Annotated in this window: 52 protein-coding genes, 3 tRNA genes and 2 pseudogenes (2 of these 57 running past the window's edge); 25 read left to right on the top strand and 32 right to left on the bottom strand. The window is 70.8% G+C overall.

Annotation, left to right across the window (positions count from 1 at the left end):
• The 3 genes in view from IPT68_RS18690 to IPT68_RS18680 are tightly spaced (each overlapping or abutting the next) and all read right to left on the bottom strand, a layout consistent with a single transcriptional unit that may run on beyond the window.
• On the bottom strand, positions 1 to 419 hold the 5' portion of the coding sequence (locus tag IPT68_RS18690; protein WP_189695940.1) for a TrmH family RNA methyltransferase. Its footprint begins 367 nt before the window's first position; only the first 419 of its 786 coding nucleotides appear in the window; it begins with the start codon at positions 417 to 419; the stop codon falls past the left edge of the window.
• Positions 416 to 1,642, bottom strand: coding sequence for an HTTM domain-containing protein (locus IPT68_RS18685; RefSeq protein WP_189695941.1), 1,227 nt, complete (start codon positions 1,640 to 1,642; stop codon positions 416 to 418). The genes IPT68_RS18690 and IPT68_RS18685 overlap by 4 nt, the downstream gene beginning before the upstream one ends.
• Complete coding sequence (locus tag IPT68_RS18680) at positions 1,639 to 2,400, bottom strand: DUF5819 family protein (protein ID WP_228039751.1); 762 nt, start codon at positions 2,398 to 2,400, stop codon at positions 1,639 to 1,641. Before IPT68_RS18680 ends, IPT68_RS18685 begins: the two co-directional genes overlap by 4 nt.
• Before the next feature lie 240 nt (positions 2,401 to 2,640).
• On the opposite strand from IPT68_RS18680, the gene paaA reads away from it, so the two are divergent.
• From paaA to IPT68_RS18655, 5 genes are read left to right on the top strand one after another with little or no spacing between them, the layout of a single operon-like run.
• Positions 2,641 to 3,648: a 1,2-phenylacetyl-CoA epoxidase subunit PaaA gene (gene paaA / locus IPT68_RS18675; protein ID WP_189695942.1), complete on the top strand. Its 1,008-nt coding sequence runs from the start codon at positions 2,641 to 2,643 to the stop codon at positions 3,646 to 3,648.
• Entirely contained in the window at positions 3,645 to 3,932 is a 288-nt protein-coding gene (paaB, locus tag IPT68_RS18670; protein ID WP_189695943.1) for a 1,2-phenylacetyl-CoA epoxidase subunit PaaB, read from the top strand. Before paaA ends, paaB begins: the two co-directional genes overlap by 4 nt.
• The gene (gene paaC / locus IPT68_RS18665; RefSeq protein WP_189695944.1) at positions 3,929 to 4,648 is read left to right on the top strand and encodes a 1,2-phenylacetyl-CoA epoxidase subunit PaaC; all 720 of its coding nucleotides are present in this window, start codon (positions 3,929 to 3,931) and stop codon (positions 4,646 to 4,648) included. Before paaB ends, paaC begins: the two co-directional genes overlap by 4 nt.
• Positions 4,642 to 5,169 carry a 1,2-phenylacetyl-CoA epoxidase subunit PaaD gene (gene paaD / locus IPT68_RS18660; RefSeq protein ID WP_189695945.1) on the top strand — a complete coding sequence of 176 codons (528 nt, stop codon included), beginning with the start codon at positions 4,642 to 4,644 and terminating at the stop codon, positions 5,167 to 5,169. Before paaC ends, paaD begins: the two co-directional genes overlap by 7 nt.
• The gene (locus tag IPT68_RS18655; protein ID WP_189695946.1) at positions 5,169 to 6,227 is read left to right on the top strand and encodes a 2Fe-2S iron-sulfur cluster-binding protein; all 1,059 of its coding nucleotides are present in this window, start codon (positions 5,169 to 5,171) and stop codon (positions 6,225 to 6,227) included. The genes paaD and IPT68_RS18655 overlap by 1 nt, the downstream gene beginning before the upstream one ends.
• A gap of 122 nt (positions 6,228 to 6,349) precedes the next feature.
• Here IPT68_RS18655 and IPT68_RS18650 read toward each other — a convergent pair whose 3' ends face one another.
• From IPT68_RS18650 to IPT68_RS18620, 6 genes and pseudogenes are all read right to left on the bottom strand, one after another.
• A complete protein-coding gene (locus tag IPT68_RS18650; RefSeq protein ID WP_189695947.1) occupies positions 6,350 to 6,694 on the bottom strand; it encodes a rhodanese-like domain-containing protein in 345 nt (114 codons plus the stop codon).
• A 93-nt stretch (positions 6,695 to 6,787) separates the two neighbouring features.
• On the bottom strand, positions 6,788 to 7,822 hold the full coding sequence (locus IPT68_RS18645) for a hypothetical protein (protein ID WP_265583751.1): 1,035 nt from the start codon (positions 7,820 to 7,822) through the stop codon (positions 6,788 to 6,790).
• Between the two features lie 55 nt (positions 7,823 to 7,877).
• Complete coding sequence (locus IPT68_RS18635; RefSeq protein ID WP_228040575.1) at positions 7,878 to 9,308, bottom strand: DUF2252 domain-containing protein; 1,431 nt, start codon at positions 9,306 to 9,308, stop codon at positions 7,878 to 7,880.
• Between the two features lie 199 nt (positions 9,309 to 9,507).
• A pseudogene (locus IPT68_RS18630) lies at positions 9,508 to 9,653 on the bottom strand (phospholipase A2); the annotation flags it as partial.
• A gap of 443 nt (positions 9,654 to 10,096) precedes the next feature.
• Positions 10,097 to 10,756 (bottom strand): response regulator transcription factor, encoded by a 660-nt coding sequence (locus IPT68_RS18625; RefSeq protein WP_189696194.1) that lies wholly within the window; start codon positions 10,754 to 10,756, stop codon positions 10,097 to 10,099.
• Complete coding sequence (locus tag IPT68_RS18620; protein ID WP_189696195.1) at positions 10,729 to 12,003, bottom strand: sensor histidine kinase; 1,275 nt, start codon at positions 12,001 to 12,003, stop codon at positions 10,729 to 10,731. Before IPT68_RS18620 ends, IPT68_RS18625 begins: the two co-directional genes overlap by 28 nt.
• A 691-nt stretch (positions 12,004 to 12,694) precedes the next feature.
• Between IPT68_RS18620 and IPT68_RS18615 the strand changes: the two genes are divergently transcribed.
• From IPT68_RS18615 to IPT68_RS18605, 3 genes are all read left to right on the top strand, one after another.
• The gene (locus IPT68_RS18615) at positions 12,695 to 13,210 is read left to right on the top strand and encodes a DedA family protein (protein WP_189695951.1); all 516 of its coding nucleotides are present in this window, start codon (positions 12,695 to 12,697) and stop codon (positions 13,208 to 13,210) included.
• A gap of 169 nt (positions 13,211 to 13,379) precedes the next feature.
• Entirely contained in the window at positions 13,380 to 14,159 is a 780-nt protein-coding gene (locus IPT68_RS18610) for an ABC transporter ATP-binding protein (protein WP_189695952.1), read from the top strand.
• On the top strand, positions 14,153 to 16,603 hold the full coding sequence (locus IPT68_RS18605; protein ID WP_189695953.1) for an ABC transporter permease: 2,451 nt from the start codon (positions 14,153 to 14,155) through the stop codon (positions 16,601 to 16,603). The genes IPT68_RS18610 and IPT68_RS18605 overlap by 7 nt, the downstream gene beginning before the upstream one ends.
• Before the next feature lie 252 nt (positions 16,604 to 16,855).
• Here the strand turns inward: IPT68_RS18605 and IPT68_RS18600 are convergent.
• A tRNA-Leu gene (locus IPT68_RS18600) sits at positions 16,856 to 16,939 on the bottom strand.
• 435 nt (positions 16,940 to 17,374) lie between these two features.
• Between IPT68_RS18600 and IPT68_RS18595 the strand changes: the two genes are divergently transcribed.
• The 6 genes from IPT68_RS18595 to pknB all read left to right on the top strand — a co-directional run bounded on the left by IPT68_RS18595 (position 17,375) and on the right by pknB (position 25,543).
• Positions 17,375 to 18,247 carry an FhaA domain-containing protein gene (locus IPT68_RS18595; protein WP_194073990.1) on the top strand — a complete coding sequence of 291 codons (873 nt, stop codon included), beginning with the start codon at positions 17,375 to 17,377 and terminating at the stop codon, positions 18,245 to 18,247.
• A gap of 10 nt (positions 18,248 to 18,257) precedes the next feature.
• Positions 18,258 to 18,767 carry an FHA domain-containing protein FhaB/FipA gene (locus tag IPT68_RS18590; RefSeq protein WP_189695955.1) on the top strand — a complete coding sequence of 170 codons (510 nt, stop codon included), beginning with the start codon at positions 18,258 to 18,260 and terminating at the stop codon, positions 18,765 to 18,767.
• Positions 18,768 to 18,902: 135 nt separating this feature from the next.
• Complete coding sequence (locus IPT68_RS18585; RefSeq protein WP_189696196.1) at positions 18,903 to 20,438, top strand: Stp1/IreP family PP2C-type Ser/Thr phosphatase; 1,536 nt, start codon at positions 18,903 to 18,905, stop codon at positions 20,436 to 20,438.
• A 27-nt stretch (positions 20,439 to 20,465) separates the two neighbouring features.
• The gene (locus IPT68_RS18580) at positions 20,466 to 21,905 is read left to right on the top strand and encodes an FtsW/RodA/SpoVE family cell cycle protein (RefSeq protein WP_189695956.1); all 1,440 of its coding nucleotides are present in this window, start codon (positions 20,466 to 20,468) and stop codon (positions 21,903 to 21,905) included.
• Positions 21,902 to 23,374, top strand: a complete 1,473-nt coding sequence (locus tag IPT68_RS18575; protein WP_189695957.1) for a peptidoglycan D,D-transpeptidase FtsI family protein — start codon at positions 21,902 to 21,904, stop codon at positions 23,372 to 23,374. Before IPT68_RS18580 ends, IPT68_RS18575 begins: the two co-directional genes overlap by 4 nt.
• Before the next feature lie 171 nt (positions 23,375 to 23,545).
• Positions 23,546 to 25,543, top strand: coding sequence for a Stk1 family PASTA domain-containing Ser/Thr kinase (gene pknB, locus IPT68_RS18570; RefSeq protein WP_189695958.1), 1,998 nt, complete (start codon positions 23,546 to 23,548; stop codon positions 25,541 to 25,543).
• 74 nt (positions 25,544 to 25,617) lie between these two features.
• On the opposite strand, the gene IPT68_RS18565 is transcribed toward pknB, so the two are convergent.
• Genes IPT68_RS18565 through IPT68_RS18540 form a run of 6 tightly spaced genes read right to left on the bottom strand, consistent with a single transcriptional unit; the run spans position 25,618 to position 29,936 of the window.
• The gene (locus IPT68_RS18565) at positions 25,618 to 26,370 is read right to left on the bottom strand and encodes a class E sortase (RefSeq protein WP_189695959.1); all 753 of its coding nucleotides are present in this window, start codon (positions 26,368 to 26,370) and stop codon (positions 25,618 to 25,620) included.
• Between the two features lie 13 nt (positions 26,371 to 26,383).
• Positions 26,384 to 27,604, bottom strand: coding sequence for a class E sortase (locus IPT68_RS18560; protein WP_189695960.1), 1,221 nt, complete (start codon positions 27,602 to 27,604; stop codon positions 26,384 to 26,386).
• Positions 27,601 to 28,239, bottom strand: a complete 639-nt coding sequence (locus IPT68_RS18555; protein ID WP_189695961.1) for an aminodeoxychorismate/anthranilate synthase component II — start codon at positions 28,237 to 28,239, stop codon at positions 27,601 to 27,603. Before IPT68_RS18555 ends, IPT68_RS18560 begins: the two co-directional genes overlap by 4 nt.
• Positions 28,236 to 28,397 carry a hypothetical protein gene (locus IPT68_RS18550; protein WP_030609287.1) on the bottom strand — a complete coding sequence of 54 codons (162 nt, stop codon included), beginning with the start codon at positions 28,395 to 28,397 and terminating at the stop codon, positions 28,236 to 28,238. The genes IPT68_RS18555 and IPT68_RS18550 overlap by 4 nt, the downstream gene beginning before the upstream one ends.
• A 54-nt stretch (positions 28,398 to 28,451) precedes the next feature.
• Positions 28,452 to 29,135 carry a class E sortase gene (locus tag IPT68_RS18545; protein ID WP_189695962.1) on the bottom strand — a complete coding sequence of 228 codons (684 nt, stop codon included), beginning with the start codon at positions 29,133 to 29,135 and terminating at the stop codon, positions 28,452 to 28,454.
• 21 nt (positions 29,136 to 29,156) lie between these two features.
• Positions 29,157 to 29,936, bottom strand: coding sequence for a DUF881 domain-containing protein (locus tag IPT68_RS18540; protein WP_189695963.1), 780 nt, complete (start codon positions 29,934 to 29,936; stop codon positions 29,157 to 29,159).
• Positions 29,937 to 30,077: 141 nt separating this feature from the next.
• Here IPT68_RS18540 and crgA point away from each other — a divergent pair, with 141 nt between their 5' ends.
• Positions 30,078 to 30,332, top strand: a complete 255-nt coding sequence (crgA, locus tag IPT68_RS18535; RefSeq protein ID WP_189695964.1) for a cell division protein CrgA — start codon at positions 30,078 to 30,080, stop codon at positions 30,330 to 30,332.
• Between the two features lie 302 nt (positions 30,333 to 30,634).
• On the opposite strand, the gene IPT68_RS18530 is transcribed toward crgA, so the two are convergent.
• Positions 30,635 to 31,519 carry a rhomboid family intramembrane serine protease gene (locus IPT68_RS18530; protein ID WP_189695965.1) on the bottom strand — a complete coding sequence of 295 codons (885 nt, stop codon included), beginning with the start codon at positions 31,517 to 31,519 and terminating at the stop codon, positions 30,635 to 30,637.
• Between the two features lie 89 nt (positions 31,520 to 31,608).
• Entirely contained in the window at positions 31,609 to 32,142 is a 534-nt protein-coding gene (locus IPT68_RS18525; protein ID WP_189695966.1) for a peptidylprolyl isomerase, read from the bottom strand.
• 318 nt (positions 32,143 to 32,460) lie between these two features.
• On the opposite strand from IPT68_RS18525, the gene IPT68_RS18520 reads away from it, so the two are divergent.
• A complete protein-coding gene (locus IPT68_RS18520) occupies positions 32,461 to 33,174 on the top strand; it encodes a DUF5324 family protein (protein WP_189695967.1) in 714 nt (237 codons plus the stop codon).
• Between the two features lie 598 nt (positions 33,175 to 33,772).
• Here the strand turns inward: IPT68_RS18520 and IPT68_RS18515 are convergent.
• Positions 33,773 to 33,845, bottom strand: a tRNA-Ala gene (locus IPT68_RS18515).
• Positions 33,846 to 34,027: 182 nt separating this feature from the next.
• Here IPT68_RS18515 and IPT68_RS18510 point away from each other — a divergent pair.
• Both IPT68_RS18510 and IPT68_RS18505 read left to right on the top strand, forming a co-directional pair.
• Positions 34,028 to 34,576, top strand: a complete 549-nt coding sequence (locus IPT68_RS18510) for a helix-turn-helix domain-containing protein (RefSeq protein ID WP_189695968.1) — start codon at positions 34,028 to 34,030, stop codon at positions 34,574 to 34,576.
• Between the two features lie 105 nt (positions 34,577 to 34,681).
• On the top strand, positions 34,682 to 36,349 hold the full coding sequence (locus tag IPT68_RS18505) for a serine/threonine-protein kinase (protein WP_189695969.1): 1,668 nt from the start codon (positions 34,682 to 34,684) through the stop codon (positions 36,347 to 36,349).
• A 25-nt stretch (positions 36,350 to 36,374) separates the two neighbouring features.
• Here the strand turns inward: IPT68_RS18505 and IPT68_RS18500 are convergent, their stop codons facing one another.
• Entirely contained in the window at positions 36,375 to 37,523 is a 1,149-nt protein-coding gene (locus tag IPT68_RS18500) for a hypothetical protein (RefSeq protein WP_308438728.1), read from the bottom strand.
• 369 nt (positions 37,524 to 37,892) lie between these two features.
• Positions 37,893 to 38,021, bottom strand: coding sequence for a DLW-39 family protein (locus tag IPT68_RS34145; RefSeq protein WP_003999697.1), 129 nt, complete (start codon positions 38,019 to 38,021; stop codon positions 37,893 to 37,895).
• 371 nt (positions 38,022 to 38,392) lie between these two features.
• Here IPT68_RS34145 and IPT68_RS18490 point away from each other — a divergent pair, with 371 nt between their 5' ends.
• Positions 38,393 to 38,782 (top strand): DUF6344 domain-containing protein, encoded by a 390-nt coding sequence (locus tag IPT68_RS18490; protein ID WP_189695970.1) that lies wholly within the window; start codon positions 38,393 to 38,395, stop codon positions 38,780 to 38,782.
• 439 nt (positions 38,783 to 39,221) lie between these two features.
• Positions 39,222 to 40,097 carry a hypothetical protein gene (locus IPT68_RS18485; RefSeq protein ID WP_189695971.1) on the top strand — a complete coding sequence of 292 codons (876 nt, stop codon included), beginning with the start codon at positions 39,222 to 39,224 and terminating at the stop codon, positions 40,095 to 40,097.
• Positions 40,098 to 40,155: 58 nt separating this feature from the next.
• Here the strand turns inward: IPT68_RS18485 and IPT68_RS18480 are convergent, their stop codons facing one another.
• Both IPT68_RS18480 and IPT68_RS18475 read right to left on the bottom strand, forming a co-directional pair.
• A complete protein-coding gene (locus tag IPT68_RS18480) occupies positions 40,156 to 40,452 on the bottom strand; it encodes a hypothetical protein (RefSeq protein WP_189695972.1) in 297 nt (98 codons plus the stop codon).
• A 145-nt stretch (positions 40,453 to 40,597) separates the two neighbouring features.
• The gene (locus tag IPT68_RS18475; RefSeq protein WP_189695973.1) at positions 40,598 to 40,813 is read right to left on the bottom strand and encodes a hypothetical protein; all 216 of its coding nucleotides are present in this window, start codon (positions 40,811 to 40,813) and stop codon (positions 40,598 to 40,600) included.
• 530 nt (positions 40,814 to 41,343) lie between these two features.
• Between IPT68_RS18475 and IPT68_RS35220 the strand changes: the two are divergent.
• Positions 41,344 to 41,647: pseudogene (locus IPT68_RS35220) on the top strand (tyrosine-type recombinase/integrase); the annotation flags it as partial.
• A 54-nt stretch (positions 41,648 to 41,701) separates the two neighbouring features.
• Here IPT68_RS35220 and IPT68_RS18465 read toward each other — a convergent pair.
• From IPT68_RS18465 to dnaA, 9 genes are all read right to left on the bottom strand, one after another.
• Positions 41,702 to 41,778: transfer RNA gene (locus IPT68_RS18465), tRNA-Ile, on the bottom strand.
• A gap of 101 nt (positions 41,779 to 41,879) precedes the next feature.
• On the bottom strand, positions 41,880 to 42,692 hold the full coding sequence (locus IPT68_RS18460; protein ID WP_189695974.1) for a DUF3566 domain-containing protein: 813 nt from the start codon (positions 42,690 to 42,692) through the stop codon (positions 41,880 to 41,882).
• An 18-nt stretch (positions 42,693 to 42,710) separates the two neighbouring features.
• The gene (gene gyrA, locus IPT68_RS18455; protein WP_189695975.1) at positions 42,711 to 45,302 is read right to left on the bottom strand and encodes a DNA gyrase subunit A; all 2,592 of its coding nucleotides are present in this window, start codon (positions 45,300 to 45,302) and stop codon (positions 42,711 to 42,713) included.
• Between the two features lie 42 nt (positions 45,303 to 45,344).
• Positions 45,345 to 47,405, bottom strand: coding sequence for a DNA topoisomerase (ATP-hydrolyzing) subunit B (gene gyrB / locus IPT68_RS18450; protein ID WP_189695976.1), 2,061 nt, complete (start codon positions 47,403 to 47,405; stop codon positions 45,345 to 45,347).
• A 489-nt stretch (positions 47,406 to 47,894) separates the two neighbouring features.
• The gene (locus IPT68_RS18445) at positions 47,895 to 48,425 is read right to left on the bottom strand and encodes a DUF721 domain-containing protein (protein ID WP_189695977.1); all 531 of its coding nucleotides are present in this window, start codon (positions 48,423 to 48,425) and stop codon (positions 47,895 to 47,897) included.
• Positions 48,422 to 49,543 carry a DNA replication/repair protein RecF gene (recF, locus tag IPT68_RS18440; protein WP_189695978.1) on the bottom strand — a complete coding sequence of 374 codons (1,122 nt, stop codon included), beginning with the start codon at positions 49,541 to 49,543 and terminating at the stop codon, positions 48,422 to 48,424. Before recF ends, IPT68_RS18445 begins: the two co-directional genes overlap by 4 nt.
• Positions 49,544 to 49,581: 38 nt before the next feature.
• On the bottom strand, positions 49,582 to 50,457 hold the full coding sequence (gene gnd, locus IPT68_RS18435; protein WP_189695979.1) for a phosphogluconate dehydrogenase (NAD(+)-dependent, decarboxylating): 876 nt from the start codon (positions 50,455 to 50,457) through the stop codon (positions 49,582 to 49,584).
• A 202-nt stretch (positions 50,458 to 50,659) separates the two neighbouring features.
• Entirely contained in the window at positions 50,660 to 51,790 is a 1,131-nt protein-coding gene (dnaN, locus tag IPT68_RS18430) for a DNA polymerase III subunit beta (protein ID WP_189696198.1), read from the bottom strand.
• A gap of 857 nt (positions 51,791 to 52,647) precedes the next feature.
• The gene (gene dnaA / locus IPT68_RS18425; RefSeq protein WP_189695980.1) at positions 52,648 to 54,552 is read right to left on the bottom strand and encodes a chromosomal replication initiator protein DnaA; all 1,905 of its coding nucleotides are present in this window, start codon (positions 54,550 to 54,552) and stop codon (positions 52,648 to 52,650) included.
• 375 nt (positions 54,553 to 54,927) lie between these two features.
• Between dnaA and rpmH the strand changes: the two genes are divergently transcribed.
• The 4 genes in view from rpmH to yidC are tightly spaced (at most 21 nt apart) and all read left to right on the top strand, a layout consistent with a single transcriptional unit that may run on beyond the window.
• Positions 54,928 to 55,065, top strand: a complete 138-nt coding sequence (gene rpmH, locus IPT68_RS18420) for a 50S ribosomal protein L34 (RefSeq protein WP_003956500.1) — start codon at positions 54,928 to 54,930, stop codon at positions 55,063 to 55,065.
• Between the two features lie 21 nt (positions 55,066 to 55,086).
• The gene (gene rnpA, locus IPT68_RS18415; protein ID WP_141316125.1) at positions 55,087 to 55,458 is read left to right on the top strand and encodes a ribonuclease P protein component; all 372 of its coding nucleotides are present in this window, start codon (positions 55,087 to 55,089) and stop codon (positions 55,456 to 55,458) included.
• Positions 55,455 to 55,832 carry a membrane protein insertion efficiency factor YidD gene (yidD, locus tag IPT68_RS18410; protein WP_189695981.1) on the top strand — a complete coding sequence of 126 codons (378 nt, stop codon included), beginning with the start codon at positions 55,455 to 55,457 and terminating at the stop codon, positions 55,830 to 55,832. Before rnpA ends, yidD begins: the two co-directional genes overlap by 4 nt.
• A 3-nt stretch (positions 55,833 to 55,835) precedes the next feature.
• Positions 55,836 to 56,924, top strand: partial view of a membrane protein insertase YidC gene (gene yidC / locus IPT68_RS18405; RefSeq protein ID WP_189695982.1) — the 5' portion only. It continues 219 nt past the right edge of the window; only the first 1,089 of its 1,308 coding nucleotides appear in the window; it begins with the start codon at positions 55,836 to 55,838; its stop codon lies beyond the right edge, outside the window.

The raw sequence follows: 56,924 nt of genomic DNA, 5'->3' as shown, positions 1-56,924 counted from the left end.
GCCAACCGGATCACGGCCCCGGCGTTGCCGAGGTTGCGCGGCTGGTCGAGGACCACGACAGGCGCGCCGCGCGGCGTGCGGGCCAGCGCCCGCAGGTTGCCCTCGCGCGAGGGCCGTACCGCCAGTGCGGCCACGGCGGTGGGATGCGGGCGCGGCACCAGGGAGGCGTACGTCGTCTCCGGGACCTCGGTGAGCAGCGCGGCCAGGGCCTGCCGTACGTCCGGGGCCAGCTCGTCGGCGAGGGCGAGCGCGGCCTCGCGGTCGGCGGTGACCGCGACCGGCACCTCGGCTCCGAAGCGCAGGGCGTGCTTGAGGGCGTGGAAGCCGTCGAGCAGCACGGCGGTGCCGGCGAGGCTGCGCCAGACGCTCACCGGCTGCTGCGCGAAGCCACTGGAGCCCCCGCCCACGGGGTCGTTCATGCCCTGAAGCCTACGTGGGCCTGCTCGGCGTCCTCGCCGCGTTCGGCGGTGTCCGGGGTCCGCTGCGCCGGGACCTTCGGGCGACCGCGCCGGAGCAGCCGCGCGCGCGTGCGTGCGGCCCGGTCGCCCAGACCGCGCAGGAACGGCGTCGGCAGGAAGACCGCGTCCGCCGCGATCATCGCCAGCGAGAAGAAGGGCAGCCCGAGCACCACGGCGATCACGGCGTGCTCGGTGATCATGACGGCCAGCAGGACGTTCTTGACCCGCCGGTTGAACAGCGTGAACGGGAAGGCGACCTGGACGGCCACGGTCCCGTACGTCACGAGCATGACCACGGTGCCGCTGGCCGACAGCAGGTCGGCGAGGGCGGGCCAGGGCGAGAAGTACTCCAGGTGCAGGGGGTAGTAGACCGCGGTGCCGTCCTGCCAGCGGGAGCCCTGGACCTTGTACCAGCCGGCCGTGGCGTAGATCAGGCAGGCCTCGGCCATGATCACGACCAGGGCGCCGTTGTGCAGGATGTTGGCGACCACGTCGAGCAGGATGCGCGGCTCACCGGTGCGCGTGAGACGCCCGACGAGCCACCACAGGGCCTGCGCCACCCAGACGCCCCACAGCAGCGCCGGCACCAGCCAGTCGCCGTCCAGGCGGCCCACCGCGGTCACGACGGACAGCACCAGCCCGAGCACGCCCCACAGCAGGGGGCCGGTCCGGTCGGTGAGGCGCTCCCCACGCGCGTGTGCCTGCCGTGCCCGCCGGGCGCGCCGCGCGTCCAGCGACCACACCTGGCCGCACCGCGTGAACACGAGGTACAGGGACATCAGGTGCAGGACGTTGTCGCCGCCGTCGCCGACGAAGACGCTGCGGTTCTGCAGCGACAGCACGCCGACCATGAAGAGCACGGACATGGTGCGGGTGCGCCAGCCCAGCGCCAGCAGCAGGCTGGCGAGCACGCCGAACGCGTAGACGGTCTCGAACCAGAGCTGCCCGTCGGTCCACATCAGGGCGCTGAAGGCGCCGTTCGCGGCGATCAGCTGCTCGGCGAGGTCCCAGCCCCACGGGCCGTCGGGGCCGTACAGCTCCTGGCGGTGCGGGATCTCGCGCAGCAGGAAGAGCAGCCAGGTCACCGCGAGGCCGATACGGATCACGGCGGTCTGGTACGGGCCGAGGGCGGACTCGGTGATCCGGGCGATGCCCCGGGAGAGGGCCAGGGCGAAGCGGTTCACCGGGCACCCCCCTGGGCCTCGTCGACCGGCACCGGCCACCAGGGCAGCAACCGGTCCACCGGCTCGAGCGAGATGCGCTCCTCGCTCCACTCGGGCGGTCGGACGTTGGTGGTCCGGGAGCGGACCTGGACCCGGTCGACGACGGCGCCCGGTTCCACCGCGTCCGCGCGGTGAAGGCGCAGCACGACGATCCGTCGCAGGTAGGTCTCGCTCAGCGCGCCGCGCATGCCCGAGGGGCGGTTGTCGCCGTCGTGGGTGGCGCTGAAGAAGTCCCAGGCGCGGCGCAGCTCGTTCTGCTGGGCGTGGCTCGGCAGCAGGTTGCCGTCGATGGCCCGGCCGTCCTGCGCGGTCAGGTCGTACCAGCCGGTGGTGCGGCTGCCGCCGTCACCCGTTCGGATCTCGGCCCGGACCTGTACCGCGATGTTCTGCTGCAACGGGTTCGGCGCGAACAGCTTCCAGTTCTGCTCGAACTCCGGGTAGATCCACTCCTCGACCGCCTCGCCGTGCTGCTTGGTGACCGTGTTCGACGGCGCGACGTGCAGGAAGACCATCCCGAGGTGTACGCAGACGGTGACCGCGACGACGGCGAGGGCCAGCACCACACCGATCTGGTAGCGCGGGGAGAGGGCGGCGACGCCGGTGCGGGCGGAACCCGGCACGGGCTCGCGCACGCCGTCGGGCGCGCCCCGCCCGCTGCGGGCGTGCGGGACGCTTGCACCACCCCTGTCGTACGTGTCCTTCGCGCCCTGCGCGTCCATTGCGCCCCGATTCCGATCCCGGTCCGTTCCGTCTCCGCCGCCCGGCAGTCCCCTCGCAGGCGAACGGTACTCAGGCCGACCCGGCGGGCACAGCCCGTTCGATCAGCTCGTCCACAGCCGCGCCGACGGGTTTTCCACAGCGGTTGACACCTTACGGCGCTCGTCCGACCATGGATTCGCACGAACCGAACGATCGGTCGGGAGCAAGCTCCGGGCAGACCCAAAGGTCGAGGGGGCCTCATGGCGACAGCAGCCGCGCAGAAGACGGACCGCACCGCGTCGTACGGCGACGGGGACGGCACAGCCGCCACCGCCGCGTACGAGCGCGCCTTCGACGCCGCGGTCGCCGCCGACGAGCGCATCGAACCCCGCGACTGGATGCCCAACGCCTACCGGGCGACGCTGGTCCGGCAGATCGCCCAGCACGCCCACTCCGAGATCATCGGCATGCAGCCGGAGGCCAACTGGATCACCCGCGCGCCCTCGCTGCGCCGCAAGGCCATTCTGATGGCCAAGGTCCAGGACGAGGCGGGCCACGGGCTGTACCTGTACAGCGCGGCGGAGACGCTCGGCACCAGCCGCGACGAGCTCCTCGACAAGTTGCACAGGGGCCGCCAGAAGTACTCCTCCATCTTCAACTACCCCACGCTGACCTGGGCGGACGTCGGCGCGATCGGCTGGCTGGTGGACGGCGCCGCGATCACCAACCAGGTGCCGCTGTGCCGCTGCTCCTACGGGCCGTACGCGCGCGCGATGGTCCGCATCTGCAAGGAGGAGTCCTTCCACCAGCGCCAGGGGTACGAGCTGCTGCTGGCCCTCAGCCGCGGCACCCCCGAGCAGCACGCGATGGCGCAGGACGCGGTGGACCGCTGGTGGTGGCCGTCCCTGATGATGTTCGGCCCGCCCGACGACGAGTCGCAGCACTCGGCGCAGTCGATGGCCTGGAAGATCAAGCGGCACTCCAACGACGAGCTGCGCCAGCGCTTCGTGGACATCTGCGTCCCCCAGGCCGAGTCCCTCGGGCTCACCCTCCCCGACCCGGACCTGCGGTGGAACGAGGAACGGGGGCACCACGACTTCGGGCCGATCGACTGGACGGAGTTCTGGGAGGTCCTCAAGGGCAACGGCCCGTGCAACGAGCAGCGCATCACCCAGCGCAGGCGGGCGCACGAAGAGGGCGCCTGGGTACGGGAGGCGGCCGCGGCGTACGCGGCCAAGCACAGCGAGACGGGAGCTACGCGCGCATGACGAACACCGACTGGCCCCTGTGGGAGGTCTTCGTGCGCTCGCGCCGTGGCCTGTCCCACACCCACGCGGGCAGCCTGCACGCCCCGGACGCGGAGCTCGCCCTGCGCAACGCGCGCGACCTGTACACGCGGCGCGGTGAGGGCGTCTCGATCTGGGTCGTGCCCTCCTCGGCCGTCACGGCGTCCTCCCCCGACGAGAAGGACCCGTTCTTCGAGCCGGCCGCGGACAAGCCCTACCGCCACCCGACGTTCTACGAGATCCCGGAGGGAGTGAAGCACCTGTGACGACCACGGTTCCCACGACGGCCGCCCTCGCCCTGGGCGACGACGCCCTGGTGCTCTCCCACCGGCTGGGGGAGTGGGCCGGCCACGCCCCCGTCCTGGAGGAGGAGGTCGCCCTCGCCAACATCGCACTGGACCTGCTCGGCCAGGCCCGGGTGCTGCTGTCGCTGGTCGGCGACGAGGACGAGCTGGCGTACCTGCGCGAGGAGCGCGCCTTCCGCAACCTGCAGCTGGTGGAACAGCCGAACGGCGACTTCGCCCACACCATCGTCCGCCAGCTGTACTTCTCCACCTACCAGCACCTTCTCTACGACCGCCTGGCGGCCGGCGACGGCCCCTTCGCCCCGCTCGCGGCGAAGGCCGTCAAGGAGGTCGCCTACCACCGCGACCACGCCACGCAGTGGACCCTGCGGCTCGGCGACGGCACGGACGAGAGCCATGAGCGGATGCGGCGGGCGTGCGAGGCGCTGTGGCGGTACACCGGCGAGATGTTCCAGCCGGTGGAGGGCCTGGACGTCGACGGGGAGCAGCTGAGGGCGGCCTGGCTGGAGTCGGTCGGCGAGGTCCTGCGCCGCGCGACGCTCACGCTCCCCGAAGGACCGCGCTCCGGTGCGTGGAGCGCGGGCGCGGGCCGGCAGGGCGTGCACACCGAGCCGTTCGGCCGGATGCTCGCCGAGATGCAGCATCTGCACCGCAGCCACCCGGGGGCGTCATGGTGACCACCACCGCCCTGGAGGAGGAACTCGTCGCGATCGCCGGCTCGGTCCCCGACCCCGAGCTGCCCGTGCTCACCCTGCGGGAGCTGGGCGTGCTGCGTGCGGTGCGCCTGCGCGGCAAGGACGCGGTCGACGTCGAGCTGACCCCGACGTACACCGGCTGCCCCGCCCTCGAGGCGATGTCCGCGGACATAGAGCGCGCGCTGCACGAGCACGGCATCCGGGAGGTCACCGTCCGCACGGTGCTGACGCCGGCCTGGTCGACCGACGACATCACAGCGGAAGGCCGCCGCAAACTGCGGGAGTTCGGCATCGCACCGCCCCGCGTACGGACGGACTCCGGGCCGGTGCCGCTGGAGCTGGGCCCGACGCGCACGCTCACCGAGGAGCCGGAGCCCGTCCGCTGCCCGCACTGCGGGTCCGCCGACACCGAGCTGCTGAGCCGTTTCTCCTCCACCGCGTGCAAGGCGCTGCGGCGCTGCCTGGCGTGCCGTGAGCCGTTCGACCACTTCAAGGAGCTGTGATGGCCCGCTTCCACACGCTCCCGGTGACCGCGGTCGACCGGCTCACCGACGACTCCGTGGCCGTCACGCTCGAGGTCCCCCCGGAGCTGCGCGAGGAGTTCCGGTACGCGCCCGGGCAGCACATCGCCCTGCGGCGCACGGTCGACGGCGTCGACATCCGGCGGACGTACTCGATCTGCTCCCCCGCACCGAGGGACGGCGAGGGGCCGCGCAGCCTGCGGGTGGGCGTGCGACTGGTGGAAGGCGGCGCCTTCTCCACGTACGCCCTCAAGGAGATCGACATCGGCGACGAGCTGGAGGTGATGACACCGGCCGGCCGCTTCACCCTCGACCCGGCGCCCGGGCTGTACGCCGCGATCGTCGGCGGCAGCGGGATCACGCCGGTGCTCTCGATCGCCGCGACGCTGCTCGCGCAGGAGCCCGGAGCCCGGTTCTGCCTGATACGCAGCGACCGTACGACCGCCTCGACGATGTTCCTGGAAGAGGTCGCCGACCTGAAGGACCGCTTCCCCGAGCGCCTCCAGTTGGTGACCGTGCTCTCCCGGGAGGAGCAGCAGGCGGGGCTGCCGTCCGGGCGGCTGGACCGGGAGCGCCTGACGGGCCTGCTGCCGGCGCTGCTGCCGGTGGGCGACGTGGCGGGCTGGTTCCTGTGCGGGCCGTACGGGCTGGTACAGGAGGCCGAGCGGGCACTGCGCGGCCTGGAGGTGCCGCGCGGCCGTATCCACGAGGAGATCTTCCACGTGGACGCCGCCCCGGCCGCCGCCCCGGGGCCCGGTCCCGCGCACAGCACGGTGACCGCTCGGCTCGACGGCCGCGGCGGGACCTGGGCGGTGCAGCACGGCGAGTCGCTGCTGGAGACCGTGCTGCGCAACCGCCCCGACGCGCCCTACGCCTGCAAGGGCGGCGTGTGCGGCACCTGCCGGGCCTTCCTGGTCTCCGGCGAGGTGCGCATGGACCGCAACTTCGCGCTGGAGCGGGAGGAGACGGAGGCCGGATACGTGCTGGCGTGCCAGTCGCACGCGGTGACGGAGAAGGTGGAGCTGGACTTCGACCGGTGAGGTCCCGCGGGCGCCCCGCGGCCATTGCTGAGCCGTGGGGTCGCACGCCGGTGTCTCCGGCCGGGGCCCGTGCGCCTACGAGGACGCCGCGCCCCGCCGGGTCCTCAGCCCGGGCGACGGGCTCAGACCACCGCTCCCGGCTCGCCCGCGTCCGTGACCACCGGACGCCCGAGGGCCTCCCACGCCTCCATGCCGCCGGCGACGTTGACGGCGTCGACGCCCTGCTGGTTGAGGTACATCGCCACCTGCGCCGAGCGGCCGCCGGAGCGGCAGATCACGTGGACGCGGCCGTCCTGCGGGGCGGCCTCGGTCAGCTCGCCGTACCGGGCCACGAACTCGCTCATGGGGATGTGCAGCGCCCCGGCGGCGTGGCCGGCGTGCCACTCCTCGTCCTCGCGGACGTCCAGGAGGAAGTCGTCGTCCTTGAGGTCCGTGACCCCGACCGTGGGAACAGCTCCGAAGTTCATGTTCCCGACGCTACCGGAAGCGTCCGCGAGGACGGTTCCCAGGCGGTCCGGGGACGGCCGACGCCGACCGACCGCCGACCGGCCTCCGACCGCTCACTGCCCGATCAGCGCCGCCAGCTCCGCCTCGCGCTGCGCGACCTCCGCCAGCAGCCGCTCGGCGATCTCGTCGAGGAGGCGGTCCGGGTCGTCCGGCGCCAGCTTGAGCATGGAGCCGATGGCGCCCTCCTCCAGCTCCCGGGCGACGACCGTGAGCAGCTCCTTGCGCTGGGCGAGCCAGTCCAGGCGGGCGTACAGCTCCTCGCTGCGGCTCCAGCGGCGCTCCTCGGGCACCGGTCCGGCCGCCCACTCCTCGGACAGCTCGCGCAGCGCCGCCGCGTCGCCACGGGCGTACGCCATGTTCACGCGGGTGAGGAACTCCTCTCGCCGCTTGCGCTCGTCCTCCTCGCGCGCGAGATCGGGGTGGGCCTTGCGGGCCAGTTCGCGATAGATGCGGCGGGCCTCCTCGCTGGGGCGCACCCGCTGCGGGGGCCGGACGGGCTGGTCCGTGAGCATCGCAGCGGCCTCCGGGAACAGGCCGTCGCCATCCATCCAGCCGTGGAACAGCTCCTCCACGGAGGGCATGGGCAGCACCCGGGCCCGCAGCTCCCCCGCCCGGCGCAGGTCCTCCGGGTCGCCGGTCCGGGCCGCCTTCGCCTCGGCTATCTGCGCGTCCAGCTCCTCGAGGCGGGCGTACATCGGGCCCAGCTTCTGGTGGTGCAGCCGGGAGAAGTTCTCGATCTCGACGCGGAAGGTCTCCACCGCGATCTCGTACTCGATCAGCGCCTGCTCGGCCGCCCGCACGGCCCGCTCCAGCCGCTCCTCGGGGCGGAGCGCGCCGTCCTCGGGGCGGAGCGCGCCGTCCTCGGGGCGGGAGGCGCCGTCCTCGGGGCGGGAGGCACCGTCCTCGGGGCGGGAGGCACCGTCCTCGGGGCGGGAGGCACCGTCCTCGGGGCGGGAGGCACCGTCCTCGGGGCGGGAGGCACCGTCCTCGGGGCGGGAGGCACCGTCCTCGGGGCGGGGCGCGCCGTCCTGGGGCGTCGCCCGCCCCTCACCGGCGACACCACCCTGCTCAGCTTCCGGGGTCGTCACCCGACCAGCGTAGGCCACGGCCGCTCGCCCCCGATCACTTCCGCCGCCCGGGGCTTCACACCCCCGTCTCCGCCGCGACCTTCCCCGCCCTCACCGCCGCCACCAGCGCCGCGTGATCCGCCTCGGTGACGTCGGCGTAGGCGGTGGCGAACGCGGCCACCGCCTCGTCCAGTTCCTCGTTCTTGCCGCAGTAGCCGGAGATCAGGCGGGGGTCGGCGCTGTGGGAGTGGGCGCGGGCGAGGAGGGCGCCGGTCATGCGGGCGTAGTCGTCGAGCTGGTCGGTGGAGAGCGCCGCGGGGTCCACGCTGCCCTTGCGGTTGCGGAACTGCCGGACCTGGAAGGGGCGGCCCTCGACGGTCGTCCAGCCGAGCAGGATGTCGCTGACCACCTGCATCCGCTTCTGCCCGAGGACCACCCGGCGGCCCTCGTGGTCCACGGGCGCCGCCTCGAAACCGGCCGTCAGCAGATGCGGCAGCAGCGCCGAGCCTCGGGCCTCCTTCACCTGGAGTATCAGCGCCTCACCGCGGTGGTCCAGGAGCAGGACGACGTACGAACGCAGGCCCACGCTGCCCGTGCCCACGATCCGGATGGCCACGTCGTGCACCGCGTGCCGGGAGAGCAGCGGCAGACGGTCCTCCGACAGCGTCGCCAGATAGTCCTCCAGCGACGCCGCCACCGCCGCGGCCTCCGCGTCCGGGACGCGGCGCAGCACCGGCGGCGCGTCCACGAACCGGCGTCCGCCCTCCTCGGTCGGCTCGGTCGACCGCGCCGCGAACCGCCCACTGGTGTTGGCCCGTGCCTTCTCCGAGACCCGCTCCAGCGTGCCGAGCAGGTCGTGGGCGTCGGTGTAGGAGACCAGCTCCTCGTCCGCGATGGCGTTCCACGCGTCCAGCACCGGGAGCTTGGCCAGCAGTCGCATGGTGCGGCGGTAGGCGCCTGCGGCGTCATGGGCGGCCGCCCGGCAGGTGTCCTCGTCGGCGCCCGCCTCCCGCCCGGCCAGCACCAGCGAGGCGGCAAGCCGCTTGAGGTCCCACTCCCAGGGGCCGTACACCGTTTCGTCGAAGTCGTTGAGGTCGATGACCAGGCCGCCGCGCGCGTCGCCGTACAGGCCGAAGTTGGCCGCGTGGGCGTCGCCGCAGATCTGGGCGCGGACGCGGGTCATGGGTGTGCGGGCGAGGTCGTGGGCCATGAGGCCCGCCGATCCGCGCAGGAAGGCGAACGGCGTGGCCGCCATCCTGCCCACCCTTATCGGCGTGAGCTCGGGGATGCGGCCCCGGTTGGACTCCTCGACCGCGGCCACCGCGTCGGGCCGGGCGCCGTCGAGGTCGAGGGTGGCGTGGGCGCGCCGCGGGATCCGCTCACGCAGGGCCTTCCCCTCCGCCTTGGGCGAGCGCGCGCCCTGGGGCGACCACTCGGCGAAGCCCTGCACCCGTGGAATCCGCACCGTCCCGGAATCCGCGTCCCGCACACCGGCCTCGGTCACCATGACCGCCTCCCCCGCGACTCGCACGAACATCAACTCGTGCCGACGGTACAACCGGCCGTCGTATCCCGTCAGACCCTGTGGACAACTCCCCACCTGTGGACAACCCGGCCCACCGAGGCGGCCGGCAGGGTCGTCGGCCTCCGTGGGCTGCGGCTCCGCGGTGCGCCCGTCCGACCCACCGTCACCCGGGCTTGTCCAGCGCTCGGTAGTTCCGGTGGCCGAAGTCGTGGCGCACGCAGGCAAGGGCGAAGGGGAAGCGGAAGGGGTTGTCGGGGGAGGTCGTGCAGTGGTCGGTGACCAGTCGAAGCCGTAGGCGCTCCGCGCGCCCCGGTCGGCACGGGCCGCGAAGAAGCCGCGTCCGTACGAGACCACGGTTCACGGTGACACGGCTTCGCGGTCGACGGCCTCGCAGCGAGGCCGCGCCCGTCACACGCCACATCGCGGCCGCCCCGTCAAGCCGACCCTAGGCCGCGCCCGTCACACGCCACACCGCGCGCCCGTCAAGCCAACCCGAGCCCGCGCCCGTCACACGCCGCGCCCGTCAAGCCAACCCGAGCCCGCGCCCGTCAAGCCAACCCGAGCCCGCGCCCGTCAAGCCGACCCGAGCCCGCGCCCGTCACACGCCACACCGCGCGCCCGTCAAGCCAACCCGAGCCCGCGCCCGTCACACGCCACTTCGCGCGCCCGTCACACGCCACTTCGCGCGCCCGTCACACGCCACATCACCCCCGTCACACCCCCGTCAAGCCGACCCGAGCCCGCGCGCGTCGGCCGCCTCGCGCCCCGCGTCACGCCCGCAGATAGGCCAGTACCGCCAGCACCCGCCGGTGCGTCTCGTCCGCCGGTGGCAGGTCGAGCTTGGTGAGGATGTTGCTGATGTGCTTGCCGACGGCCGCCTCGGACACCACCAGTTCGCGGGCGATCGCGCCGTTGGACTTGCCCTCCGCGATCAGGGCCAGGACCTCCCGCTCGCGGGAGGTGAGCCGCTCCAGCGGGTCCCGGCGCCGGCGCAGCAGCTGGCGCACGACCTCGGGGTCGACGACCGTGCCGCCGTCGGCGACCTCGCCGAGCGCGTCGACGAACTCCTCGACCTGGCCGACCCGGTCCTTCAGCAGATAGCCGATGCCGGTTCCGTCGCCGGAGTCGAGGAGTGCGGAGGCGTACGTCCGCTGCACGTACTGGCTGAGGACGAGCACCGGGAGTCGAGGGCGCCGTTCGCGGAGCCGGACCGCCGCGTGCAGGCCCTCGTCCTGGAAACCGGGTGGCATCCGTACGTCCGTCACCACGATGTCGGGTTCGTGTTCCTCGACCGCGGCGACCAGCGCCTCGGCGTCGCCGACGGCCGCGACCACCTCGTGGCCGCAGCGGCCGAGCAGGCCGATCAGCCCCTCCCGCAGCAGCACGCTGTCCTCGGCCAGTACTACGCGCAGCGATCGGTCGGCCGGCAGGGGTCGCAAGGAAACTCCACACGCAGCAGGGTCGGTCCACCCGGCGGACTGGACAGGGAGAGTCTGCCATCGAGGACCGACACCCGGTCGGCGAGTCCCGTCAGCCCGGTGCCCGCCGCCGCGTCGGCGCCGCCGCACCCGTCGTCGCGCACCTCCAGCACGAGCCGTCCCCCGCCGTGCCCGCCGCTCACCTCGGCGCGCGCGGCCCCGCTGTGCCTGCCGACGTTGGCGAGCGCCTCGCAGACCACGAAGTACGCGGCGGCCTCGACCGCCTGGGGCAGTCGGCCCGGCAGTTCCAGGTCGACGTCGACCGGGACCGCCGAGCGGTCGGCGGCGTCCAGGACGGCCGCTTCGAGGCCGTAGTCGGCGAGCACCTTGGGATGGATGCCGTGGATGAGTTCGCGCAGTTCGGCGAGGGCCTTGCCGGCCTCCTCGTGGGCCTTGGCGAGTTGGTCGGCCAGGGGGCCGGGCGGGGCGTCGAGGCGGGCCAGGCCGAGGGTCATCGTCAGGGCGACGAGGCGTTGCTGGGCGCCGTCGTGCAGATCGCGCTCGATGCGCCGCCGCTCGGCCTCGAAGGCGTCCACCAACCGCACACGGGAGCGGGTGAGTTCGACCACCTTGGCGTCGAGTTCGGCGTCGCGCGGGGCGATCAGGAGGCGGGTCAGTTCGGCGCGGGCGCCGGCGGCCAGGCCGAGGAGGTAGGCGCACAGCGTCATGAGCAGCAGCCCGAGGACGGCGACACCGAACGCGGTCGGCCAGGTGGTGACCGTCCACTGCTTGAGCACCTTCGCCTCGCCCTCGCCGATCGTGGCCATCCACAGCGGGGTGACCACCATGGACAGCGGGAACAGCAGCGCGACGGTGATCACGAGGGCGTCGACGGGCCAGAGCAGGCCCGCGAACAGCACGGTGTAGCCGAGTTCCCGCCAGGTCACCTGTTCCCGGAGCCGGGCGGTCAGCCACGCCCACAGGCCCCGGGCGGCGGGCGGCTGGTGCTGGTGCAGGTCGAGTGCCGGGTCCAGGTCGACCAGGCGCAGCCTGCGTCGTTCGCCCCACGCCACCGGAATGCCGACGAGGGCGAGGACGACCAGCAGCGGCAGGCCCACCAGCACGATCGCGAGGGCCCCGCCGAGCGCCGCCAGAACCACGACGGCCACCAGCGCGAACAGACCGGCCACGGCGCCGGTCAGCAGATAGCCGACCGACCGCCAGGGCCACGCCGACAGCAGGAAGTCCGGCCGCGACATGGCCTGCCAGACGTTTCGGGGGTGCATGCGGCCACCGTAGAAGGGGCGCCGCGGCCGCTGCCATGGGTCCAGGGGGCGGACAGGGGGTGTGGCAGGCCCTACCCAGGGCGGTGGGCCGCAGGTCAGGCCGTCGAGGGACACCGCCGCTACTCCTCCTGCGGGGGTGGCGGGTCACGGTCCGCCGGTTGCCGGCTCTTGCCACCGCAGCCAACTGCCGCATCGAAGGCGCGATTCCGCCGGCTCCGGCCCAGCCTTGGCCGGACAACGACGCTTCGGCGTTCCGCGACGGCCCGGCCACACCTGGTGCGTCCGCGGCCGGACGAGGTGGGGAGTCGCACGTGGAATTCCGGTTGCTCGGACCGGTGGAGGCGAGGGACGGGGCGCGGCGCATCGCTCTGCCGGGCTCGAAGGTGCACACGATGCTCGCCGTGCTGCTGCGGTCACACCCATCGGTACCGGCCCAGGAGGCGGTGCCCTTCCAGGGCATGCCCCGCACGGCACTTGACGGGCACCCCTGCCCCGACGCAAGCCGACGCACGCCCCCTGATCCAGCGACAGATCCTCGGGGATGGCTGCAGCGAGCCTGCCGGGTATGCCTGGCCCTACCCCACGTCTCGTCCCTGCCGCAGTGCGTCGCCCTGCCCCCGCACGGTTTCGTGGAGGCATCGAGAAGACGAGAGAGGCGGCACCGATGACGGCTTGGCCGGCGGAGCACGGGGCGGCGCACGGCGGCCTCGGCATCCTCGCCGTGGTGCTGCTGCCCGCGCTGGAGGCCGCCCTGCCGGTGATCGGCACGCCGCTGCCGGGGCAGACCGCGGTGGTGGTGGGCGGGATGCTCGCCCGGCACGGCCATGTGCCGGTGGAGGCGGCGCTGCTCACCGCGCCGGCCGACGCGGTCCTGGGCAGCCTGGCCGGCTACGCGGTCGGACGGCGCCGGCGGTCCCGCGTGCCGGCCCCGCTGCGGTCGGGGCCGGGCCGGCGGAAGTACACCGATCGGGCGCTCGGTCTGATCGAGCGGCGTGGCGCGGGCGCGGTGTTCGTCGGGCGCTGCACGGCCGTGCTGCGCACGCTCGTGCCGACGTTGTGCGGGGCGACCCGCATGCCGCTGCCGCCGCGCTACCTGCTCAGGTCGGTGGTCGGCGGCGCGGTGTGGCCCCCGGCGTTCGTCCTGATCGGCTACGCCATGGGCCCCGCCGACTTCGGCTGAGCCACCCGGCCCGCCCGCCCCGCAGCCTGCTGCCACGGCAGTCACCTGCCACCCGCGACACCCGGTCCGGCACGCCGGCCGAACCCGGAACGGCCGTACGCCGCCGTTCCCCGAACACTCCGTCCCGCCCAGGTGCGCGGGAGGACCGACACCGAACGAGTGGGGACAGATGAACAACGACGCCATCCGATTGCACCACGTCAGCAGGCGGTACGGGGCGGGCGGCAACGCCGTGACGGCACTCGACCAGGTCTCGCTCTCCTTCCCACGGGGCACGTTCACCGCGGTCATGGGCCCCTCCGGGTCCGGCAAGTCGACCCTGCTGCAGTGCGCGGCGGGCCTGGACCGGCCCACGTCCGGCTCGGTCACCGTCGGCGGCACCGAGCTGACCGAGTTGAGCGAGACCGGGCTGACCCTGCTGCGCCGTGCGCGCATCGGCTTCGTCTTCCAGGCGTTCAACCTGCTGCCCTCGCTGACCGCGGAGCAGAACGTCGCCCTCCCGCTGCGCCTGGCCGGCCGGCGCGTGCCGAAGGCCCGGGTCCGCGAGGTGCTGGCGCAGGTCGGGCTCGGCGACCGGGCCCGGCACCGGCCGACCGAGATGTCCGGCGGCCAGCAACAGCGCGTGGCGCTGGCCCGGGCCCTGATCACCCGCCCCGAGGTGCTGTTCGGCGACGAACCGACCGGTGCCCTGGACTCGCAGACCAGCCATGAGGTGCTGGCGCTGCTGCGCGGCATGGTGGACCGCGAGGGCCAGACGATCATCATGGTCACGCACGACCCCGTGGCCGCCGGCTACGCGGACCGCGTCGTCTTCCTCGTCGACGGCCGTGTCAACGGCGAGCTCGTCGGGGCGGGCGCCGACGACATCGCCGCCCGGACGACCAAGCTGGAGACCGGGGCGTCCCGGCCGCAGTCCGCGCCGACCTCCTCGGAGGCCCTGCCGTGCTGAGCGTCGCCCTGCGCACCCTGCGCATCCGCTGGGTCACCTTCGTCGGCAGCTTCGTCGCGCTCTCGCTCGGCGTCGCACTGCTCGCCGTGATGGGCCTGGCCCTCGCCTCCTCGCTGGACGCGCCCGAGCGGCAGCCGGAGCGGTTCGCCGAGGCGCCCGTCGTCGTCAAGGGCCAGGACACCTTGCGGGTGCCCACGTCGAGCGGCGAGCGCACCCACCGGCTCGCGCATCCCCGCCCGGTGCCCGCCGCGACAGTCGCCGAGCTGGAGCGACTCGGCACCGTGGTCGAGGACCGGTCCTTCGCCGTACGGGCCCGGGGCGCGCCCGGCGAGCTGGTCGGCCACCCGTGGTCCACCGCCCGCTTCGCGCCGTACGACCTCACCTCCGGGCGGGCCCCCCGGGCCGACGGCGAGGTCGTCGTCAGCGGCGAGTGGGCCGAGCCCGGCCGGCGGGTGACCACCGGCCGGGGCTCCGTCCTGGTCGTCGGCACGGTCGCCGACCGCGGCTTCGAGAACGCCGTCTTCTTCACCGACGCGCGCGCCGCCGCGCTCTCCCCGAGGAGTACGCAGCTCGTGGTCGACGCCGACGCGGCCGACGTGCGCGCGGCGGTGAGCGGGGCGGAGGGCGTCCGGGTGCTCACCGGCACCGACCGCCGGTACGCCGACGCCGATCCCGACCGGGGCAGCGAGGCGCTCACCGCGATGAACGCCATGTTCGGCACGGCGGGCGGCGTCACCGCGTTCGTGTCGGTGTTCGTGGTGGCGTCCACCTTCGCCTTCGCGGTCGCCCAGCGGCGCCGGGACTTCGGACTGCTGCGCACCGCCGGCGCGACGCCGGGGCAGCTCCGGCGGATGGTGTTCGCGGAGGCGTTCGCGGTGGGCGTGCTCGCCTCCGCGGCGGGCTGTGTGCTCGGCGCGTACGGGGCGCCGCGGCTGGCCGACTGGGTGGTCGACGGCGGTCTGGCGCCGGCCTGGTTCGAGATCGGCGACCACGGCTGGCCGTACCACATGGCGTTCTGGACCGGTCTGCTGGTCGCGTTGTGCGGTGTGCTGGCCGCGTCCTGGCGGGCCGGCCGCACCGGCCCCACGCAGGCGCTGCGCGAGGCGTCCGTGGACAGCCGGGCGATGACCTGGGGCAGCCGCCTGTTCGGCACAGCCCTGCTGCTGACCGCCGCCGTGACGCTGAGCCTGGCCCTGGCCACCGACCCGGGCGAGCTGCTGCACCGCAAGACGTACGTCAGCCGCCCGATGCTGCTGATCACCGCGGTGGCGCTGCTCGCGCCGGTGGTGGTGCGCCCGCTGACCCGGCTGATCGCCTGGCTGCCGGCCCAACTGCCCGGCGCGGGCGGGATGCTGGTGCGGGAGAACGCCGCCGCCGGGGTGCGCCGTACGGCCGCGATCGCGGCGCCCGTGCTGGTCACCGTCGCCCTCACGGGCTCACTGCTCGGCGCCACCGCGACGCTGAACGAGGCGAAGGCCACCGAGACCCGTGAGCAGACCGCCGCCGACTTCGTGATCACGCCGGCCGGCGACGACGGCTTCGACGCGGCCACCCTGGCGAAGCTGAAGGCGGTGCCGGGCGCCGAGGTGTCGGCGACCTCGTCGAGCGCGGTGTACGTCCTGGAGGAGGGCGTGGCGCTGATCCGGTCCGACGCCCGTGCCGCGCAGGCCGGTCCGCCGGCCGCGGCCCTCCATCTGCCGCTGGCCGCCGGGAGGGTGAGCGACCTCGACGACGGCTCGATCATCGTGAACGAGGAGTGGGAGCGGCACGCCGTGGGCGAGCGGGTCCAGGTGTGGCTCGGCGACGGTACGAAGAAGTCGCTGCGGATCGCCGCCGTGATGACCACCGGCACGGGCGACAGCGGCGTCTGGGTCACCGCCGCCAACGCCCCGGGCGCGCCCGTGGACCGCGTCGACGTGAGCGTCGCGGCGGGCGCGGACACGGCGGCCGTGGGCGCGGGCCTGCGCGAGGCGGCGGGCGGGGCCCGGGTGTTCACCCGGGACGAGTGGGTGCGGGCCAGTTACCCCGAGACCAACCGCACGACCCGCTACGGCTTTCTGCTGGTCCTCGGCATCGCCCTGCTCTACACCGGCATCTCCCTGGCCAACACGATGGTCATGGCGACGTCCGACCGGATCCGCGACCTGGCCGTGCTGCGTCTGGCGGGGGCCACCACGTGGCAGGTGCTGCGGCTGGTCGGCGCCGAGGCGCTGATGGTGGTCGCGGTCGGCGGGGTGCTGGGACTGCTCGTCGCCGGGCTGAACCTGGCCGGCATGTGGAGCGCGCTGGGCCTGCTGTCGGTGTGGAGCTCGATCGAGATCCCGTGGGCGGCGCTCGGGGCGGCCGTGGGCGCGTGCGCGGTGCTGGCGGTGGTGTCGTCCGTCGTACCGGCCGGCCTGGCCATGCGGCGCCGTGCGGTGGAACTGGCCGGCATGAAGGAGTGACCGACCCCCTCGGACCGGCGCCGGTCGGCACGTCCCCGGCCGGCGCCTCGCTCCGCACCGCGCGGCATCCGAACCCCCGCGGCCACACCGTTGCCACCGCCTCACGCACGCCGCGCCGGGAGTGCAGCATGAGGCCAACGCACGCTGGACGCCCACCTGCTGAGACATCCGTCACACACGATGCCCATCACGGCACCACCCCCGACAACGCGAAAGCCCCGCAGGTCCGAGACCTGCGGGGCTTTCAGCCGGTGCGCGAGGGGGGAGTTGAACCCCCACGCCCTTGCGGGCACTGGAACCTGAATCCAGCGCGTCTGCCTATTCCGCCACCCGCGCATTGGGTGTGTCCTCCGGCTCCGCCCCTTGGGGCCGGCGCCTTCCGACACCCAGAACATTAGCACGGTGGACGGGGTGGGTTCACATCCCTTGTCGGGGGCAGGGACACCCTCGTAGGGGCACGCCGACCGGCCCGGGAGCCCCTCGCACGTATCAACCTCGTACCGGTCCGGGCCGTAGGCCCAGGAGCCGGGCGGAGTCCACAGCCCGGTGCGGGACACTTGTTTGCGACCCCCTCTACGATCCATGCCAGAAGTTCGAAGGGGAGCGCCGCAGGGAACTTCGTCAGGCGTCGACACCCGTCGACCGGGCTGACAGGGGGAACCAGCCGATTAACCGGGGCGTGGATACGATCAGTAAGCAGTACCGGGTAGGCAGTACACAGAGCAGTACACGCAGCAGTACACAGGACCGCAACACCGGAGGAGGTGCCCCATGGGAGTCCTGAAGAAGTTCGAGCAGCGTCTCGAAGGTCTGGTCAACGGCACCTTCGCCAAGGTGTTCAAGTCCGAGGTCCAGCCGGTGGAGATCGCCGGCGCGCTGCAGCGCGAGTGCGACAACAACGCCACCATCTGGAACCGGGACCGGACCGTCGTCCCCAACGACTTCATCGTGGAGCTGAGCGCCCCGGACTTCGAGCGCCTCAGCCCTTACTCCGGCCAGCTCGGCGACGAGCTCGCCGGCATGGTCCGCGACTACGCCAAGCAGCAGCGCTACACCTTCATGGGCCCGATCAAGGTCCACCTGGAGAAGGCCGACGACCTGGACACCGGTCTGTACCGGGTGCGCAGCCGTACGCTCGCCTCCTCCAGCAACCAGCAGGGCCCGGCCCCCGCGGCCGACGGCGCCCGCCCCGCCGCCGGCGGCTACGGCTACCCGCCCGCGGGCGCCCCGCGCAGCCCGCCGGCGCTCCGCCCATGCCGCGGCGCCCCGCCCGGGGCCCTCCCCGGCGGGTACGGCTATCCGCAGCCGGCCCAGCCCGCCGCCCAGCGGCCCGGCGCCGGGCCCGGCGCCGCCGCCGGCTCGCGCACCCGGTACTGGATCGAAATCAACGGCACCCGCCACCAGATCTCCCGCGCGACGCTGGTGATGGGCCGCAGCACCGAGGCCGACGTGCGGATCGACGACCCCGGCGTGTCCCGCCGGCACTGTGAGATCCGGACCGGAACGCCCTCGACGATCCAGGATCTCGGATCCACCAACGGCATCGTGGTGGACGGGCAGCACACCACCCGCGCTACGCTCCGCGACGGCTCGCGGATCGTCGTGGGCAGCACCACCGTTATCTATAGGCAAGCCGAAGGGTGATCCGGGGGCAATGTCAGAGCTGACCCTCACGGTCATGCGGCTGGGTTTCCTGGCCGTACTGTGGCTGTTCGTGATCGTGGCCGTGCAGGTCATCCGCAGCGATCTGTTCGGTACCCGCGTCACACAGCGCGGATCCCGGCGGGACGCGGGCCGGGCGCAGCAGGCCACGCGCCAGGCGCCCCCGCAGCAGCGCCAGCAGCCGGCCGGCGGCCGGGCGCGCCGCAACGCCCCCACCAAGCTGGTGGTGACCGAGGGCACACTCACCGGCACCACCGTCGCGCTCCAGTCCCAGACCATCACCCTGGGCCGCGCGCACGACAGCACGATCGTGCTGGACGACGACTACGCCTCCAGCCGGCATGCCAGGATCTACCCGGACCGGGACGGCCAGTGGATCGTCGAGGACCTCGGGTCCACGAACGGCACCTATCTCGACCGGACCCGCCTCACGACCCCCCTGCCGATTCCGCTGGGTGCACCGATCCGCATCGGCAAGACCGTCATCGAGCTGCGGAAGTAGTACGACAATGAGCGAGCGGAGCGAGCACGCAGTGGCGGCCGGCACCCCGGGCCGCGGCGCGCTCCCGACCGGAGGGTGGGCAGTGTGGCTCGACACGACCGGCTGTACCGGGAGCAGCCGACGGGCGAGGTGCGCATGAGTCTGTCACTGCGCTTCGCCGCCGGTTCGCACAAAGGCATGATCCGCGAGGGCAACGAGGACTCCGGATACGCCGGTCCTCGCCTGCTCGCCATCGCCGACGGCATGGGCGGCGCCGCGGCCGGCGAGGTCGCCTCCTCCGAGGCGATCTCCACCATCGTCCAGCTCGACGACGACATCCCCGGCTCGGACGTCCTCACCTCGCTCGGCGCCGCAGTCCAGCGCGCCAACGACCAGCTGCGCCAGATGGTCGAGGACGACCCGTCGCTGGAGGGCATGGGCACCACCCTCACCGCCCTGCTGTGGACCGGCCAGCGACTCGGCCTCGTCCACGTCGGCGACTCGCGCGCGTACCTGCTGCGCGACGGTGTCCTCACGCAGATCACCCAGGACCACACGTGGGTGCAGCGTCTGGTCGACGAGGGCCGGATCACCGAGGAAGAGGCCACCACCCACCCGCAGCGCTCGCTGCTGATGCGCGCCCTCGGCAGCGGCGACCACGTCGAGCCCGACCTGTCGATCCGTGAGGTCCGGGCCGGCGACCGCTACCTGATCTGCTCCGACGGGCTGTCCGGGGTCGTCTCCCACCAGACGATGGAAGAGACCCTCGCCAGCTACCAGGGCCCGCAGGAGACCGTGCAGCAGCTGATCGAGCTGGCGCTGCGCGGCGGCGGCCCGGACAACATCACCGTCATCGTCGCCGACGTCCTCGACCTCGACACCGGCGACACCCTCGCCGGGCAGCTGTCCGACACCCCGGTCGTGGTCGGCGCGGTCGCCGAGAACCAGAACCACCTGCACGACAACGGCATCATGCAGACCCCGGCCGGCCGCGCCGCCGGCCTCGGCCGCCAGGTGCCCGGACAGGGCGGCGGGGGCGGCGAGTTCGGCCCGCCCGGCTCCGGCGACACCACCGGCTACATCCCGACGGACGGCTTCGGGGGCTACGGCGACGACGACTTCGTCAAGCCCCGGCCCCGGCGCCGCTGGCTGAAGAGATCCGTCTACGGCATCCTCGCGCTGGCCGTCGTCGGCGGCGGTCTGTACGCCGGTCACCGCTGGACGCAGACCCAGTACTACGTCGGCACCAACGGCGAACACGTGGCGCTGTACCGGGGGATCAGCCAGGATCTGGCCTGGGTGTCGCTGTCGAAGGTCGAGAAGGACCACCCTGAGATCGAACTCAAGTACCTGCCGCCGTACCAGCAGAAGCTGGTCGAGGCCACGATCGCCGAAGGCGGGCTGAAGAACGCCCAGGCCAAGATCGACGAGCTGGCCGTGCAGGCCTCCGCGTGCAAGAAGGAGGCGCAGCGGCGCGCTGCCGAGAGCGAGAACTCCGCGCAGACCGGCCAGGGCGAGGCCGGCGGTACCACGGGAACCACCCGTACCTCCCTCACGTCCAAGGCAACGCCGACCCCGTCGGCCACCGGATCCCAGACCCCGACCCAGTCCGCGACCGCGCCCACTCCCAGCCCCGGCCCCAGCCTCTCGGAGGAAGAGCAGAAGGTCGTCTCGCTGTGCGGTAAGCAGTAGGCAAGCCGTGAGAGGCCCCGTCACACGATGAGCAGTACTACCAACACGTCGTCGCAGCACACGTCCACGATCGGCTCGATCGGCACGCCGAGCCGGCGCAACACCGAGGTCGGTCTCCTGGTGTTCGCCGTCGTCATCCCGGTCTTCGCCTACGCCAACGTCGGCCTCGCCATCAACGACGCGGTACCGGCCGGCCTGCTGAGCTACGGGCTCGGCCTGGGCCTGTTGGCCGGCATCGGCCATCTCGTCGTCCGCAAGTTCGCGCCGTACGCCGATCCGCTGCTGCTGCCGCTGGCCACCCTGCTCAACGGGCTGGGCCTGGTCGCCATCTGGCGGCTGGACCAGTCGGAGCTGCTGCAGGACATCGGCCAGGCCGGGACCGCCGCGCCCCGCCAGCTGCTGTACACGGCGATGGGCATCGCGCTGTTCATCGTGGTGCTGATCTTCCTCAAGGACCACCGCGCCCTGCAGCGCTACACGTACATCTCGATGGTCGGCGCACTGTTCCTGCTGCTGCTGCCCCTGGTGCCGGGCCTCGGCCAGAACATCTACGGCGCCAAGATCTGGATCTCGGTCGCCGGATTCTCCATCCAGCCCGGTGAGTTCGCGAAGATCGTCCTCGCGGTCTTCTTCGCTGGCTACCTGATGGTCAAGCGGGACGCGCTCGCGCTGGCCAGCCGCCGCTTCATGGGCCTGTACCTGCCGCGCGGCCGCGACCTCGGCCCGATCCTCGTGGTCTGGGCGATGTCGATCCTGATCCTGGTCTTCGAGACCGACCTCGGCACGTCGCTGCTGTTCTTCGGAATGTTCGTCATCATGCTGTACGTCGCCACCGAGCGGACCAGCTGGATCGTCTTCGGTCTGCTGATGTCCGCGGTCGGCGCGGTCGGCGTGGCCTCCTTCGAGGTGCACATCCAGCAACGCGTGGCCGCCTGGCTCGACCCGATGCGCGAGTACACGCTCTCCCGCGAGGGCGTCATCGGCCACTCCGAGCAGGCCATGCAGGCGCTGTGGGCGTTCGGCTCCGGCGGCACCCTCGGCACCGGCTGGGGCCAGGGCCACTCCGAGCTGATCCGCTTCGCCGCCAACTCCGACTTCATCCTCGCCACCTTCGGCGAGGAGCTGGGCCTGGCCGGCGTGATGGCCCTGCTGCTGCTGTACGCGCTGATCGTGGAGCGCGGCGTGCGCACCGCCCTCGCCGCCCGCGACCCGTTCGGCAAGCTGCTCGCCATCGGCCTGTCCGGGGCCTTCGCCCTCCAGGTGTTCGTCGTGGCCGGCGGTGTGATGGGGCTCATCCCTCTGACCGGTATGACGATGCCGTTCCTGGCCTACGGCGGTTCCTCCGTCATCGCCAACTGGGCGCTGATCGGCATCCTGCTGAGGATCAGCGACACCGCGCGCCGCCCGGCGCCCGCCCCCGCACCCAACCCCGACGCCGAGATGACCCAGGTGGTCCGCCCGTCATGAACAAGCCCCTGCGCCGGATCGCGATCTTCTGCGGACTGCTCGTGCTGACGCTGCTGATCCGCGACAACTGGCTCCAGTACGTCCGGGCGAACGAGCTGGCCACCGACACCAAGAACCGCCGGGTGGCCATCGAGCGGTACGCCACCCCGCGCGGCGACATCATCGTCGACGGCAAGGCCATCACCGGCTCCAAGCGGGCCGCCAGCGGCGACTTCGAGTACGTCCGCACCTACAAGGACGGCCCCATGTGGGCGCCCGTCACCGGTTACGCCTCCCAGGCCTTCGGCACCAACCAGCTGGAGAACCTGGAGGACGGCATCCTCACCGGCAACGACGACCGGCTGTTCTTCCGCAACACCCTGGACATGCTGACCGGCAAGAACAAGGCCGGCGGCAACGTCGTCACCACCCTCAACGCGGCCGCGCAGAAGGCGGCGTACGAGGGTCTGGCCGAGCGCGGCAAGGGCGCCGTGGTGGCGCTGGACCCGGAGACGGGCGCGATCCTTGCGCTGGCGTCCTACCCGTCGTACGACCCCTCGACGATCGCCGGGTACTCCGACGACGACCAGAAGGCCTGGAACAAGCTCCAGAAGAAGAAGAACCCCAACGACCCGATGCTCAACCGGGCGCTGCGCGAGACCTACCCGCCGGGCTCGACCTTCAAGGTGGTCACCGCGGCGGCGGCCCTGGAGCACGGTCTGTACACGGACGCGGACGCTGCGACCAAGACGCCGCTGCCGTGGACCATGCCGGGCACCACCACGGAGCTGAAGAACGAGGGGAACATCCCCTGCAAGAACGCGACGCTCCGGGTCGCCCTCCAGTACTCCTGCAACACCGTCTTCGGCAAGGTCGGCTCCGACCTCGGCAACGACAAGATGCTGGAGACGGCGAAGAAGTTCGGCTTCACCGAGGAGCAGTTCACGCCGGTCCGCGCCAACGCGTCCGTGTTCTCCGACGACATGGCCCCCTCCGAGGTGGCGCTGTCCTCCATCGGCCAGTTCAACACCGCCGCGACCCCGCTGCAGATGGCCATGGTCGCCTCCGCGGTCGCCAACGACGGCACGCTGATGAAGCCGTACATGGTCGACAAGCTCCAGGCGTCCAACGTCGACACCATCGAGCAGACCGAGCCCCAGGAGCTCAGCAAGCCGCTGTCGTCGGACAACGCCCAGATACTCCAGTCGATGATGGAGACGGTCGTCGACAAGGGCACGGGAACCAACGCGAAGATCGAGGGCGTCACCGTGGGCGGCAAGACCGGTACCGCCCAGCACGGTGTCGACAACAGCGAGAAGCCGTACGCCTGGTTCATCTCGTACGCCAAGCTCGGCGACGGAAGCTCGCCGGTCGCCGTGGCCGTGGTGGTCGAGGACGAGCAGGCGGACCGTGGCGACATCTCCGGCGGCGGCCTCGCCGCACCCATCGCGAAAAGCGTGATGGAGGCGGTCATCGAGAGCAAGAAGTGAGACACCCGTCACGTCGTCTTCACATCGGTGCACGTTGCGATACCGGTCCTGTATCGGCTGACGGGCTTGGCCAGGTCATACAAAGCGAGCCGGGTACGGTAGGCCCGGACGGCAGTCTCCGGCCGCACGACATGCCGGCCGGGACCGACGGAGAGGGCTGGTAGGTAGCTTATGGAAGAGCCGCGTCGCCTCGGCGGCCGGTACGAGCTGGGCCCGGTGCTCGGCCGTGGTGGCATGGCGGAGGTTTACCACGCGCATGACACCCGGCTGGGACGCCAGGTGGCGGTGAAGACGCTGCGCGCGGACCTCGCGCGCGACCCGTCGTTCCAGGCCCGCTTCCGCCGGGAGGCCCAGTCGGCCGCCTCGCTCAACCACCCCGCGATCGTCGCGGTCTACGACACGGGCGAGGACTACATCGACGGGGTCTCGATCCCGTACATCGTCATGGAGTACGTCGACGGCTCCACGCTCCGTGAGCTGCTGCACTCCGGCCGCAAGCTGCTGCCGGAGCGGGCCATGGAGATGACCATCGGCATCCTCCAGGGCCTGGAGTACGCCCACCGCAGTGGCATCGTCCACCGCGACATCAAGCCGGCCAACGTCATGCTGACGCGCAACGGCCAGGTCAAGGTGATGGACTTCGGCATCGCCCGCGCCATGGGCGACGCCGGCATGACGATGACGCAGACGGCGGCCGTGATCGGCACCGCCCAGTACCTCTCCCCGGAGCAGGCCAAGGGCGAGCAGGTCGACGCGCGCAGCGACCTCTACTCCACCGGCTGCCTGCTGTACGAGCTGCTGACGGTCCGCCCGCCCTTCGTGGGCGACTCCCCCGTCGCGGTCGCCTACCAGCACGTGCGGGAAGAGGCGCAGCCCCCGTCGGTCTTCGACCCCGAGATCACGCCGGAGATGGACGCGATCGTCCTGCGGGCGCTGGTCAAGGACCCGAACTACCGCTACCAGTCGGCCGACGAGATGCGCGCCGACATCGAGGCCTGCCTCGACGGCCAGCCGGTCGCGGCCACGGCCGCGATGGGCGCCGTGGGCTACGGCGGCTACCCCGACGAGCAGCCGACGACGGCCCTGCGCTCCGACGGCCACGGCCACGCGGGCGCGACGACCCTGCTTCCCCCGGCCAACCCGGACGACGGCGGCTTCGGCTACGACGACCGCCCGGACCGGCGCCGTCAGAAGAAGTCGAACACCTCGACGATCCTGCTGGTCGTGGCCGCGGTCCTGGTCCTGTTCGGCGCGATCCTGATCGGACGGTACGCGTTCGGCGGGGACGGGGTGAGCAACGACAAGGTGCCGGTGCCGAACTTCGTGGGACTGTCCCAGGAGGACGCCCAGAAGCAGGCGGAGAACAGCGACCTCGTCCTCGAGGTCGAGAACAAGCCCTGCGAGGACCAGAAGAAGGGCAACGTCTGCTCCCAGGACCAGGCGCCCAAGACCGAGGTCGACAAGCAGACCACCATCAACGTCGTGGTCTCCACGGGTGCTCCGAAGGTGGCCGTGCCCAGCGTGATCGGTCTGTCCATCGACGAGGCCACGTCCAAACTCGAGGGCGAGGACTACGAGTTCAAGATCAAGACGGAGACCCGGGTCTCGTCGGAGGAGCCGGAAACCGTCCTGGATCAGAACCCGGCCAGCGGCAAGGAGATCGAGAAGGGCTCCACGATCACGCTGATCGTCGCCAAGGCCGAGGCGAAGAGCACCGTCCCGTTCGTGGTCGGACAGTCCTGTGACGACGCCAAGAAGCAGCTGCAGGGCAGCAGTCTCAACGGTGAGTGCACCGAGGTGCCGACCAACGACCCCAACCAGGACGGCAAGGTCATCGAGGTCACGCCGACGCCCGGCTCGCAGGTCGACAAGAACTCGACGGTGAACCTGAAGGTCGGCAAGCTGCAGAAGCAGAAAATCAAGGTCCCGAACGTCGTTGGACGCACGGTGGGCGAGGCCAAGCAGATCCTGAACGGGGCCGGCTTCAGCAACATCCAATTCGAGGGCGGCAGCGACCAGAGCGACACGGCGTTCGTCACCGCGCAGAACCCGCCGGGCGACCAGGACGTCGACGACCCCGCCGCGACGCAGATCACCCTGCGAACCGTGAGCTTGGGCGGCAACGGAGGCAACGGCGGCGGCTTCTTCGGAGGCGGCGACGGCGACTGACCGCCCCGCGTCCCACGACGGAGCCCCGGCACCCTCTCCAGGGTGCCGGGGCTCTGTCGTACGTGCCGTGCGGGCTAGCCGCGCAGTTCCGTCGGCGGGGTCCGGTCGCCGTCCACCTTCTCCACGCGCTCCAGTTCGCCCCAGACGACGTACCGGTAGCGACTGGTGAAGACCGGCGTGCAGGTGGTCAGGGTGATGTACTTGCCGGCCTTCATGCGGCCGGACTCCTTGGGGATCGCGTCGAGGACCTTGACGTTGTACTTCGAGGTCTCGGGAAGGACGGCGTAGACCTTGTAGACGTACCACTTGTCCTTCGTCTCGAAGACGATGGGGTCGCCCTTCGTCAGCTTGTGAATGCCGTGGAACTTCGCGCCGTGGCCGTCGCGGTGCGCGGCGAGCGAGAAGTTGCCGTTCTTGCCGCTGGTGGGCAGGGTCGCCTTGACCGGGTCGGTGTAGTAGCCGGCGACGCCGTCGTTGAGGAGCTCCGCGGACGTGCCCTTCTTGATGAGGATCTCGTCCTTGGTCATCGCGGGCACGTGCAGGAAGCCGATGCCGTCCTTGGTGTCCAGCTCGCCGGGGCCGGACGACTCGGAAGTGGCCCAGTTGTCGCGGACCTTGTCGCCCTCCTGGTGCGCCTTGCGGTCGGCGAGGACGTTCGTCCACCACAGCGAGTAGACGACGAAGAGGCCGAGCACCAGGCCCGCGGTGATGAGGAGTTCACCGAAGACACTGACCGCCGTGGCGATCCGGCCGGGGCCGCGGCGCCGTGGCTCGGGCGCCCCGGGGACGGCGTCGGTGTGCTCTTCACGATCGGTGGTCGCTGCCACGTGTCATCTGCCCTTAACTGACGAGCGCATCCGGCTTGCCCTTGCTGCGCGGCCGTTCCTCGACCATCTTGCCCCAGACGATCATCCGGTACTTGCTGGTGAACTCCGGCGTGCACGTCGTCAGTGTGATGTAGCGGCCGGGCTCGGTGAAGCCCGACCCCGGGGGGACCGGGTCGAGGACGCTCACGTTGCTCGGCGAGGTCACCGGCAGGATCGACGCCATGTCGTAGACGTAGTAGGTGTCCTGGGTCTCGACGACGATCGGATCGCCCGGCTGGAGCCTGTTGATGTACCGGAAGGGCTCGCCGTGCGTGTTGCGGTGGCCCGCGAGCCCGAAGTTGCCGGTCTTGTCGTCCGGCATGGCGGTCTTCAGCGCGCCCTCGGCGTAGTGGCCGACCATGCCCCGGTCGAGCACCTTGTCGTTGCTGATGCCCTCGGCGATCGGCACCACCACGTCCAGCTTGGGGATGTGCAGCAGCGCGAAGCCCTGGCCGGGCTCGAAGGCGCCGGGGTTGCGCTTGCCGTTCGCCCAGTCGTCCTGGAGTTGACTGGCCTCGTTGCCGGCCTGCGCGTGCGCCCGGACATTGGTCCACCACAGCTGGTAGGTGACGAAGAGCAGCATCAGCACGCCGGTGGTGATGAACACCTCACCGATCAGCCGGCTGGCGATCACGGCGGGGCCGGGCTTGCGCGCCCGTGCGAGCCGGCGCGCCTCCACACGGGACAACGGGCGGCTCTGGCGGGCGTCCTGCGACGGGCCCGCGGAGGGAGCGGGGCGACCGGCATGCCTGCCGTGGCCGGCGTGACTCCTGTGACCGCTTGGGCTGCCGTGATCGGTGTGATCGGCGGGGTCGGCGTTGCTCGCGTGGCGTCGGTGACGGCGCTTGGCGGCCTTTCTGCGGGCCGCACGGCCGCCAGGTGTGACTCCGGTGCCTGCCGGTGCCGTTGGGGCCCCTGCGGCCGTCGTGGCGGTTCCGGCGGTGCCCGCTATGGAGTCGCCCTGCAGATCCGACGTCCGCAGGGCCATCGTCTCCTCTTCCACCGGCGCCCCGCCCGCCGGTGCCGCCCCCACATACCCCATGGGCCCCACCGGCCCCTGGTACGGCTGCTGCCCGTACCAGTCCCCGAACGCGCCCGGCGCCTCGTACGGCTGCTGCCCGTACGAGGTGCCCTGGTCGCCGGCGCCGCCGTGAGCCGCGGCGCCGGACTCGCGCTCGGGGCGCAGCGCGGTCACGCCGTGGCCCTGCCCACCACCGGGGCGAGCCCCGCCGACCTCGCCACCGCGCCCTCGTCACCGCACTCGGCCAGCCAGTTGGCCAGCATCCGGTGACCGTGCTCGGTCAGTACCGACTCGGGATGGAACTGCACGCCCTCGACCGGGAGTTCGCGGTGCCTGAGGCCCATGATGATGCCGTCGTGCGTGCGCGCCGTGACCTCCAGCTCGGCCGACACCGTGGGCGGCTCGGCGGCCAGGGAGTGGTAGCGGGTCGCCGTGAAGGGCGAGGGCAGTCCCGCGAAGACGCCCTTGCCCTCGTGCTCGACCAGCGAGGTCTTGCCGTGCAGCAACTCGGGCGCGCGGTCCACCACACCGCCGTAGGCCACCTGCATGGACTGCATGCCGAGGCAGACGCCGAAGACGGGCACGCCGGTGGCGGCGCAGTGCCGGACCATGTCGATGCAGACGCCGGCCTGCTCGGGGGCGCCGGGGCCGGGTGACAGCAGGACGCCGTCGAAGCCGTCGCCCGCGTGCTCGGTCGAGACCTCGTCGTTGCGCAGGACCTCGCACTCGGCGCCCAGCTGATACAGGTACTGGACCAGGTTGAAGACGAAGCTGTCGTAGTTGTCGACGACGAGAATGCGCGCGCTCACTGGTTGTCCACCGTCACATCGTTGAAGGGAAGCAGCGGCTCGGCCCATGGGAAGACGTACTGGAACAGGACGTAGACCACGGCCAGGATCAGTACCAGTGAGATCAGCGCCTTGACCCACGCGTTCCCCGGCAGATGCCGCCAGATCCAGCCGTACATGCCGTCCCTTCCGTCGCACCACGGCACCAGAAACCCACGCCGTACTGCACCAGACTAACGGCGCAGGGCGGCTGGTTTCCCGGCCTCCACAGGCTGTGTGGAATCCAGACGCGCCCAGACCACCAGGCGGTGGCTGTGGCCCCACTCCGGCTCGCACGTGGTCAGGGTCAGGTAGCGGCCCGGGCGCGTGTACCCGGACTTACGTGGCAGCGGGTCGATCACCTCGACGTCCGTCGGCACGGTCTTGTACGGCCCCTTGTCGATCCGGTACGTGAACCAGGTCGTCCCGTCCGTCAGCACCACCGCGTCACCGGCCCGCAGCCGCGGGAAGTCCTTGAAGGGGTCGCCGTACGTCCGCCGATGCCCGGCGACGGAGAAGTTGCCCTTCTGCCCGAGCCGCGCGGTGACGGCGTAGTGGCCGAGGCCCTTCTTCAGGGTGCCGGTGTCGGTCCCCTCGAGGACGGGCTTGTTCCACGTGAAACCGAGCCGCGGGATGTACATGATCGCGAAAGGCTCGCCGTTCTCGTACGTCGCCGGCTCGGAGGGCGCGGCCGGTGCGCCCGGGGCCGCCGGGCGCGTGCTGTCCTGCGCCCATCGCTCGCGGAGCCGGTCGATCTGATCGTCCATGACGGTGTCGGCCCGCACGCCGGTCCAGAAGAGCACGTGGACGACGAAGAGCACGATCACGGCGCCGACGGTGACGCACAGCTCACTGAGGGTCCTGACGACCAAGCGCACCGGCGGCTCCCGAGAAGGCGCTCACTGCACGGGCTGGGCGTATCGCAGATCCACTGTGCCGGAATAGCCGGGCAGCGTCACCGTCCCGTTCTCCTCGACTTTCCAGCCGAGGCCGTAGACGTTGACGTACACCATGTAGTTCTGGATCGCCGGGGAGGCGGAGAGCGCCTGCTGGAGCTTGTCGGGGTCACCGACGGCGGTGATCTTGTACGGCGGTGAGTAGACGCGGCCCTGGAGGATCAGGGTGTTGCCCACGCAGCGCACGGCGCTGGTGGAGATCAGGCGCTGGTCCATGACCTTGATGCCCTGGGCGCCGCCCTGCCAGAGGGCGTTCACCACGGCCTGGAGGTCCTGCTGGTGGATGACCAGGTAGTCGGGCTGGGGCTCGGGGTAGCCGGGGAGCTTGGCCGTGGCGTTCGGCGGGGCGTCGTCGAGGGTGACGGTGATCGCCTCGCCGGTGAGCTTGTGCGTCCCGGCCTGCTTCTCCAGGGCGGCGAGCTTGTCGTCCTCCGCTTTGGTGCTGCCGTCGTCCCGCTCGGCCAGGGACTCCACGTCCTCGCGCAGGGCGGCGTTGGCCTCGCCCAGCTCGCCGTTGTTGCGGCTGCGCTCGTGGATCAGGTCCGAGAGCTTCAGCAGGGACGTGTCCGTGCGGATGTTGGTGCCCTTGGCCGTGTGGAAACTGGTGAAGAAGATGAGGCCGGCCAGCGCGAAGACGCCCACCGTGAGGACCCGAACGGGCCGGAAGGCCCACCGGCGGCCGGCGCTGGACCCCGTCCCGGGGGAGTCGGCAGAATTGCTCAACGTACCCTTATCTCCTTCGGCGCCGTGGAAGCACTACGCTAACGGACGCCCGGGGGAGCGCTCAGTGTCCCCTTGTACGCTGCCCCGAGCCCGACCCAGTTCCCTGCGCGGCCACGCAGCGCATCGACAGGAGAGACCCTCGTGCCGAAGTCACGTATCCGCAAGAAGGCCGACTACACGCCGCCGCCGTCGAAGCAGGCGACCAGCCTCAAGCTGAACAACCGCGCCTGGGTCGCACCGGTCATGCTCGCCTTGTTCCTCATCGGGCTGGCCTGGATCGTGGTCTTCTATGTGACCAACAGTTCGATGCCCGTCGAGTCGCTGGGCAACTGGAACATCGTGGTCGGATTCGGCTTCATCGCGGCCGGGTTCGGCGTCTCCACGCAGTGGAAGTAGCCGGCCGAAGGACAGGCCACCGGGCGGTGAACAGACCTCTGCCCACGGCTATCCGCTGAGTTATCCACAGCCCAGGGTCAATTTCCACACCTGACCTGGGGAAAAGACGACGATCTGTGGATAACCCATCGGGCGTTGACACCGGTACGACCGTCGCACGATCTCGCGAAAGCACGTTCGCCCCCTGTCTGACCTGCGGAAACGCGGGTCGATGACAGGGGGCACAGGTGTTCCCGCACAGCGTGCACAAGATCCGCCACACGCTGTGGACAACTGTCGAGCTCAGTGGATAACCCCGCGGCTCAGCTGAGCTGGGCCGTTCGCAAGAGCGTCACACCGACTACCACGACCAGCGTCAGCGCACAGACGCCGTACTGCACCAGCGCCCGCCGCTCGCGCGGGGCGTGCACCATCGCGTAGCCGATCACCAGGCCCCCGACGAGGCCGCCTATGTGCGCCTGCCAAGCGATGTTGGCCCACGTGAAGGTGAAGATCAGGTTGATCGCCAGCAGCACGACGACGGGCCGCAGGTCGTAGTTGAGCCGGCGCATCAGGACGGCCGTCGCGCCGAACAGCCCGAAGATCGCGCCGGAAGCGCCCAGGGAGGCCGTCGTGGGGCTCGCCAGCAGATAGGTCAAGGCGCCGCCCGTCAGGCCCGAGATCAGGTAGAGCGCGAGGAAACGCGCCCGACCGAGGGCCGCTTCCAAAGGGCCGCCGAGCCACCACAGGCTGAGCATGTTGAAGGCGATGTGCCAGATCGCCTCGTGGGTGAACATCGAGGTGACCAGGCGGTACCACTCGCCCGCCACCACCCCCTCCGTGGGGGCCAGGGACGCCGGCGGCCACTCGCCCCTCAGTACCAGGTCGTACAGAACCAGCGGGCGGATCTGGACGAGGACGAACACCGCGAGGTTGATCCCGATCAGGATCTTGGTCAGCAGCCTGGGGTCGGCGGTGACCGTGCCGCCCGCGATGGTGCGGGGGCGGGAGGCGCCCGGCGCGTGACCGGTGCCGACGGCGTCGCGGACACATTCGGGGCACTGGAAGCCGACCGAGGCGCTGACCATGCACTCGGGGCAGATAGGGCGCTCACAGCGCGTGCAGCGCACGCCGGTCTCGCGGCCCGGGTGGCGATAGCAGACGGGCGCGCTCTGCGCGTCCTGCTGGCTGCTCTGCGCCTGGTCCATGAGGTCCCCTCAGTCGTCGTGGCACTGCAACGCCCCGCTCATCTTTACGGACGAGCGGGGCGTTTGGTTCCCAGCGGGAGGTCCCGGACTCAGGCCTCGCGGGACTCGACGACGACCGTCTCGATGACGACGTCGTTGAGCGGGCGGTCGGTCCGCGGGTTGGTCTGGGCGCTCGCGATGGAGTCCACGACCTTCTGGCTGGCCGCGTCGGTGACCTCGCCGAAGATGGTGTGCTTGCGGTTCAGCCACGCCGTCGGGGAGACGGTGATGAAGAACTGCGAGCCGTTGGTGCCCGGGCCGGCGTTCGCCATGGCCAGCAGGTACGGCTTGTCGAACTGCAGGTCCGGGTGGAACTCGTCCGCGAACTGGTAACCGGGGCCGCCCGTGCCGTTGCCCAGCGGGTCGCCGCCCTGGATCATGAAGCCGCTGATGACCCGGTGGAAAACCGTGCCGTCGTACAGCTTGGCCGCGGACTTCTCCCCGGTGGCCGGGTTGACCCACTCACGCTCGCCCTTGGCGAGCTCGACGAAGTTCTTGACCGTGTTCGGCGCGTGGTTCGGGAAGAGCCGAACAACGATGTCGCCGTGGTTGGTCTTCAGGGTGGCGTAAAGCTGCTCAGCCACGATCTGCCTTCCGTTGTCTTCCTGTGACCCCACGATCCTCGCACGGTCCACGTCCGGCGTCGCCCGACGCCCTCTGTCAAGCGCGTATCCGGGCGTTTCTGTTGCGAAATCTCCGTCGGTCGTGTCCGGACACGGGCGCCGGGCGCCGATCCGTGGCATTGTCGACGACAAGCTCCCTGTTGCCCCGTATTCATCCGCTATCGCACCGCAACCGTGACCCGGTTGCCCGCCCGCGCATGCCGCATCGCTCTCCGGCAGGCATGATCCGTAAAAGGGTGGAAAGTCGAAATACCGTACGCCACCGAGGAGGAGGAACCCGTGACCCGCATCGACAGCGTGCGCGCCGCGACCGGCTCGGCGAAGGACAGCGTGCTGCACGCCGCGGAAGTGGTGGCGCCCTACGCCGACACGGCCAAGGACCGGGCCGCGCACTACGCACACGAGGCACGCGTACGGCTCGCGCCCAAGGTGTCGCAGGCCGCGGGGCAGGCCCGCGTCCAGTACGCGTCGTATCTCGCGCCGCATCTGGAGCAGGCCCGCTACCAGGTCCGCGCCCACGTGCCGCCGAAGGTCGACCACGCCGCCCACGAGGCCGCCGTCCGCGCCCGCGAGGCCGCCCGGCAGGCCACCGAGTACTCCCGGCCGAGGATCGAGCAGGCAGTGGCCGCGGCCGGGCCCGTCAAGGACGAGGCGGCGGCCCGGGCCGCCGCCGTACTGGCCGCGCTGCGCGGCCAGATCTCGCCCGAGGAGATCCAGAAGCTCGTCCGCAAGCACGAGCGCCGGGCCAAGGCCGGTCGCGCCGTGAAGGCGCTGGCCGTCGTCGGCCTCGCCGCGGGCGGTGCCTTCGCCGCCTGGAAGTGGTGGGACAAGCAGGCCAACCCGGACTGGCTGGTCGAACCCCCCGCCGCGACCGAGGTCCCCGAGTCCGGCCGGCTGACGTCGGTCGACGGCAGCGGCCAGTCCGTGCTCGATCCCGAGGTGGAGGCCAAGCAGGCCGAGGACGAGGCCACGCACCGCGACGACCGCGACTGAGGCCGCGCCGGCGGGGCGGATCGCCTTCACGACGGTGGGGCGGGTGACCGGAGGGTCACCCGCCCCACCGTCGTGTTTCACGCGCGCCATGTTTCACGTGGAACCAACGAGGGTGCGCGTCGGGAGCCAACGCGGCTGTGCGGCTGCGGACTTGGCGCCGACGTGGCAGTGTGCGACCAACCGTGATCGCGAGCGCAATGCCGAGCCGATCTCGGCCCTTGTCACATTGCGGCTGAGGAGAGCGGGCGGGGTTTGCGCAAAGCGGGGCGGTTTCCCGGCCCTCCGCCTCGACAGGTGGGGACCGGTCCAGGCCAAGCGGGTTGTGGGGCGGGTCGGGTGCCACCGACATCCCTGCGGTCGACAGCGCGTGCACCTGTACCGGAACCCGTGGTGGAGCCACTCGCCGCCGGGTGACGGACACGACAGCGCCGGTGCCCACGGGCCGTCCGAGGGCGCCGTGCCGCGTCCGCACCGGCCGTCGCCCGTCGGCGGTTCCGGACTCGCGGCGCGCGCGCCCACCGGCCGGCGCGGTGCCGGACGCCCGCGACGCACAATGCCCTCCGAACCGCGTTTCCGCAGTTCGGAGGGCATCCGAGGGTGGAGCCTAGGGGAGTCGAACCCCTGACATCTGCCATGCAAAGACAGCGCTCTACCAACTGAGCTAAGGCCCCGGGAAGAGGGACATCCGCCGGAAGGACCGCGTACCGGCAGGCGCCGCAGACCAGAGTAGCGGGTCACCCCCGGTATCTCGCAAAAAGATTGGGGGGTCCCCGTGAACGACCACTCTCCGTAAGATGCTCGGCGTGGTTCGCTACAGCGAACCGCCGTTTAGGGGAAGCGATGGGGAGACGCAATGGACGCCGCACAGCAGGAAGCCACCGCAAGAGCGCGGGAACTGCAGCGGAACTGGTACGGGGAGCCGTTGGGGACGCTCTTCCGTAAGCTCATCGACGATCTTGGTCTCAACCAGGCTCGTCTCGCCGGGGTGCTGGGACTGTCCGCACCGATGCTGTCGCAGCTGATGAGCGGGCAGCGGGCGAAGATCGGCAATCCGGCCGTGGTGCAGCGGGTGCAGCTGCTCCAGGAGCTGGCCGCGCAGGTGGCGGACGGCAGTGTGAGCGCGGCCGAGGCCACCGACCGGATGGACGAGATCAAGAGGTCGCAGGGGGGATCGGTGCTCAGCAACACCACGCACACGACGAACAGTTCGGGGGCGCCGACGGTCAAGCGGGTGGTCCGTGAGATCCAGTCCCTGCTGCGCTCGGTGGCCGCCGCGGGCGACATCATCGACGCCGCGGACACCCTCGCCCCGACCCACCCGGAGCTGGCAGAGTTCCTCCGGGTGTACGGCGCCGGGCGCACGTCCGACGCGGTCGCGCACTACCAGGCGCACCAGAGCTGAACTGCCGTCCCACTCTTCGCAGGGCACGCAACGGGGGAAGCCCTGGAATCGAAGGGAACACAAGGGGACTGAAGCTGACCCGAGGGGGAGGAGCGGCGCACAGCGATGGGTGAGGTCTTCGCCGGGCGGTACGAGCTGGCCGACCCGATCGGCCGCGGTGGAGTGGGCGCCGTCTGGCGCGCCTGGGACCATCGCCGCCGCCGCTATGTGGCCGCCAAGGTGCTGCAGCAGCGCGACGCGCACTCCCTGCTGCGTTTCGTCCGCGAGCAGGCGCTGCGGATCGATCATCCCCATGTGCTCGCACCGGCCAGCTGGGCCGCCGACGACGACAAGGTCCTGTTCACGATGGATCTGGTGGCCGGCGGTTCGCTGGTCCACCTCGTCGGGGACTACGGCCCGCTGCCACCACCCTTCGTCAGCACCCTCCTCGACCAGCTCCTGTCGGGTCTTGCCGCCGTGCACGCGGAGGACGTCGTGCACCGTGACATCAAGCCCGCCAACGTGCTGCTGGAGGCCACCGGCACCGGACGGCCGCGGCTGCGGCTGTCCGACTTCGGGATCGCCATGCGGCTGGGCGAACCCCGTCTGACCGAGACCAACCTCGTGGTGGGGACACCCGGCTATCTCGCGCCCGAGCAGATGATGGGCGCGGAACCGGACTTCCCGGCGGACCTGTTCGCCGTGGGGCTGGTGGCCCTGTACCTGCTGGAGGGCGCCAAGCCGGACGCCAAGGCGATCGTCCAGTACTTCGCCGACCACGGGACCCCGGGCGCGCCCGAGGGCATCCCCGAACCTCTGTGGCAGGTCGTGGCCACGCTGCTGCAGCCGGATCCGGTGGCCCGGTTCCGCACGGCCACGGGGGCGCGCAAGGCGCTCGCCGCGGCGGTCGAGCTGCTGCCGGAGCCCGGTCCCGACGACGAGCAGATCGAGATCTTCGACCAACTCGGGCCCCTGCCACCGGGCTTCGGACCGGACGGACCACGGCCGCGGCCCGGCGGGACCCGACCGGCGGGGCGATCGACCGAGGCCACGGGTGATGGAGGGGTCGGGGAAGCATCCGGGACGTCACAGGCCGGGCACGACGGAACGCCCGAGACGCCGCAGACCGGGCGGGACGCGGAACCGCCCCAAGCGCCGCAGACCGGGCGGGACGCGGAACCGTCCGGAGCGCCGCAGGTCGGAAGGCACAGCGGGACGTACGGGGCACCACGCGTGGAGAGTGGCGGCATACCTGTCGCGAGCTCCTCGCGCCCCGGCACGGCTTCCGCGGCAACCGGCACCGCCGGCCCGGACGTATCCGCCGACCCACGGCATCGGCAGGCGGCGCCGCCCCCGCAACCGGCCAACATGTCCGACACCGGCAGCTTCCACCTGCCGCCGCCCCAGCCGACGGTCACCACCCGCCGACCCCCCACGGCACCACCGTCATCGCACGGAAGCACACCGCGACCCCAGCACTCCCCCCCACCGCATTACCCCCCGCAGGCACAGCCGCCGCTCCACCCCGCCCCCGCCCCCGCGCAGCCCGGCATCCCGCACCGCCCCGACGTCTCCACTGCCTCCTACACGGCGCAGGACCCGCAGGTACCCCCGCTTCCCCGGCCGCCCACCGGTCATCGCCGCACCAGCGGACGCTCCAGCCACCGCACCAGTCCCCGCGGCGGCCGCCGCGCCAGTCGCCACCCCGGCCCGCCCGCCAAGGCGGTGGTCCCGCTGCTCCTGCTGGCGCTGGTCTGCTACGCGGTCGGGTTCTGGGCACTGACCCGTATCTGACGACGGCCGACCACCGGCAGGCCCCCTACCCGGCGACCCCGGCCCTTCGCCGTGACACGGCCGTCCACACGCCGAGCCCCACGAGGATCGCGCTGCCCGCGCCGATCCCGCCCGCGGCCAGCGCGGTCATCGCCCCGTCACGACCACCGACGTCGCCGTCACCACCGGTCACAGCCCCGAGACCGTCCGCCAGACCCCCTCCCCAGACCTCGAACAGACCCTTCGGCACCGACTGTCCGGCGTACGCGGGCCCGTCCTGCGCCGCGCCCCTGACGCCCACCCGCAGCGTCAGCCCGAACGGCCCGTCGCCGAACCTCTCGGCCACCTCGGTGGAGAGATGCACGACGAGGTAGTAGGACCCCGCGAAGCGCATCCCGCTCACGCGGCCGGTGAAGGAGTGACGGTTGGCGTGGTCGACCGGCGGCAACGAAGCGAGCGCGGCGGCCCGCTGTTTGCCGTCGTAGCCGACGCCCTTGTCCGCGACGAACGCGCGCACGGGGTTGTAGAGGGAGACGTCCAGGGCGCCGGCCGCGTAGCCGGAGCCCTCGGTGGCCGTCCCGAGTTCGGCGGTGGCGGACAGTTGGCGGCCCCAGTCGACCGGGACCCGGTAGAAGAGCGTCTGCCCGGGCGCGATGTCGTCGGTCCACACGCCCTGCCCCACGGAGGCCGCCGTCGCGAACCCGGCGCCGCCCTGCCGTCGCTCGGGCTCGTCCGTGGGCGGCGCGGGCGTGGCGGAGTTCCAGGCCTGCGGCGCCTTCGACTCCTCGGCCTGCGCCAGTCCCGGCTCCTCGACCACCGCCAGCTCCAGGTCCCAGGGGGTCGGCGCGGAGTCCGTCGTACCGGCGCGTTCGACGACCGCGTAATACGTGCCCGCGCCCTGGCAGCGGGTCCCACCGGCCTCACGCGCGCCCGCCGCCGCGATCGGGTGCGGGCTGCGGGCGGCGCCGAAGGTCGTGGTGTCGGTGGAGCAGGACCTGCCGTCGGCGTCCTGCACGGACACCTTGACGCCCTCGATCGCGGAGACGGTGGCGTCCGGACCGGGTACGGCGGTGGCGGAGACGTACGCGTTCGAGGTGGCGTCCAGTACGAGGCGGTAGTACGCCGTGCCGCCGGCCGGGAGGCTACTGCGGTACGTCTCGCCGGGCTCCAGGCGCACGGCGTCGGCGGTGCCCACGGCGGCGGGGACGGTCCGGGCGTCCTCCGCGAACGCGAAGGAGACATCCGAAGAACCGGAAGAGGCAGAAGAAATGGACGCGTCTTCCCCCGACGTCGCCCCAGTCCCAGCAGCCCCGGCAACCCCCGACAACCCCCAGGGTCCGGGCACCACCAGCGGCATCACCCCCGGCAGCAACACCGCCACCGCACGCCCCCACGCCGTACGCCGCCGCCCGATCACGCGCCCACCCACCCCCGGGAGTTGTCGCCTTCGAACCGTCCGTGCCCTGACTCATCCTGCCCCGCGGGTCCCGCACGCGGCATGCGTAAACACGCAAAACCCCGACCGCGACGCGGCCGGGGTCTGTTCAGTCTCGGTTGTCGGTACTCACGAACCCGTGGGCACGGAGTCAGTCGCCTCCGTCCACAGATCCTGCTCGGCGCGATCCGCCTGGATCTGGCGGTACACGAGGAGCCCGCCGATGGCGGCCAGTGCGACCAGGAGAAGCTTCTTCACCGCGCGACCTCGTCTTTCCTTGACGTAGGGGACCTCTGGCGCCCGACTATACACACCGACCTATATCGATCGGTGACCTGCGCCAGGCCCCAACTCCCCACCGGGATCCCGCACTCGAAGCGGCCCCGGCACCGGACGCGGAGAGGGCGACGCCACTCCGACCCGAGGGTGATCACACCCCTACGGAGGGTGAGAGTTGCCCCGCCTTCGCCGCTCTTCCCTCCCTTTCCAGGCTTTTCGGGCCCCTTGCACCCATCCGAGTGTTGTTCATCCGAAGATCGCCGCGCCACGGGCGTCGGTCCACCACTTCGCGAGCCCCATACACATCATGAGGAAAGTACGCAAATCGCCCGACCCGAAAGTGAGGGGCCATGGCCCGGAACAAGGTCATGAAGCTGTGGAACGTCGTCGTCACCGCCTTCCTCGCGCTGTTCACGGCGCTCGGACTCATCACCACGTCCGCCTCCGCGGCGGTACCGCAGACCGAGCCGGCTCGCAACAGCACCGCACAGCCCACGGTTCCGACGATGTCTCCCTGGTCCAGGTCGCACGCCAGGTCCCTGCCCCCCACGATGAAACAGCGCATTCGGGCCGAGGCCCACGGAAAGTCGCCGAGCTGCCGCCACCGTCCGCTCACCGAGACCGACCAGATCGCCACCGCGGCCACCACGCCCGTCACCGCCGCGGCCGAGCCGGCCGAGGACTGCGAGGCGGAGCCGCCCACAACCGCCGGCCACGTGTCGATTCCTCTCCAGCGCTGAGATCCCCCCTCTTACCCCGCTCTCCCTTTATCCCTGTCCTCTCGGCGAACTTGCGTACATCGCCCTCGAACCAAGGCCCGGCCACTCCCCACGTGGCCGGGCCTTCGCGCTGCCCCGTCCGGCCCCGGAAAGGCCCACGACTCGGCGCTACCGGCTCCCGCCCCTGTCCGCCCGCACCGCCCGTATGTCCCGCACGAGGACATGTACCGACAGAAGCACGAGCCCGATCCCGGCCGCGGCCCAGTACACGGAGCCTCCTTCCCGGTACTCACGCACGCCTGCGAAGGCCAACATCGAGGCCGGCAGCAACGACAGGACCGATATCCCCACACTGACACGTCTGCTCACGAGCCCATCATCTCTGGGAAAATCGAAGCGACGCCTTCGTACGACCGCCCCTGACGACCGACCACCCCCCATCGCGTGGAGAGGGACGCTCGTGGACTTCGACGCCGTCGCCGACGAGTTGTACGGGCTGCGCCCGGAGCACTTCACCACCGCCCGCGACGCCCACGCGGCGGCAGCCCGCAAGGCGGGTGACCGCGCCCTCGCCGAGAAGATCGGCAAGCTGCGCCGCCCGAGCCTGTCGGCGTGGGCCAGCAACATCCTGGTCCGCCGGCAGGCCGACCAGGTGGAGCCCCTGCTGAGGCTCGGGGAGGGCCTGCGGCAGGCCCACCTCGACCTGGACGGCGCCCAGCTGCGCGAGCTCATCCGTCAGCAGCGGATCCTGATCACCGCCCTGTCGCGCCAGGCCGGGCGCCTCGCCGCACAGGCGGGTCGCCCGATCACCCCGGACGCCCAACGGGAGGTCGAGAGCACTCTGCACGCCGTGCTCGCCGACCCGGAAGCGGCGCGGCAGTGGGCAGCGGGCAGGCTGGTCAAGCCGCTGGACGCCGCGGTCGGGTTCCCGGCGGTCGCCCAGGATGCCGTACCACGTGCTCCCGCCGTTGCCGAGGCGCCGCCGCCGGCCGCTCGCCGCAGGAGCGCAGCGGAGGAGACCCGGCGCGCCCGTCTGGCGAAGGCGCGCACGGAGGCCGAGCACACCGAGGCCGACCTGCGGGCCGCGGAGGAGGAGGCGACGGCGGCCACCCACGACGTGGAGAACGCCAAGCAGCGGGCGGACCGGCTGGAACAGCGCGTCAGCAGTCTGGCCGAAGAACTGCAACGGGCCGAGGAGGAGCACCGGCAGGCCGTCGCCGGTGAACGACAGGCCAGGGAACGCGCCCGCTTCGCCGACCGCCGTGTGACCGAGTGCCGCCGCCGCGCCAGGGCAGCGGCGTCCCGCCTGCAACGCCTGACCCCGGACAGCGACTGAACCAGCGGACGGCCGATGTCCGTCTGCCGGCGGAGCGCTGCGCGGTGGGTGGTGAGTCTCAGTCCCCGGAAGAACCGAAGAAGCCGACACGGGTGGGTTCGCTGCCGGTGTACGGGACCGCACAGACGCCGGTCCAGCTCATCCGGTGCTCACCGAGCAGAGTCGTGTCCTCGACCGTGGGACGCCCCGTACGCAGGGCCTCATGGGCCTGGGCCATCGCGTCTTGGTACTGCTGCACGGTCGGGCGGTCCGTGCCGAAGTGATGGACAAGTCGGGCGGTGGGAAGCGGGCGGAGCGTGAAGTAGTCCGCCTTCCACTGCCGCGGGGACTCGGTCGTCCCGACTGTGCGCTGCACGTCCAGAATCGAACTGACTCGGACCCAGCGTGCCCGACGGGTCGGCACAGTCCCTGCGACTCCCCCGGCCACGCTCACGCGGGAGCGCCCCGCAGCGTGTGGCTGCGGGGCGCCGAGTCACTTTCGCAACAGGCCCCAGTGGGGTTTAGTCGACCGTCTGCCCGTCGTACATACCGCCCCTGCAGGTCGGGAGCACGGGCGTCGACCGATCGATCGTTCCGCCGCCGTCCGTGCATTCACCCGGGGTGACGCTGCCGACCGCGGTGACGCTGCTGGCGGTGGCGGTGGCGGCGCCTGTGAGGCCGAGTCCGGCGAGGGCTGCCGTGGCGATGACTGCGGCGAGGATTCGTCGAATGCGCATGTGGTTCGCCTTTCACGGATTGCCTCGGTTGGGGCACTAATCAGCTTCATGTTCACCCATGTGGGTGGCACGTCTTATTGGGCCATTCGGGTGACAGTGCTGTCGGGTGCGGGGTCGGTGACGCGACCCGTCGGACAGGCCCCGGAACAAAGAGACCACCCCGGCCGGATGGGTGGTCTCTTCGTTGTTCCGGAGGGGGCAGCGTCCGCAACCATCGTCTTGGCCGTGGGCCGCTCTATGCGGTGATCGACTCATGGCCACCGGCCCATCCACATGTGGGCGCGCGTCGGCGCAGCCGGGGCGGAGCGGGCCGAAGGCAGGAGCGGCGCCCGGAGCGGAGCCGGGAGCCCGCCCGGCGGAGCGGAGCGCAGCCGGGTGCTTGACGAGGCAGAGAAATCTGTAACAGCTCCCGCCTGGGTCAAGCCGAAGGCGCGTCAGTGTCAGGAGTCGGCTCGTGAATCCGGCCTGCCCGACCCCAACGACACCCCGGAGGCAACCTCCCTCGTGCTCGCCCAGTGGACCTACGCCGGAAGGAGCAGGACCATGACCTGATCTTCTCCGCGGAGCACGGCGGCACGATCGACCCGGTGGGCTTCTCCAGGACCTTCGACCGGCTCGTGCAGCGCGCCGGGGTCCGCCGGATCACGGTCCGCCTCGCTCGGCACACCTGCGGAACCCCGTTGGCCTTCCTGAAGGTACATCCCAAGGTCGCCCAGGCGATCCTCCGGCACAGTCAGCATGACCATGGACGTCTACACGCACGTGGTCGGCGACAGCGAGCGGGAAGCGGTCGGCATGCTCGCCGAACTTCTGGAAGATCCACTCATCGGTTGATGTCACCGTGGATGTCAAAGACCCCCGGCCCAAGTGGACCGGGGGTCTTCATGTTGGTGGGGCTAACAGGATTTGAACCTGTGGCCTCATCCTTATCAGGGATGCGCTCTAACCAACTGAGCTATAGCCCCGCCGCGCTCTGCGGTGTGTGTCCCGCGCGCTGACTCCTGAAGATTAGCGCACGACCGGGGCAGTCCCAAAATCGATAGTCGCGGGACGTTTGAGGGACCCGTCACTCGTCCTCGGCCAGCGTCAGCTCCACTCCGCCGACGAAGCCCGCGGAGAGGTTGTAGATGAACGCGCCGAGCGTCGCCAGCGCCGTCGCCAGGACGACGTCGATGACCGCGATGATCGCGGTGAACATCAGGACGTTGGGCAGGGACAGGAACGCCTGCAGGTCGAAGCCGTTCGACTCGTTCGAGCCGGTCGCCTCGGAGATCGTGCCGCCGACCGTGGAGAAGACGCCCATGGCGTCCATGACCATCCACAGCACCGCCGACGCCACGATCGTGCAGATGCCGAGCGCGATGGAGAGCAGGAAGCTGACCTTCATCACCGACCACGGGTCGGCCTTGGCCACCCGCAGCCGCGCCTTGCGCACGCGCGGCGTGGTGCGCGCCCCGGTGCGCGGCCGGCGTACCGCGTTCCCGGGAGCGGGCGTCTGGTAGGCCTGCGGCGGGTGGTACGGCCCGGAGGGCTGCTGCTCCGGCTGCCGCTCCCCGGGCAGCGGGGAGACCGTCTGCTGTGCTCCCGCCGCCGGGGCGGCCTGCGGCTGGGCGCCCGGAGCGGCCGAGCCCGCTCCAGCCGCGTACTGCTGGGTCTGCGGGCCTCGGGTGTCCGTCACAGTTCCCCCCTGGGATCCATGAGTGTCAGGCGAGTTGGAGGGCGTCTGCGCATCCTTGGCGGGTGACTTGATCGCCCGTAGCTGGGTGGTGTGCGAGTCCGTCGCAGGCGCGGCGGAGCCACGGCCGCCGCCGTCCGTCTCCGCGCCGGTCGAGGTACCGGCCGGGATACCGGTCGATCCGGCGCCCGTGGCTCCGCTCACGCTGACTCACTCCTCGTGCTACTCGGCCGAGGGCGCCTCGCCCTCGTCCGTGCCGGTGGTGACGGCACTCTCGGCGGTCTCGTCGGCGGCCAGATCGCCGTCGACCTCCTCCGCCTCGCGTCCCGCTTCGGCGTTACGTGCGATGCCGACGACGGCATCGCGCTTGCCCAGATTGATCAGTTGGACGCCCATGGTGTCACGGCCCGTCTCCCTGACCTCGTTGACTCGCGTGCGAATCACACCGCCGGACAGCGTGATGGCGAGGATCTCGTCGGTCTCCTCGACCACCAGCGCGCCGACGAGCGAACCACGGTCCTCGACGATCTTGGCAGCCTTGATGCCGAGGCCGCCGCGACCCTGGACGCGGTACTCGTCGACAGCGGTCCGCTTTGCGTACCCGCCGTCGGTGGCAGTGAACACGAACGTACCGGGTCGAACAACATTCATCGAGAGCAGTTCGTCTCCCGCACGGAAACTCATGCCCTTGACGCCCGATGTGGCACGTCCCATCGGGCGAAGAGACTCGTCCGTCGCGGTGAACCTGATCGACTGCGCCTTCTTGCTGATCAGCAGAAGATCGTCGTCAGGCGACACGAGTTCGGCTCCGATCAGTTCGTCGTCGGAACCGTCCTCCCGCTCACGCAGGTTGATCGCGATGACACCACCCGAACGCGGGGAGTCGTAGTCCTTCAACGAGGTCTTCTTCACCAGGCCGCCCTTGGTGGCCAGGACCAGGTACGGCGCCGCCTCGTAGTCGCGGATCGCCAGGATCTCGGCGATCGCCTCGTCCGGCTGGAAGGCCAGCAGGTTGGCGACGTGCTGCCCACGCGCATCGCGGCCCGCGTCGGGCAGCTCGTAGGCCTTCGCGCGGTAGACCCGGCCCTTGTTGGTGAAGAACAGCAGCCAGTGGTGCGTGGTCGACACGAAGAAGTGGTCGACGATGTCGTCTTCCTTCAGCTTCGCGCCGCGCACGCCCTTGCCGCCGCGCTTCTGCGCCCGGTAGTCGTCCGTCTTGGTGCGCTTGACGTAACCGCCGCGGGTGACGGTGACGACGATGTCCTCCTCGGCGATCAGGTCCTCGATGGACATGTCACCGTCGTAGGGGATCAGCTGGGTCTTGCGGTCGTCGCCGTACTTCTCGACGAGCGCGGCGAGTTCCTCGCTGACGATGCCGCGCTGGCGGACCGGCGAGGCCAGGATCTCGTTGTACTCGTTGATCTTCGCCTGGAGCTCGTCGTGCTCCTGGACGATCTTCTGGCGCTCCAGGGCGGCCAGTCGGCGGAGCTGCATCTCCAGGATCGCGTTCGCCTGGATCTCGTCGATCTCCAGGAGGTCCATCAGGCCCGTGCGGGCGACCTCGACCGTCTCACTGGCCCGGATCAGCGCGATGACGTCGTCGATGGCGTCCAGCGCCTTCAGCAGGCCGCGCAGGATGTGCGCCCGCTCCTCGGCCTTGCGCAGCCTGAAGCGCGTGCGGCGGACGATGACCTCGATCTGGTGCGTCACCCAGTGCCGGATGAACGCGTCCAGCGACAGCGTGCGCGGCACGCCGTCGACCAGCGCCAGCATGTTGGCGCCGAAGTTCGTCTGCAGATCGGTGTGCTTGTAGAGGTTGTTCAGCACGACCTTGGCGACCGCGTCCCTCTTCAGCACGATGACCAGACGCTGACCGGTGCGGGAGCTGGTCTCGTCCCGGACGTCCGCGATGCCGCCGATCTTGCCGTCCTTCACCAGGTCGGCGATCTTCTGCGCGAGATTGTCCGGGTTCGTCTGGTACGGCAGCTCGGTGACCACCAGGCACTGGCGGCCCTGGATCTCCTCGACCTCGACCACCGCGCGCATGGTGATGGAGCCGCGGCCGGTGCGGTACGCCTCCTCGATGCCCTTGCGGCCCACCACCAGGGCGCCGGTCGGGAAGTCGGGGCCCTTGATGCGCTCGATGAGCGCGTCGAGCAGCTCCTCGTGGCTGGCCTCGGGGTGCTCCAGGTACCACTGGGCGCCGGACGCGACCTCGCGCAGGTTGTGCGGCGGGATGTTGGTCGCCATGCCGACCGCGATGCCGGCGGAGCCGTTGATCAGCAGGTTCGGGAAGCGGGCGGGCAGGACGGTCGGCTCCTGGGAGCGGCCGTCGTAGTTGTCCGTGAAGTCGACGGTCTCCTCGTCGATGTCGCGGACCATCTCCATCGACAGCGGCGCCATCTTGCACTCGGTGTAGCGCATGGCCGCCGCCGGGTCGTTGCCCGGCGAGCCGAAGTTGCCGTTGGAGTCGACGAGAGGCATCCGCATCGCCCACGGCTGGGCGAGACGGACCAGGGCGTCGTAGATCGAGCTGTCGCCGTGCGGGTGGTAGTTGCCCATGACGTCGCCGACGACGCGGGCGCACTTGTAGAAGCCGCGCTCGGGGCGGTAGCCGCCGTCGTACATCGCGTACAGGACACGGCGGTGGACGGGCTTGAGGCCGTCCCGGACGTCCGGCAGCGCGCGGGAGACGATGACGGACATCGCGTAGTCGAGGTACGAGCGCTGCATCTCCGTCTCGAGCCCGACGGGCTCGACGCGGAGGGTCTGGCCCTCGTCCTCGGGCATGACAGGAGTGTTCTCGTCGGCCATGGCTGGTGAAGATCCTTCCTGGTGCGGTCAGCTGGGACCGACTCAGATGTCGAGGAAGCGGACGTCCTTGGCGTTGCGCTGGATGAACGCGCGGCGGGCCTCGACGTCCTCGCCCATGAGGACCGAGAACAGTTCGTCGGCCTGTGCGGCGTCGTCGAGGGTGACCTGGCCGAGGACGCGGTGCTCCTGGTCCATCGTGGTGATGCGCAGCTCCTCGGCGTTCATCTCACCGAGACCCTTGAAGCGCTGGATCGAGTCCTCCCTGACCCTCTTGCCGCGCTGACGGCCCATCTCGATCAGCGCGTCGCGCTCGCGGTCGGAGTACGCGTAGTCGACGTCCTCCCGGCCCCACTTGATCTTGTACAGCGGGGGACGGGACAGGAACACGTGGCCCGCCTCGACCAGCGGCCGCATGAAGCGGAACAGGAAGGTCAGCAGCAGGGTGTTGATGTGCTGGCCGTCGACGTCGGCGTCCGCCATCAGGATGATCTTGTGGTAGCGCAGCTTCTCGATGTCGAAGTCCTCGTGCACGCCGGTGCCGAAGGCGGAGATCAGCGCCTGGATCTCCTGGTTCTGCAGGATCTTGTCGATCCGCGCCTTCTCGACGTTGAGGATCTTGCCGCGGATCGGGAGGATCGCCTGGTACTCCGGGTTGCGGCCGGACTTGGCCGAGCCGCCGGCGGAGTCACCCTCGACGATGAAGATCTCGCACTTCGTCGGGTCGTTCGACTGGCAGTCGGAGAGCTTGCCCGGCAGCGACGCGCTCTCCAGCAGGCCCTTGCGACGGGTCAGGTCGCGCGCCTTGCGGGCCGCGACGCGCGCGGTGGCCGCCTGGATGCCCTTGCGGACGATGTCCGCGCCTTCGTTCGGGTTGCGGTCCAGCCAGTCGCTGAGGTGCTCGTAGACCACCTTCTGCACGAAGGTCTTCGCCTCCGTGTTGCCCAGCTTGGTCTTGGTCTGGCCCTCGAACTGAGGCTCGCTCAGCTTGACCGAGATGATCGCCGTCAGACCCTCGCGGATGTCGTCACCCGTGAGGTTGTCGTCCTTCTCCCGCAGCAGCTTCTTGTCGCGCGCGTACTTGTTGATCAGCGAGGTCAGCGCGGCGCGGAAGCCCTCCTCGTGCGTACCGCCCTCGTGGGTGTGGATGATGTTGGCGAACGAGTAGACACCCTCGGTGTACCCGTTGTTCCACTGCATCGCGACCTCGAGGGAGAGGTTCTTCTCCTTGTCCTCCGCCTGGAGGTCGATGACGGACGGGTGCACCACGTCTCCCTTGCGGGAGTTGAGGTAGGTCACGAAGTCGACGATGCCGCCCTCGTAGTGGTACGTGACGGTCTTGGGCTCCTGCTTCTCGTCCGCACCCGCCTCGTCCGCGCCCGCCGTGGCCTTGGCCGACTCGCGCTCGTCGGTGAGCTTGATCGTCAGGCCCTTGTTGAGGAAGGCCATCTCCTGGAAACGCCGGGAGAGCGTCTCGAAGGAGTAGTCGGTGGTCTCGAAGATGTCGCCGTCGGCCCAGAAGGTGACCGAGGTGCCGGTCTCCTCGGTGGCCTCGTGCTGCGCGAGCGGGGCCGTCGGGACGCCCATCTTGTAGTCCTGCGTCCAGCGGTGGCCGTCGGTCTTCACCTCGACGGCGACCTTGGAGGACAGGGCGTTGACGACGGAGACGCCCACGCCGTGCAGGCCGCCGGAGACCGCGTACCCGCCGCCGCCGAACTTGCCGCCCGCGTGCAGCACGGTCAGCACGACCTCGAGGGCCGGCTTGTTCTCGGACGGGACGATGCCCACCGGGATGCCTCGGCCGTTGTCGACGACCCGGATGCCGCCGTCGGCGAGGATCGTGACGTCGATGGTGTCGGCGTATCCGGCCAGCGCCTCGTCGACGGAGTTGTCGACGACCTCGTACACCAGGTGGTGCAGTCCTCGTTCGCCGGTCGAGCCGATGTACATGCCGGGTCGCTTGCGGACCGCGTCCAGACCCTCGAGGACGGTGATGGCGCTGGCGTCGTACGAGGCCGTGACCTCGCCGTTCGATGCGTTGGCCGCGGCGTTCACGCCGGCGTCGGTGGACGGAATGTTCTCGTTGGGGTTGCCGGAATCGGCCACGAAGCGCCCTTTCTGGCACAGCACGAGCCGGGCTCGTCGGCGGGTTGCCGGAGCGGCTGCGGCATGTTGCGTTGGTCAGCCTTGTTCAGCGTTGCTCAGCTTTTCCCGGACGGTCCCCACGTTCGGGGCGGGATTGCCTCCCAGTCTACCGGTAGCGCCGACAGTGATGGGGGTTTGCCGGTACCTGAGTACGCATGTGCCGCCCTGAACCGTCCTCGGCCGGGTCCCGATATGTGGAAGGGGGCTCCAAGAGGCTCACAGCGGCACTCAGCGCTTCGAGGCGTCAACCCTTCGCTACTCCAGGGTCAGCTCAGGATTCGCAACCGCGTGCGGTCGTACGACGATCAGTCCGCGCCTGTGGACGACGCCGACCGCCGGGCACCGAGAACGTGATGTCGGTCACCCGCGAGACGTGACGCAGCTCACCCTCGGCGGTGGCGATCCGGGGGCGCGTCAAGGGGCTCGTGGTCGCGGCTCAGCCGTCGGCGCTCACCCGTAGGTGTCGCCGGGCCCGGTGCTTCCGGGGGCGCGCAAGGGGCCGTAGCGACGGGCGGGGCCGCCGGGGCCGAGCACTTTGATCGCCTTGACGGCGCCGTGGCCCAGGTCCTCGTTGAGCCGGGCCACCAGCGTGGGGGCCAGCAGGCGCAGGTTGGTGGCCCAGGCGGTCGAGTCGCAGCGCACGACCAGCACCCGCTCGTCCTCGTCGTACTTCTCCGGGACGCAGTGCTTGGCGACGTCGTCGCCGACGATCTGCGGCCAGCGGCCCATCACGCCGCCCACCGCGGCCGGCGCCTCCCAGCCGCGCTCACTGATCAGGCGGTTGATCGCGGCGCCGAGCGCCAGGGGATCGCGGCCGTCGGCGCGCGCGCCGGAGCGCAGGCCACCGCGGCGCGCCTGCCTCTTCTGCTGCACCGCGTCCCCACGCGCGCGTGCGGCCTCCTTCGCCGCCCGCAGCGCCACGCGCGCGAGGTCGACGCCGGAGGGCTGAGGCTGCTCGGGGGCCGGTCCGTCCGCCGTCATGCGCGCTCCACCGTCCCGTCGGCCACGGTGTACCGCGCCCCCACCAGCACATGCGGTACGTCGTCGTCGACCGCGGCCGTCACGAGCACCTGCTCACCAGGCGCGACCAGCTCGGCCAGCCGCTCGCGGCGGCGGGTGTCGAGCTCGGCGAAGACGTCGTCGAGGATCAGCACGGGCTCGTTGCCCTCGGCGCGCAGCAGGTCGTACGAGGCGAGGCGCAGCGCCAGCGCGTAGGACCAGGACTCGCCGTGGGAGGCGTACCCCTTGGCGGGCATTTCACCGAGCATGAGGGTGAGATCGTCCCGGTGCGGTCCCACCAGGGTCACGCCCCGCTCGATCTCCTGCTTGCGGGCCTCCGCGAGCGCCGCCATGAGCTGTTCGAAGAGGGCCTCGCGCGTGTGGGCGTCGCCCGGGGACGACGGCTTGTACTCCAGGGCGACCGGGCCGCCGCCGGGGGCCAGCTGCTCGTACGCCTTGTCGGCGAGCGGCTGGAGCGCGGAGATCAGTTCGAGGCGCTGTGCGAGCACCTCGGCACCCGCGCGCGCAAGGTGCTGGTCCCACACGTCGAGGGTGGACAGGTCCATCGAGCGGCCCCCGTGGCGGCGTGCCAGCGCGGCCGACTTCAGCAAGGTGTTGCGCTGCTTGAGGACCCGGTCGTAGTCGGAGCGCACGCCGGCCATGCGCGGGGAGCGGGCGGTGATCAGCTCGTCGAGGAAGCGGCGCCGCTCGCCGGGATCGCCCTTCACCAGGGCGAGGTCCTCGGGGGCGAACAGCACGGTCCGGACGATGCCGAGCACGTCGCGCGGCCTGACCTGCGAGGACCTGTTGATCCGGGCGCGGTTGGCACGGCCCGGGTTCAGCTCCAGCTCGACCAGTTGCTGCCGGTCGCCCTGCCGGACCTGGGCGCGGACGATCGCCCGGTCGGCGCCCACGCGGACGAGGGGGGCGTCGGAGGAGACACGGTGGCTGCCGAGGGTGGCGAGGTAACCGACGGCCTCGACGAGGTTCGTCTTGCCCTGGCCGTTGGGGCCGACGAAGGCGGTGACGCCCGGGTCGAGCGGGACCTCGACCCGGGCGTACGAGCGGAAGTCGGCGAGCGACAGATGCGTGACGTGCATGGTGGTGCGCCGACCTCCTCCCGTGCTCCAGGTGCTGGTTACTTCTTCTCGACCGCGTGGCCGCCGAACTGGTTCCGCAGCGCCGCGATCATCTTCATCTGCGGGGAATCCTCCTGGCGCGAGGCGAACCGCGCGAAGAGGGAGGCCGTGATCGCGGGCAGCGGCACGGCGTTGTCGATGGCGGCTTCCACAGTCCAGCGGCCCTCACCGGAGTCCTGTGCATAACCGCGCAGCTTCTCCAGGTGTTCGTCCTCGTCGAGGGCGTTGACCGCGAGGTCGAGCAGCCAGGAGCGTATGACGGTGCCCTCCTGCCAGGAGCGGAACACCTCCCGGACGTCGGTCACCGAGTCGACCTTCTCCAGCAGCTCCCAGCCCTCGGCGTAGGCCTGCATCATGGCGTACTCGATGCCGTTGTGGACCATCTTCGCGAAGTGGCCCGCTCCGACCTTGCCGGCGTGCACGGAGCCGAAGTCGCCCTCGGGCTTGAGCGCGTCGAAGATCGGCTGGACCCTGGCGACGTTCTCCGCGTCGCCGCCGTACATCAGCGCATAGCCGTTCTCCAGGCCCCAGACGCCGCCGGAGACACCGCAGTCGACGAAGCCGATGCCCTTGGCGGCCAGCTCCTCGGCGTGCTTCTCGTCGTCCGTCCAGCGGGAGTTGCCGCCGTCCACAACGACGTCACCGGGCTCCAGCAGCTCGGCCAGCTGGTCGATGGTCGACTGGGTGGGGGCACCGGCCGGGACCATCACCCACACGACGCGCGGGCCACTGAGCTTGTCCACAAGCTCTTCGAGGCTGTGGACGTCGGCGAGGTCCGGGTTGCGGTCGTATCCGACGACGGTGTGGCCCGCGCGGCGGATCCGCTCGCGCATGTTGCCGCCCATCTTGCCGAGGCCGACGAGACCGAGCTCCATCAGTTGTGTTCCTTAGGTTGCGACAGGTGTTGCGAGATGGCGTGGTGGCACTTTCGTACCTGCGTCCGAGCCTAAACCCGGACTGTCGCGCACATCTGTGGGCATACGCGCTCACGCGTACCGCCCTCACCTGCGGCTTCGGCCACCCGGTGATCCACCGCCGCGAGGGCCGTGGATCACCGGCCTGCTCGGCCCGCCCGTGTCAGCCGCTCAGGCGCACCGGCATGATCAGGTACTTGTACGACTCGTCCGCTTCGGCGTCCAGCGCCGGCTTGCCGCTGAGCAGCGCGGGCTTGGTGGAGGTCGTGAAGGACAGCTGGGCCACCGGGGAGTCGATGGCGCTCAGGCCGTCCAGCAGGAAGGTCGGGTTGAAGGCGATCGAGATGTCGTCGCCCTCCAGCTGCGCGTCGACCCTTTCCACAGCCTGTGCGTCGTCGCTGGAGCCGGCCTCCAGGATGAGCACGCCCTGCTCGAAGCTGAGCCGCACCGGAGTGTTCCGCTCGGCGACCAGGGCCACACGCTTGACGGCCTCGACGAACGGGGCGGTCTCGATGACGGCGATGCTGTTGAACTCCGTCGGGAACAGCGTGCGGTACTTCGGGAGGTCGCCCTCCAGCAGGCGGGTCGTCGTACGCCGTCCGGCGCCTTCGAAACCGATCAGGCCTTCGCCCGCGCCCGAGCCGGACAGCGCGAGCGTCACGCTGTCGCCACTGGTCAGCGACTTGGCGGTGTCCAGGAGCGTCTTGGCGGGCACCAGGGCGACCGCCGAGGCGTCCGGGTTCTCCGGCTTCCACAGGAACTCGCGGACCGCGAAGCGGTAGCGGTCGGTCGAGGCCAGGGTGACCTTGTCGCCCTCAATCTCGATGCGCACACCGGTGAGCACCGGCAGCGTGTCGTCCCGCCCGGCGGCGATGGCGACCTGGGCCGCCGCGGCGGCGAAGACCTCGCCGGGGACCGTGCCCGTGGCGTTCGGCATCTGCGGCAGCGCCGGGTACTCCTCCACAGGCAGGGTGTGGAGTGTGAACCGCGAGGAGCCGCACATCACCGTCGCCCGTACACCGTCTGTGGAAATCTCCACCGGCCGGTTGGGGAGGGCGCGGGAGATGTCGGCGAGCAGGCGGCCGGAGACGAGGACCGTGCCCTCCTCCTCGACCTCCGCCTCCACCGACACGCGTGCGGAGACCTCGTAGTCGAAGCTGGACAGGCTCAGCTGGCCGTCCTCGGCCTTCAGCAGCAGGCCGGCGAGGACAGGCGCCGGCGGGCGGGCCGGGAGGCTGCGCGCCGCCCAGGCCACGGCCTCCGCGAGTACGTCGCGTTCCACCCGGATCTTCACTGTTGCCGCCTCCTGCTGTTGCCGGCGCTTCTCGCCCTGCCTGGCTTCGTGGTCTGTCTCGGTGTCACCGGCCCATGGGAAGGGAAGGACACCGGGACCAGTCTGACGCACCGCACTGACAGTAGGTGCCTCTCGGGGTCAAGTCGTGACGAGGGGCAGCCGGGCACCGCAGGGCGAGTTGTGCACAGGACCCCCTTCGAAACGAATTCCCCGCTCTCTATGGTCGGGAGTAGTAGTAGGGCCTGTGGATACCGTGGATAACCTCGTTTGCGCAGCTCAGAGCCGAGATTTTGTCCACGGGGCCTGTGGGCGGCGGCGGTGGACAACCGGGGCCGTCTGTGGAGAAAAGAAAGTTCTGCACACCCCGTGCACAGGGGGAGGCGACTTCTCCCCAGCGCCGTCCCCAGGTTTACCCACCTTTCCCACAGCCCAACCCGGCACCTCGGTGTGACGCCTTTCACTCGCCCCGGTGAGCAGGCGCGTCGGGTTGCCGAACAGTGGACAGGGCTGTGGAGAAGCTGGGGATCGCTGGGGACAACCGCCTCCAGCCTGTGGGTTGCCCGTGGACAACTCCGTGCACAGGTTGTGGATCCGTCATCTGTCCACAGTCTGTGGAGAGCGTTCGTCCACCAATCCACAAGCGGTTGACCTGGGTTGATGGTCTGTCGACAGGCGCGCCTGTGGACGCGATCTGGACAACTCGGCAGTCCCCAGCATGTGGACGGGAAAAACTTCCCGAATCTGTGGAGGGAGGCCGTAACGTGCCGCGCATTCGAACACCCCCTGTCGGCGGAACGACGAAGGGCGCCCCGGGGATCGTGTCCCGGAGCGCCCTCGGCGGCGTACGGCGGCTGCTGTCAGCCGTTCTTGATGCGGTTCGTCAGCTCGGTCACCTGGTTGTAGATGGAGCGCCGCTCGGCCATCAGATTGCGGATCTTGCGGTCCGCGTGCATCACCGTCGTGTGGTCGCGGCCGCCGAACAGCGCGCCGATCTTCGGCAGCGACAGATCCGTCAGCTCACGGCACAGGTACATGGCGATCTGCCGGGCCGTGACGAGCTGGCGGCCCCGCGAGCTGCCGCACAGGTCCTCCACCGTCAGACCGAAGTAGTCGGCGGTCGCGCTCATGATGGCCGTCGAGGTGATCTCCGGGGTGGAGTCCTCGCCGCCGGGGATCAGGTCCTTGAGGACGATCTCCGTCAGCCCCAGGTCCACCGGCTGCCGGTTGAGCGAGGCGAACGCCGTCACCCTGATCAGCGCGCCCTCCAGCTCACGGATGTTCCGTGAGATCCGCGAGGCGATGAACTCCAGCACCTCCGGCGGGGCGTTGAGCTGTTCCTGCACCGCCTTCTTGCGCAGGATCGCGATGCGCGTCTCCAGCTCCGGCGGCTGGACGTCCGTGATCAGGCCCCACTCGAAACGGTTCCGCAGCCGGTCCTCCAGCGTCACCAGCTGCTTCGGCGGCCGGTCGCTGGACAGCACGATCTGCTTGTTCGCGTTGTGCAGGGTGTTGAAGGTGTGGAAGAACTCCTCCTGCGTCGACTCCTTGTCCGCCAGGAACTGGATGTCGTCGACCAGCAGGATGTCCATCTCGCGGTACCGCTTGCGGAAACTGTCGCCCTTGCCGTCGCGGATGGAGTTGATGAACTCGTTGGTGAACTCCTCCGAGCTCACGTACCGCACGCGCGTGCCCGGGTACAGGCTCCGCGCGTAGTGTCCGATCGCGTGCAGCAGGTGCGTCTTGCCGAGACCCGACTCCCCGTAGATGAACAGGGGGTTGTAGGCCTTCGCCGGCGCCTCCGCGACGGCCACCGCGGCCGCATGGGCGAAACGGTTCGACGCCCCGATGACGAACGTGTCGAAGAGGTACTTCGGGTTCAGCCGCGCGGTCGGCTCACCGGGACCGGTCGCCGGCGCGGGCTGCGCGGCCAGCGGGCCGGGGGCGCCGCTGGACACCGGCGGCGCGGCGCCGACCGGGCCGCGGTGCACCTGCCCGCCGCCGACCGACTGCTCGGGCAGCTCCCGCCGGGCGTCGCGCTGGTCGTAGTCGCCGCGTGACGGATCGTATTCGGAGCGCTGCTGGTCGTACGGCCGTTCCCGGCCCGGCGGGCGGTAGTCCTGCGCGGGCGGGCCGTAGGAGTCGTGGGACGGGGGGCCGTAGGAGTCCTGCGGGCCGTACGAATCCTGTGAGCCGTAGGAGTCCTGAGACGGCGACGCGTACGGGTCCCGCTCCGGGAAGCCCAGACGCGGCTGCTGCCAGCTGTACTCGTCCTGGGACGGCCGCGGCCAGGCGCCCGGCTCGGGGCGCTGGTACTCCGACGGATAGGCGGGGCGCGGGTTGGGGAGCTGGTCGCCGGGCGAACCCGGGCGCTGCTCGGCGCGGTGGCGCCCGTACCCCTCGTACGGACCGGACGACGGAAGCTCGTGCTCCTCGTAGCGCGGCTGGGGCTGGGCGGGGAGCGCCGGCGGGGACGGCGGGGGCTCGCCCGCGGAGTCGTCGACGGTGATCGCGATCCGGATGGGGCGACCGCACTCACGGCTCAGCGTCTCGCTCACGACCGGTGCGAGGCGTCCCTCCAGGACACCCTTGGCGAACTCGTTGGGTACGGCGAGCAGCGCGGTGTCGGCGACCAGCGCGAGGGGCTGGCAGCGCCGGATCCAGTGCTCGTCCTTGGCCTCGACACCCTGCCCACGGCCCTCACCGAGAAGCTGCTCGAGTACGCGTGGCCACACTGCGGCAAGATCGGCAGGTACGTCAGCCACAGGGCACGCTCTCTCACGGGTCCCACGAACGTGTGGTTGTGGGACGGGTCGGGATGTAAATCGGGTCGGGCGGGGATAAGGGAACGAATCGGAGTCCAGCCACGGTAGTCAGGGCGACGGGTGCGGTTCAAGTTGTTGTCCCCAGGCTGTGGACAGTGTCTCCCCGCGGCCCCTGGTTTGACCGGATGGCGTAGCCGCGCGTACCGTAACCAGGTCGAGTTGTCGATGGCTGCTGCCGCCTGCCTCCGATGGGCACAGATCGCGTCAAGGTGATCGGAAAGCGGTGCACTCGGGCGTAACGCGAGCTACTCGTGGGCGCACGGTGACAGCCAGGACGGCACCCCGCAAACCCCGATTTCTTACTGGAGCCCCCGAGTGAGCAAGCGCACCTTCCAGCCGAACAACCGTCGTCGCGCCAAGACCCACGGCTTCCGGCTGCGTATGCGCACCCGTGCCGGCCGCGCGATTCTCGCGTCCCGCCGTAGCAAGGGTCGCGCCCGCCTGTCCGCCTGATCCCGATCAGGTCATGACGTCGTGCTGCCCACCGAGAACCGGCTGAGGCGGCGCGAGGACTTCGCGACCGCGGTACGACGAGGGCGCCGGGCCGGACGCCCGCTCCTCGTCGTCCACCTTCGTAGCGGTGCCACGGACCCGCACGCGCCTGGGGAGAGCGCTCCCCCGACGCGTGCGGGTTTCGTCGTCAGCAAGGCCGTGGGCGGAGCGGTCGTGCGCAACACAGTGAAGCGCCGACTGCGCCATCTGATGCGTGACCGGGTCGACCTGCTGCCCCCCGGTAGCCTGGTAGTCGTACGAGCGCTGCCCGGTGCGGGCGACGCCGACCACGCACAGCTGGCCCGAGACCTGGATGCCGCCCTGCAGCGGCTGCTGGGAGGGGGCGCGCGATGAAATACCCGCTGCTGGCGCTGATCAAGCTCTACCAGTGGACCATCAGCCCACTGCTCGGGCCGGTGTGCAAGTACTACCCGTCGTGTTCCCACTACGGCTACACGGCCATAGACCGGCACGGTGCCCTCAAGGGCACCGCACTTACGGCCTGGCGCATCCTGCGCTGCAATCCGTGGTCGCTGGGCGGTGTGGACCATGTCCCGCCGCGCAAGCGTCCGCGGTGGCACGAGTTGCTGCGCAACGCATGGCGCGCACGCAAGGGCGGGCCCTCCGCCGCCGAAACGGCCACCGAAGAGAATGTTCCTCCGAGTCCTTCGAGCGACATTCCTTCGAGCCCGGCCGCAGAGACCCCGTCCCATGCCCAAGGAGCATGATTAGTGGACACGATTGCCAGCCTCTTCAGCTTCATCACCACACCCGTTTCGTGGGTCATCGTCCAGTTCCACTCGCTGTACGGTGCGCTCTTCGGCCCTGACACGGGCTGGGCCTGGGGCCTGTCCATCGTGTCGCTGGTGATCCTGATCCGCATCTGCCTGATTCCGCTCTTCGTGAAGCAGATCAAGGCGACCCGGGCCATGCAGACGCTCCAGCCCGAGATGAAGAAGATCCAGGAGCGCTACAAGAACGACAAGCAGCGTCAGTCCGAAGAGATGATGAAGCTGTACAAGGAGACGGGCACCAACCCGCTCTCCTCGTGCCTTCCCATCCTGGCGCAGTCGCCGTTCTTCTTCGCCCTGTACCACGTGCTCAACAGCATCGCCTCGAACGACACCATCGGTGTGATCAACGAGCGGCTGCTGGAAAGCGCGCAGAAGGCGCACATCTTCGGCGCCCCGCTCGCGGCGAAGTTCACCGACAACGCGGACAAGGTCGAGGCGCTCGGTTCCTCGATCCTCGATGTGCGGATCGTCACGGCGATCATGATCGTTCTGATGTCGCTGTCGCAGTTCTACACGCAGCGCCAGCTGATGACGAAGAACGTCGACACCTCGGTGAAGACGCCGTTCATGCAGCAGCAGAAGATGCTGATGTACATCTTCCCGGTCATCTTCGCCGTCTTCGGCATCAACTTCCCGGTCGGTGTCCTCGTCTACTGGCTGACCACCAACGTGTGGACCATGGGCCAGCAGATGTACGTCATCCACAACAACCCGACCCCGGGTTCCAAGGCCCAGGCCGCCTACCTGGACCGGCTGTACAAGCACGTCACGCACCACGGCAAGACCCGCAACCGGCGCGAGCGTGCCATCGTCAAGGCCATCGTCGCCAAGGGCCGGGACCGCAACGACTACGAGCGCAAGTTCATCAACGGCCTGAGCAAGGCCGGTCTCGCGGCCCAGACCGACGGCACCGTCGCGAAGAGCGAGACCGCGGTGGCCACCGTGACCGAGGACGGCACGCCGACCACCGCGGCCGCCCCGAAGCGTCAGCAGCCCAAGCGGCAGCCCAAGTCCAAGCGCCAGGCC

Source organism: Streptomyces chromofuscus, from assembly GCF_015160875.1.
Lineage (GTDB): Bacteria > Actinomycetota > Actinomycetes > Streptomycetales > Streptomycetaceae > Streptomyces > Streptomyces chromofuscus.
This window is presented reverse-complemented; position numbering and strand designations above follow the sequence as displayed.

Coding starts and splice junctions, on each gene's coding strand:
- IPT68_RS18680 (WP_228039751.1), bottom strand. CDS start 2,400: ATGGACGCGCAGGGCGCGAAGGACACGTACGACAGGGGTGGTGCAAGC.
- paaA (WP_189695942.1), top strand. CDS start 2,641: ATGGCGACAGCAGCCGCGCAGAAGACGGACCGCACCGCGTCGTACGGC.
- paaB (WP_189695943.1), top strand. CDS start 3,645: ATGACGAACACCGACTGGCCCCTGTGGGAGGTCTTCGTGCGCTCGCGC.
- paaD (WP_189695945.1), top strand. CDS start 4,642: ATGGTGACCACCACCGCCCTGGAGGAGGAACTCGTCGCGATCGCCGGC.
- IPT68_RS18655 (WP_189695946.1), top strand. CDS start 5,169: ATGGCCCGCTTCCACACGCTCCCGGTGACCGCGGTCGACCGGCTCACC.
- IPT68_RS18650 (WP_189695947.1), bottom strand. CDS start 6,694: ATGAACTTCGGAGCTGTTCCCACGGTCGGGGTCACGGACCTCAAGGAC.
- IPT68_RS18635 (WP_228040575.1), bottom strand. CDS start 9,308: ATGGTGACCGAGGCCGGTGTGCGGGACGCGGATTCCGGGACGGTGCGG.
- IPT68_RS18620 (WP_189696195.1), bottom strand. CDS start 12,003: ATGTCGCGGCCGGACTTCCTGCTGTCGGCGTGGCCCTGGCGGTCGGTC.
- IPT68_RS18615 (WP_189695951.1), top strand. CDS start 12,695: ATGACGGCTTGGCCGGCGGAGCACGGGGCGGCGCACGGCGGCCTCGGC.
- IPT68_RS18610 (WP_189695952.1), top strand. CDS start 13,380: ATGAACAACGACGCCATCCGATTGCACCACGTCAGCAGGCGGTACGGG.
- IPT68_RS18595 (WP_194073990.1), top strand. CDS start 17,375: ATGGGAGTCCTGAAGAAGTTCGAGCAGCGTCTCGAAGGTCTGGTCAAC.
- IPT68_RS18590 (WP_189695955.1), top strand. CDS start 18,258: ATGTCAGAGCTGACCCTCACGGTCATGCGGCTGGGTTTCCTGGCCGTA.
- IPT68_RS18585 (WP_189696196.1), top strand. CDS start 18,903: ATGAGTCTGTCACTGCGCTTCGCCGCCGGTTCGCACAAAGGCATGATC.
- IPT68_RS18580 (WP_189695956.1), top strand. CDS start 20,466: ATGAGCAGTACTACCAACACGTCGTCGCAGCACACGTCCACGATCGGC.
- IPT68_RS18575 (WP_189695957.1), top strand. CDS start 21,902: ATGAACAAGCCCCTGCGCCGGATCGCGATCTTCTGCGGACTGCTCGTG.
- pknB (WP_189695958.1), top strand. CDS start 23,546: ATGGAAGAGCCGCGTCGCCTCGGCGGCCGGTACGAGCTGGGCCCGGTG.
- IPT68_RS18550 (WP_030609287.1), bottom strand. CDS start 28,397: ATGTACGGCTGGATCTGGCGGCATCTGCCGGGGAACGCGTGGGTCAAG.
- IPT68_RS18530 (WP_189695965.1), bottom strand. CDS start 31,519: ATGGACCAGGCGCAGAGCAGCCAGCAGGACGCGCAGAGCGCGCCCGTC.
- IPT68_RS18510 (WP_189695968.1), top strand. CDS start 34,028: ATGGACGCCGCACAGCAGGAAGCCACCGCAAGAGCGCGGGAACTGCAG.
- IPT68_RS18505 (WP_189695969.1), top strand. CDS start 34,682: ATGGGTGAGGTCTTCGCCGGGCGGTACGAGCTGGCCGACCCGATCGGC.
- IPT68_RS18490 (WP_189695970.1), top strand. CDS start 38,393: ATGGCCCGGAACAAGGTCATGAAGCTGTGGAACGTCGTCGTCACCGCC.
- IPT68_RS18475 (WP_189695973.1), bottom strand. CDS start 40,813: ATGCGCATTCGACGAATCCTCGCCGCAGTCATCGCCACGGCAGCCCTC.
- gyrA (WP_189695975.1), bottom strand. CDS start 45,302: ATGGCCGACGAGAACACTCCTGTCATGCCCGAGGACGAGGGCCAGACC.
- IPT68_RS18445 (WP_189695977.1), bottom strand. CDS start 48,425: ATGACGGCGGACGGACCGGCCCCCGAGCAGCCTCAGCCCTCCGGCGTC.
- recF (WP_189695978.1), bottom strand. CDS start 49,543: ATGCACGTCACGCATCTGTCGCTCGCCGACTTCCGCTCGTACGCCCGG.
- gnd (WP_189695979.1), bottom strand. CDS start 50,457: ATGGAGCTCGGTCTCGTCGGCCTCGGCAAGATGGGCGGCAACATGCGC.
- yidD (WP_189695981.1), top strand. CDS start 55,455: ATGAAATACCCGCTGCTGGCGCTGATCAAGCTCTACCAGTGGACCATC.